This window comes from Colwellia sp. C2M11, from assembly GCF_018860915.1.
Classification (GTDB): domain Bacteria; phylum Pseudomonadota; class Gammaproteobacteria; order Enterobacterales; family Alteromonadaceae; genus Colwellia.
In genome coordinates this window covers 1-54,107 of record NZ_JAHKQD010000022.1, presented here as the reverse complement: position 1 = coordinate 54,107, position 54,107 = coordinate 1, and the positions used below count along the sequence as shown (strand labels likewise).

The 54,107-nt window shown below is 36.1% G+C and carries 46 protein-coding genes, 6 tRNA genes and 1 pseudogene; 40 read left to right on the top strand and 13 right to left on the bottom strand.

Annotated elements, in window-relative coordinates; all coding sequences use genetic code 11:
* The first annotated feature begins 588 nt into the window (after positions 1-588).
* The 6 genes from tig (at position 589) to KO509_RS07510 (ending at position 9,525) form a co-directional block, all read left to right on the top strand.
* Positions 589-1,896: a trigger factor gene (gene tig, locus KO509_RS07535; protein WP_215972673.1), complete on the top strand. Its 1,308-nt coding sequence runs from the start codon at positions 589-591 to the stop codon at positions 1,894-1,896.
* A 180-nt stretch (positions 1,897-2,076) separates the two neighbouring features.
* Positions 2,077-2,724, top strand: a complete 648-nt coding sequence (clpP, locus tag KO509_RS07530; RefSeq protein ID WP_289847530.1) for an ATP-dependent Clp endopeptidase proteolytic subunit ClpP — start codon at positions 2,077-2,079, stop codon at positions 2,722-2,724.
* 121 nt (positions 2,725-2,845) lie between these two features.
* A complete protein-coding gene (gene clpX, locus KO509_RS07525) occupies positions 2,846-4,123 on the top strand; it encodes an ATP-dependent protease ATP-binding subunit ClpX (protein ID WP_215972671.1) in 1,278 nt (425 codons plus the stop codon).
* A 250-nt stretch (positions 4,124-4,373) separates the two neighbouring features.
* Positions 4,374-6,719 carry an endopeptidase La gene (lon, locus tag KO509_RS07520; RefSeq protein WP_215972670.1) on the top strand — a complete coding sequence of 782 codons (2,346 nt, stop codon included), beginning with the start codon at positions 4,374-4,376 and terminating at the stop codon, positions 6,717-6,719.
* A 351-nt stretch (positions 6,720-7,070) separates the two neighbouring features.
* Positions 7,071-7,346 (top strand): nucleoid-associated protein HU-beta, encoded by a 276-nt coding sequence (gene hupB, locus KO509_RS07515; protein ID WP_159821154.1) that lies wholly within the window; start codon positions 7,071-7,073, stop codon positions 7,344-7,346.
* A 259-nt stretch (positions 7,347-7,605) separates the two neighbouring features.
* The gene (locus tag KO509_RS07510; protein ID WP_215972669.1) at positions 7,606-9,525 is read left to right on the top strand and encodes a SurA N-terminal domain-containing protein; all 1,920 of its coding nucleotides are present in this window, start codon (positions 7,606-7,608) and stop codon (positions 9,523-9,525) included.
* 46 nt (positions 9,526-9,571) lie between these two features.
* On the opposite strand, the gene KO509_RS07505 is transcribed toward KO509_RS07510, so the two are convergent.
* The 6 genes from KO509_RS07505 to pspF are packed head-to-tail and all read right to left on the bottom strand — an operon-like array spanning position 9,572 to position 16,082.
* Complete coding sequence (locus KO509_RS07505; protein ID WP_215972668.1) at positions 9,572-10,363, bottom strand: ATP-binding cassette domain-containing protein; 792 nt, start codon at positions 10,361-10,363, stop codon at positions 9,572-9,574.
* Position 10,364: 1 nt separating this feature from the next.
* Positions 10,365-11,384: an oligopeptide/dipeptide ABC transporter ATP-binding protein gene (locus KO509_RS07500; protein WP_215972667.1), complete on the bottom strand. Its 1,020-nt coding sequence runs from the start codon at positions 11,382-11,384 to the stop codon at positions 10,365-10,367.
* Positions 11,384-12,277, bottom strand: coding sequence for an ABC transporter permease subunit (locus KO509_RS07495; RefSeq protein WP_215972666.1), 894 nt, complete (start codon positions 12,275-12,277; stop codon positions 11,384-11,386). Before KO509_RS07495 ends, KO509_RS07500 begins: the two co-directional genes overlap by 1 nt.
* Positions 12,267-13,295 carry an ABC transporter permease subunit gene (locus KO509_RS07490; protein WP_215972665.1) on the bottom strand — a complete coding sequence of 343 codons (1,029 nt, stop codon included), beginning with the start codon at positions 13,293-13,295 and terminating at the stop codon, positions 12,267-12,269. Before KO509_RS07490 ends, KO509_RS07495 begins: the two co-directional genes overlap by 11 nt.
* A gap of 2 nt (positions 13,296-13,297) precedes the next feature.
* Entirely contained in the window at positions 13,298-14,974 is a 1,677-nt protein-coding gene (locus tag KO509_RS07485; RefSeq protein WP_252727439.1) for an ABC transporter substrate-binding protein, read from the bottom strand.
* Complete coding sequence (gene pspF, locus KO509_RS07480; protein ID WP_215972676.1) at positions 14,967-16,082, bottom strand: phage shock protein operon transcriptional activator; 1,116 nt, start codon at positions 16,080-16,082, stop codon at positions 14,967-14,969. Before pspF ends, KO509_RS07485 begins: the two co-directional genes overlap by 8 nt.
* Positions 16,083-16,390: 308 nt before the next feature.
* Between pspF and pspA the strand changes: the two genes are divergently transcribed.
* The 3 genes from pspA (at position 16,391) to pspC (ending at position 17,863) form a co-directional block, all read left to right on the top strand.
* Positions 16,391-17,056 carry a phage shock protein PspA gene (gene pspA / locus KO509_RS07475; RefSeq protein ID WP_215972663.1) on the top strand — a complete coding sequence of 222 codons (666 nt, stop codon included), beginning with the start codon at positions 16,391-16,393 and terminating at the stop codon, positions 17,054-17,056.
* A gap of 130 nt (positions 17,057-17,186) precedes the next feature.
* Positions 17,187-17,417, top strand: a complete 231-nt coding sequence (pspB, locus tag KO509_RS07470; protein WP_303495826.1) for an envelope stress response membrane protein PspB — start codon at positions 17,187-17,189, stop codon at positions 17,415-17,417.
* Positions 17,414-17,863, top strand: a complete 450-nt coding sequence (gene pspC / locus KO509_RS07465) for an envelope stress response membrane protein PspC (protein ID WP_215972662.1) — start codon at positions 17,414-17,416, stop codon at positions 17,861-17,863. Before pspB ends, pspC begins: the two co-directional genes overlap by 4 nt.
* A gap of 17 nt (positions 17,864-17,880) precedes the next feature.
* Here the strand turns inward: pspC and KO509_RS07460 are convergent, their stop codons facing one another.
* On the bottom strand, positions 17,881-18,906 hold the full coding sequence (locus tag KO509_RS07460; RefSeq protein ID WP_215972661.1) for a LacI family DNA-binding transcriptional regulator: 1,026 nt from the start codon (positions 18,904-18,906) through the stop codon (positions 17,881-17,883).
* A gap of 271 nt (positions 18,907-19,177) precedes the next feature.
* On the opposite strand from KO509_RS07460, the gene pgi reads away from it, so the two are divergent.
* The gene (gene pgi, locus KO509_RS07455) at positions 19,178-20,818 is read left to right on the top strand and encodes a glucose-6-phosphate isomerase (RefSeq protein ID WP_215972660.1); all 1,641 of its coding nucleotides are present in this window, start codon (positions 19,178-19,180) and stop codon (positions 20,816-20,818) included.
* 149 nt (positions 20,819-20,967) lie between these two features.
* Here pgi and epd read toward each other — a convergent pair whose 3' ends face one another.
* Together epd and tkt are read right to left on the bottom strand one after the other, a co-directional pair.
* Positions 20,968-22,020 carry an erythrose-4-phosphate dehydrogenase gene (epd, locus tag KO509_RS07450; RefSeq protein ID WP_215972659.1) on the bottom strand — a complete coding sequence of 351 codons (1,053 nt, stop codon included), beginning with the start codon at positions 22,018-22,020 and terminating at the stop codon, positions 20,968-20,970.
* A gap of 123 nt (positions 22,021-22,143) precedes the next feature.
* Positions 22,144-24,132, bottom strand: a complete 1,989-nt coding sequence (gene tkt, locus KO509_RS07445) for a transketolase (RefSeq protein ID WP_215972658.1) — start codon at positions 24,130-24,132, stop codon at positions 22,144-22,146.
* Between the two features lie 497 nt (positions 24,133-24,629).
* On the opposite strand from tkt, the gene KO509_RS07440 reads away from it, so the two are divergent.
* On the top strand, positions 24,630-24,770 hold the full coding sequence (locus KO509_RS07440; protein ID WP_215972657.1) for a hypothetical protein: 141 nt from the start codon (positions 24,630-24,632) through the stop codon (positions 24,768-24,770).
* Between the two features lie 101 nt (positions 24,771-24,871).
* On the opposite strand, the gene KO509_RS07435 is transcribed toward KO509_RS07440, so the two are convergent.
* On the bottom strand, positions 24,872-25,240 hold the full coding sequence (locus tag KO509_RS07435) for a hypothetical protein (RefSeq protein ID WP_215972656.1): 369 nt from the start codon (positions 25,238-25,240) through the stop codon (positions 24,872-24,874).
* Positions 25,241-25,371: 131 nt separating this feature from the next.
* On the bottom strand, positions 25,372-26,139 hold the full coding sequence (cysZ, locus tag KO509_RS07430) for a sulfate transporter CysZ (protein WP_215972655.1): 768 nt from the start codon (positions 26,137-26,139) through the stop codon (positions 25,372-25,374).
* A gap of 241 nt (positions 26,140-26,380) precedes the next feature.
* Here cysZ and zipA point away from each other — a divergent pair, with 241 nt between their 5' ends.
* The 3 genes from zipA (at position 26,381) to KO509_RS07415 (ending at position 30,307) form a co-directional block, all read left to right on the top strand.
* Positions 26,381-27,481, top strand: coding sequence for a cell division protein ZipA (gene zipA, locus KO509_RS07425; protein ID WP_215972654.1), 1,101 nt, complete (start codon positions 26,381-26,383; stop codon positions 27,479-27,481).
* A gap of 83 nt (positions 27,482-27,564) precedes the next feature.
* Positions 27,565-29,637: an NAD-dependent DNA ligase LigA gene (gene ligA, locus KO509_RS07420; RefSeq protein ID WP_215972653.1), complete on the top strand. Its 2,073-nt coding sequence runs from the start codon at positions 27,565-27,567 to the stop codon at positions 29,635-29,637.
* A gap of 37 nt (positions 29,638-29,674) precedes the next feature.
* Entirely contained in the window at positions 29,675-30,307 is a 633-nt protein-coding gene (locus KO509_RS07415) for a hypothetical protein (protein WP_215972652.1), read from the top strand.
* Between the two features lie 20 nt (positions 30,308-30,327).
* Here the strand turns inward: KO509_RS07415 and KO509_RS07410 are convergent, their stop codons facing one another.
* Positions 30,328-31,671 carry a Na+/H+ antiporter NhaC family protein gene (locus KO509_RS07410; protein WP_215972651.1) on the bottom strand — a complete coding sequence of 448 codons (1,344 nt, stop codon included), beginning with the start codon at positions 31,669-31,671 and terminating at the stop codon, positions 30,328-30,330.
* Positions 31,672-31,864: 193 nt separating this feature from the next.
* Here KO509_RS07410 and KO509_RS07405 point away from each other — a divergent pair, with 193 nt between their 5' ends.
* From KO509_RS07405 to KO509_RS07370, 8 genes are all read left to right on the top strand, one after another.
* Positions 31,865-32,488: an FKBP-type peptidyl-prolyl cis-trans isomerase gene (locus KO509_RS07405; RefSeq protein ID WP_215972650.1), complete on the top strand. Its 624-nt coding sequence runs from the start codon at positions 31,865-31,867 to the stop codon at positions 32,486-32,488.
* 80 nt (positions 32,489-32,568) lie between these two features.
* Positions 32,569-32,997 carry a hypothetical protein gene (locus KO509_RS07400; protein WP_215972649.1) on the top strand — a complete coding sequence of 143 codons (429 nt, stop codon included), beginning with the start codon at positions 32,569-32,571 and terminating at the stop codon, positions 32,995-32,997.
* Positions 32,998-33,006: 9 nt separating this feature from the next.
* Positions 33,007-33,810, top strand: coding sequence for a 4-hydroxy-tetrahydrodipicolinate reductase (dapB, locus tag KO509_RS07395; protein WP_215972648.1), 804 nt, complete (start codon positions 33,007-33,009; stop codon positions 33,808-33,810).
* Between the two features lie 272 nt (positions 33,811-34,082).
* Positions 34,083-35,267, top strand: coding sequence for a glutamine-hydrolyzing carbamoyl-phosphate synthase small subunit (gene carA, locus KO509_RS07390; protein WP_215972647.1), 1,185 nt, complete (start codon positions 34,083-34,085; stop codon positions 35,265-35,267).
* 35 nt (positions 35,268-35,302) lie between these two features.
* Positions 35,303-38,521, top strand: a complete 3,219-nt coding sequence (gene carB / locus KO509_RS07385) for a carbamoyl-phosphate synthase large subunit (RefSeq protein WP_215972646.1) — start codon at positions 35,303-35,305, stop codon at positions 38,519-38,521.
* A 154-nt stretch (positions 38,522-38,675) separates the two neighbouring features.
* Positions 38,676-39,152, top strand: coding sequence for a transcription elongation factor GreA (greA, locus tag KO509_RS07380; RefSeq protein WP_215972645.1), 477 nt, complete (start codon positions 38,676-38,678; stop codon positions 39,150-39,152).
* Between the two features lie 208 nt (positions 39,153-39,360).
* Positions 39,361-40,206: an SPFH domain-containing protein gene (locus tag KO509_RS07375; RefSeq protein ID WP_215972644.1), complete on the top strand. Its 846-nt coding sequence runs from the start codon at positions 39,361-39,363 to the stop codon at positions 40,204-40,206.
* A 30-nt stretch (positions 40,207-40,236) separates the two neighbouring features.
* Positions 40,237-40,428 carry a hypothetical protein gene (locus tag KO509_RS07370; RefSeq protein ID WP_215972643.1) on the top strand — a complete coding sequence of 64 codons (192 nt, stop codon included), beginning with the start codon at positions 40,237-40,239 and terminating at the stop codon, positions 40,426-40,428.
* A 76-nt stretch (positions 40,429-40,504) separates the two neighbouring features.
* Here KO509_RS07370 and KO509_RS07365 read toward each other — a convergent pair whose 3' ends face one another.
* Entirely contained in the window at positions 40,505-41,110 is a 606-nt protein-coding gene (locus KO509_RS07365) for a PilZ domain-containing protein (RefSeq protein ID WP_215972642.1), read from the bottom strand.
* 190 nt (positions 41,111-41,300) lie between these two features.
* Here KO509_RS07365 and KO509_RS07360 point away from each other — a divergent pair, with 190 nt between their 5' ends.
* The 18 genes and pseudogenes from KO509_RS07360 to KO509_RS07275 all read left to right on the top strand — a co-directional run.
* The gene (locus KO509_RS07360) at positions 41,301-42,563 is read left to right on the top strand and encodes a lipoprotein-releasing ABC transporter permease subunit (RefSeq protein ID WP_215972641.1); all 1,263 of its coding nucleotides are present in this window, start codon (positions 41,301-41,303) and stop codon (positions 42,561-42,563) included.
* Entirely contained in the window at positions 42,556-43,257 is a 702-nt protein-coding gene (gene lolD, locus KO509_RS07355; RefSeq protein ID WP_215972640.1) for a lipoprotein-releasing ABC transporter ATP-binding protein LolD, read from the top strand. Before KO509_RS07360 ends, lolD begins: the two co-directional genes overlap by 8 nt.
* Positions 43,258-43,268: 11 nt before the next feature.
* A complete protein-coding gene (gene lolE / locus KO509_RS07350; RefSeq protein WP_252727438.1) occupies positions 43,269-44,630 on the top strand; it encodes a lipoprotein-releasing ABC transporter permease subunit LolE in 1,362 nt (453 codons plus the stop codon).
* A 548-nt stretch (positions 44,631-45,178) separates the two neighbouring features.
* A complete protein-coding gene (gene ybgC / locus KO509_RS07345; protein WP_215972639.1) occupies positions 45,179-45,616 on the top strand; it encodes a tol-pal system-associated acyl-CoA thioesterase in 438 nt (145 codons plus the stop codon).
* Positions 45,606-46,289 carry a protein TolQ gene (gene tolQ, locus KO509_RS07340; protein WP_215972638.1) on the top strand — a complete coding sequence of 228 codons (684 nt, stop codon included), beginning with the start codon at positions 45,606-45,608 and terminating at the stop codon, positions 46,287-46,289. Before ybgC ends, tolQ begins: the two co-directional genes overlap by 11 nt.
* Before the next feature lie 15 nt (positions 46,290-46,304).
* Complete coding sequence (gene tolR / locus KO509_RS07335; protein ID WP_159821120.1) at positions 46,305-46,730, top strand: protein TolR; 426 nt, start codon at positions 46,305-46,307, stop codon at positions 46,728-46,730.
* A 1-nt stretch (position 46,731) separates the two neighbouring features.
* Entirely contained in the window at positions 46,732-47,664 is a 933-nt protein-coding gene (gene tolA, locus KO509_RS07330; protein ID WP_215972637.1) for a cell envelope integrity protein TolA, read from the top strand.
* A gap of 83 nt (positions 47,665-47,747) precedes the next feature.
* Entirely contained in the window at positions 47,748-49,091 is a 1,344-nt protein-coding gene (tolB, locus tag KO509_RS07325; protein ID WP_215972636.1) for a Tol-Pal system beta propeller repeat protein TolB, read from the top strand.
* Positions 49,092-49,182: 91 nt separating this feature from the next.
* Entirely contained in the window at positions 49,183-49,731 is a 549-nt protein-coding gene (gene pal / locus KO509_RS07320) for a peptidoglycan-associated lipoprotein Pal (RefSeq protein WP_215972635.1), read from the top strand.
* A 68-nt stretch (positions 49,732-49,799) separates the two neighbouring features.
* Positions 49,800-50,591 carry a tol-pal system protein YbgF gene (gene ybgF / locus KO509_RS07315; RefSeq protein WP_215972634.1) on the top strand — a complete coding sequence of 264 codons (792 nt, stop codon included), beginning with the start codon at positions 49,800-49,802 and terminating at the stop codon, positions 50,589-50,591.
* A 172-nt stretch (positions 50,592-50,763) separates the two neighbouring features.
* Positions 50,764-50,839, top strand: a tRNA-Lys gene (locus KO509_RS07310).
* 98 nt (positions 50,840-50,937) lie between these two features.
* Positions 50,938-51,013 (top strand) — tRNA-Lys (locus tag KO509_RS07305).
* Positions 51,014-51,188: 175 nt separating this feature from the next.
* A tRNA-Lys gene (locus KO509_RS07300) sits at positions 51,189-51,264 on the top strand.
* Positions 51,265-51,362: 98 nt separating this feature from the next.
* Positions 51,363-51,438, top strand: a tRNA-Lys gene (locus KO509_RS07295).
* A 199-nt stretch (positions 51,439-51,637) separates the two neighbouring features.
* A tRNA-Lys gene (locus tag KO509_RS07290) sits at positions 51,638-51,713 on the top strand.
* Positions 51,714-52,083: 370 nt separating this feature from the next.
* Entirely contained in the window at positions 52,084-53,142 is a 1,059-nt protein-coding gene (gene nadA, locus KO509_RS07285; protein ID WP_215972633.1) for a quinolinate synthase NadA, read from the top strand.
* 133 nt (positions 53,143-53,275) lie between these two features.
* Positions 53,276-53,363, top strand: a tRNA-Ser gene (locus tag KO509_RS07280).
* A 236-nt stretch (positions 53,364-53,599) separates the two neighbouring features.
* Positions 53,600-54,107, top strand: a pseudogene (locus KO509_RS07275) (transposase); the annotation flags it as partial.

The window sequence follows — 54,107 nt, the reverse complement described above, 5'->3', positions numbered from 1 at the left end:
GTCGCAAGTTCGAATCTTGCATCACCGACCACTTTTCAAAAATATTATCTCCTATATCTGACCAAAATTGGTTTGGGTGTTATCAAGTTTCGTTGCAACGTTGAACTTTACATTAATAATGAATTTTTAACTTATACTTGGCGAATAAAAGCCATTTACCAATGAAGTAGAAAATTATGTTTTACGGTAATTATCTTGGTTGTTTGCAATGTTCGAGAATACAATTTGTTCCTTTATAAGAGAGGGGCGAGTGTTATTTGATCACTTTCATGGTATTTAATTTATTTTACTTAAACTTATGTTACCCTTTTTTTATATGTAAGTTATTATAATATATATGTATTTTAACTACCTTGGTAGTTGGTGTAACAGTCATTATGCTGTAGGTAAGAGTATCCTCGACGAGGCTTTATTTAGGCTACGATTTCCGCCAGAAACTTGCCCTTGCAACTTCTTTTGTGTCTAGCTATAATTCCGCGTCATAAATTTTAACCGTTCGTATGAGCAAGGCACTTTTTTTACTATTATTAGCAAGTAAAATTGATGCTATATAAGAAAGCGTAACACGCTAAGTTTTGAGGTATATAAATGCAAGTTTCAGTTGAGACTACACAAGGTTTGGAACGTCGTTTGACTATTTCTGTTCCAGCCGAAACAGTAGATGTTGAAGTTAAGAATCGTCTTCGTCAAGTAAGTAAAACCCAACGTATCAACGGTTTCCGTCCAGGTAAAGTTCCACCATCAGTTATTCAAAAACGTTACGGTAAATCTGTACGTCAAGAAGTTGCCGGTGAAATCATGCAACGCAGCTTTGTTGATGCTATTGTTGCTGAAAAAATTAACCCTGCGGGTCGTCCTTCATTTGTTGCAAAAAGCAATGAAGATGGTAAAGAATTAAAATTTGAAGCAACTTTTGAAGTTTACCCTGTAGTTGAGTTAAAAGGTCTAGAAGATATTAAAGTAGAGCGTCCTGATGTTGAAGTGTCAGATGCCGATCTAGATGAAATGTTTGAAACATTACAGAAGCAGCACCAAACGTGGAAAGAAAATAAGCGTAAAACTAAGAAAGGTGACAAGTTAGTACTTGATTTCACTGGCCGCATTGACGGTGAAGAGTTTGAAGGTGGTAAAGCTGAAGGTTTTGAACTAGAACTTGGCGCTGGCCGCATGATTCCTGGTTTCGAAAAAGAAATCACAGGTATGAAAGCTGGTGAAGAAAAAACAATTAAAGTAACTTTCCCTGACGATTACCATGCAGAAAACCTAAAAGGTAAAGAAGCAGAGTTTGATATTGTTGTTCATAAAACAGAAGGTGCTGTATTACCTCCTGTTGATGAAGAGTTTGCAAAACTTTTTGGTGTTGAAGAAGGTGGTGTTGAAGCTTTACGTGAAGAAGTTAGTAAAAACATGACTCGTGAATTAACTCAAGCTGTTAAAGCTAAAGTTAAAGAGCAAGTACTTGAAGGTTTATTATCTAGCCATGATGTTAGCTTACCATCAGCTTTAGTTGCACAAGAAATTGACGTATTACGTCAACAAGCAATGCAACGTTTCCAAGGTCAAATGGATCCGAAGAACTTACCTGAACTACCTAACGAGATGTTTAAAGAGCAAGCTGAACGTCGTGTTAAAATTGGTTTGTTATTAGGCGAAGTGATTAAAGTTAATGAACTGAAAGTTGATATGGCTAAAGTTGATGAGTTAATTGCAACAGCAGCGTCAGCTTATGAAGATCCACAAGAAGTTATTGAATACTACGCAAACAACAAAGAATTAATGCAACAAATGCAAAATGTCGCTTTAGAAGAGCAGGCAGTTGAATTTTTAGTTGAAAAAGCGAAAGTAGAAAATAAAAAAGCAACTTTTAAAGAAATTATGAACCCTGAAGGGAAGTAATATCGCTTTTTTATTGACAAAAAGCTTAGCAATCGCTTAAATTTAATGGCTTGTATGGATATCTTCATACAAGCCATTTTTATTTAGCGTATTATTTTAATGATTACTTAAAGAATGTAGCTTAATTTAAGCTGCTTAGTTAAAGTAATCATGTATTTTATATTTAAGGACGGAACACACTTGTTTAATTCCCAATTCAATTCCCAATCAAACTCTCAAAATTCAGCGACTAGCCCAGAGAGTGCTTTAGTACCAATGGTAGTCGAACAGACAGCTAAGGGTGAACGTTCTTATGATATTTACTCAAGATTACTTAAAGAACGTGTTATATTTTTATGCGGCCAAGTTGAAGATCACATGGCTAATTTAATTATTGCGCAATTATTATTCTTAGAATCAGAAAGCCCTGATAAAGATATTTTCCTCTATATTAATTCACCGGGTGGCTCTGTAACAGCAGGTATGGCCATTTATGATACAATGAAATTTATTAAACCTAATATTTCTACTGTATGTATTGGTCAAGCTGCAAGCATGGGAGCATTTTTGCTTTCAGGTGGTGAAAAAGGTAAACGATATTGTTTACCTAATGCACGTGTGATGATTCATCAACCTCTTGGTGGATTCCAAGGGCAAGCATCTGACTTCGAAATTCATGCGAAAGAAATATTGTTTATTAAAGATAAATTAAATCGTTTAATGTCGGAGCATACAGGGCAACCTCTTGAGAAAGTTTCTCAAGATACTGATCGTGATAATTTCTTAAGTGCTGAAAGCGCAGTTGAATATGGTTTAGTTGACTCCATATTAGAACAAAGAAATAGTTAATATTAACTGTAAGTTGAATTTGACTCATCAAGTTCAACTTAAAAGATGATTGAATGATTGCCATATTATAATTATTTATAGCTATAGTAATCATTAACGGAATTAAGATTTGAGGTAGGGCATGACCGATATTAAAAGTGGTGACGGTGACAATGGTAAATTACTTTACTGTTCATTTTGTGGCAAAAGCCAACATGAAGTACGTAAGCTAATTGCTGGCCCATCAGTATTTGTATGTGACGAATGTGTTGAATTATGTAATGACATTATTCGTGAAGAGATAAAAGAAATTTCTCCTAAAGAAGAAAAGGAAGCTTTACCTTCTCCTGTTGAAATACGTGAAAGCTTGGATGACTATGTTATAGGCCAAGACCATGCGAAAAAAGTACTCGCAGTGGCGGTTTATAATCACTATAAGCGTTTACGCAATGGTGATTCACACAATGGTGTTGAATTAGGTAAAAGTAATATTTTACTTATTGGTCCAACAGGATCAGGTAAAACATTATTAGCGCAAACTTTAGCGCGCCTCCTTGATGTACCTTTCACTATGGCTGATGCAACGACATTAACTGAAGCTGGATATGTTGGTGAAGATGTTGAGAATATAATTCAAAAGCTATTACAGAAATGTGATTACGATGTTGAAAAGGCACAGCGTGGCATAGTATACATTGATGAAATAGATAAAATTTCTCGCAAATCAGATAACCCGTCAATTACGCGTGATGTTTCTGGTGAAGGTGTTCAACAAGCCTTATTAAAACTTATTGAAGGTACTATCGCTTCAGTACCACCACAAGGTGGTCGCAAGCACCCTCAGCAAGAGTTTTTACAAGTAGATACTTCTAAAATTTTATTTATTTGTGGCGGTGCGTTTGCAGGCCTTGATAAAGTGATTGAACAGCGTTGTCACACTGGAACTGGCATTGGTTTTGGTGCCGAAGTGCGCGGTAAAGATGAAGAAGTCACCTTAACTGAAAGATTGGAAGATGTTGAGCCGCAAGATTTAGTAAAATACGGATTGATTCCTGAATTTATTGGTCGATTACCGGTTGTTGCTACTTTACGTGAATTGGATGAAGCAGCATTAATCCAAATTCTACAAGAACCTAAAAATGCATTAACTAAGCAGTTTACGGCATTGTTTGATATGGAAAATGTTGAATTAGAGTTCCGAGAAGATGCACTTAACGCCATTGCTAGAAAAGCAATGGACAGAAAAACAGGTGCTCGTGGCTTACGTTCAATTGTTGAAGCTGTTTTACTTGATACCATGTACGAACTCCCATCAATGGAGAACGTGAGTAAAATAGTTGTTGATGAAACTACAATTAAAGGTGAATCTAAACCTTTGGTTATTTACGATAGTCAACAAGAGCAAGCAGCATCAGAGTAAATCATTGCTGACAAATTAATATTGAAATATAAAGAGCCTAAGGGCTCTTTTTTGTTTTTTAACAGCCATAATAGTGATATTAAGGTAACTAAGTTGGGCTACCTCTAACAAGCTCTGTGTGCTTTAATATGTATAAATCTCAACCATGAGTTGGGAATAAATAAAATCAAATTGTTATTATTGCTTGTAAGTTTTCTATTTATCCCCATATAGATTTTATCAGTAATTTAAACTTTCCAAAGAGACACACATGACCGAAGAATTAACTAGTGTAGTTGAAATCCCCGTTCTTGCCTTAAGAGATGTTGTCGTTTATCCACAAATGGTAATTCCATTATTTGTAGGTAGAGAAAAATCTATCCGTTGTTTAGATCTTGCGATGGAAAATGATAAGCAAGTATTTTTAGTTGCACAAAAAGATGCTGCAGTCGATGATCCTCAAGCTGTGGATGTTTATGAAACTGGCACTGTAGCAACTATTTTACAGATGTTAAAACTACCTGATGGCACTGTTAAAGTGCTAGTGGAAGGTGTGCAACGTGCTAAAGTCACTGAGTTTATTGAAACAGAAGAATACTTCAGTGCCAATATTGAGTATTTAACGATAGAAAATAGTGCGGAAGATGATAATGAAGTATTAATTCGTTCTGCTATTTCTCAGTTTGAAGGTTATGTAAAGCTAAATAAGAAAATTCCACCAGAAGTACTTACTTCGGTTTCGGGAATTGATGATGCCGAGCAATTAGCTGACACTATGGCTGCTCATATGCCATTGAAGCTAGAAGAGAAGCAAAAAGTATTAGAAATAGTTGATATTGTTAAACGCTTAGAGCATTTAATGGCATTGATGGAAGGTGAGATTGACTTATTACAAGTTGAGAAAAAAATTCGTACTCGCGTTAAAAAGCAAATGGAAAAAAGTCAGCGTGAATACTATTTAAATGAGCAAATGAAAGCGATTCAAAAAGAGCTTAATGAAGGTGATGAAACACCTGATGAGCTTGAGCAAATGTCAAAGCGTATTGATGAAGCACAAATGCCGACAGAAGCAAAAGATAAAACCTTAGCTGAATTGCAGAAGTTAAAAATGATGTCGCCGATGTCAGCTGAAGCTACTGTCGTTCGTAGCTATATCGAATGCATGATTAATGTGCCATGGAAAAAACGTAGTAAGCTTAAACGTAACTTGGCGTTAGCACAAGAAGTGCTAGACAAAGATCACTATGGCTTAGATAAAGTTAAAGAGCGTATATTAGAATATTTGGCCGTACAACAGCGTGTTAGCCAGCTGAAAGGTCCAATTCTTTGTTTAGTTGGTCCTCCCGGTGTAGGTAAAACCTCATTAGGGCAATCTATTGCAAAATCTACAGGCCGAAAATATATTCGTATGGCTTTAGGTGGTGTACGTGATGAAGCTGAAATTAGAGGTCATCGTCGAACTTACATTGGTTCATTACCAGGTAAACTTATTCAAAAAATGTCAAAAGTGGGGGTTAAAAATCCACTCTTTTTATTAGATGAAATAGATAAAATGGCATCGGACATGCGTGGTGATCCAGCATCAGCATTATTAGAAGTATTAGATCCTGAGCAAAACTCAAGCTTCAATGATCATTATCTAGAAGTCGATTATGATTTATCAGATGTGATGTTCGTTGCGACATCAAATAGCATGGATATTCCAGGTCCATTACTTGATAGAATGGAAGTTATTCGTTTGTCTGGTTATACCGAAGATGAAAAGCTAAATATTGCGCGTAGTCACTTGGTTGAGAAGCAGATACAACGTAATGGTTTAAAGGCTAATGAAATTAAAATTGAAGATAGTGCCATTATTGGTATTATTCGCTATTACACGCGAGAGGCGGGTGTTCGAAATTTAGAACGTGAAATATCTAAGTTATGCCGTAAAGCAGTTAAAGCTATCTTACTCGATAAAAAGCTGAAAAAAGTGGTTGTTAACCAAGAAAACCTAAATGAATATTTGGGGGTACAACGTTTTGATTACGGTAAAGCTGATGATAAGAATAGAGTTGGTTTAGTGACTGGGTTAGCATGGACACAAGTAGGCGGAGAATTACTGACTATTGAAACAGCGTCTGTACCAGGTAAAGGTAAGCTAACCTACACTGGTTCATTGGGTGATGTTATGCAAGAGTCTATTCAAGCAGCAATGACGGTTGTACGTAGCAGAACAGAAAAATTACGCATTAACGTTGATTTCTATGAAAAAAGAGATATACATGTTCATGTTCCTGAAGGAGCAACACCAAAAGATGGACCTAGTGCAGGTATAGGTATGTGTACGGCACTTGTTTCTAGTTTAACAGGTAACCCGGTCAAGGCTGATGTTGCTATGACAGGTGAAATTACATTGCGTGGTGAAGTACTTGCTATTGGTGGTTTAAAAGAGAAACTACTAGCGGCTCATCGTGGTGGTATAAAAACGGTTATTATTCCTCATGAAAATGAACGTGATTTAAAAGAAATACCTGAAAATGTTAAAGCAGATCTCGCTATTCACCCTGTAAAATGGATTGATGACGTACTTTCTATAGCACTTGAACACCCTGTAGAGCAGTGGAAGGCAGAGTAATTTTTATGCGTAAAAAGTTGCATTTTTGATAGAAATAAGCAAAAAAAGCAAAAAAACGCGAAAAAACAGTAAAAAAGTGAAATAAAGGCTTTTCAAACGCTGAAACTATGGTAAGTTAACAACGCTTATGTCGCTAGACCCCTTGTTTAGTATACCTAAGAGGCTGCTGCTCAATAGGTATAAATAATAAAGGATTAGACATAATAGTTTTTTTTCAACTCGGCGCTTGATGTTCAATAAAATAAAATAACATAACGAATCTTTATTTTTTTAGGACGAACTTTTATTAAAACTTTTATTAAAGAAAAGTAAAATAGCGTTGTAATAATAACAATTGAAGGGGTATACACTGTGAATAAATCTCAACTTATCGAGAAAATTTCTGAAGGCGCTGACATTTCAAAAGCTGCTGCGGGTCGCGCATTAGATTCATTTATTGGCGCTGTAACTGAAGAATTACAAAGTGGTGAGCAAGTTGCTTTAGTTGGTTTTGGTACTTTCTCTGTACGTGACCGTGCAGCACGTACTGGCCGTAACCCACAAACTGGTGCAACTATTCAAATCGCTGCAGCTAAAATCCCATCTTTCAAAGCGGGTAAAGCATTAAAAGATGCTTGTAATAGCTAATAATATAATTAATTACATTTCGTGATTTTATATTAAAGATATATTTAAAGACCACCTTTAGGTGGTCTTTTGCTTTTAATTTATTTGATTAAATTATTTATAAATAATTTAATCAAATAAAACACATCTTGCACTTCAAGCGATGGTCCGCATCTGCTAAAATCGCGAGCAACAAAAACTATAGCTTAAGTATCGATATTTTTTATCGGTTTAATATTTATCGATTTTAAAAAATCGGCTTTGGAGATAAGAGAAAAAAATGCTAGAAGATATTAGAGAAAGCTCGCAGGGCTTAACAGCCAAAATAATCCTTGGTCTTATTATACTAACCTTCGCTGTTGCAGGTCTGGGTAGCTACACTAATTCTGTAGATACTTCTGTCGCAACGGTTAATGGCGAGAAAATAAGTCAACAAGAGTTTGATAGAGCATATCAAGCACAGCGCAATCGTATGGCTCAACAGTTTGGTGAAATGTTTGATACATTATCGAATGACGCTAACTATATGGCTAACTTTCGTCAAGGCGTATTAGATAATTTAATTAATCAAAAATTAATAGATCAAAGTGCAGAAGATCTTGCAATACGTGTTTCAGATGAGCGCATTAAAGAGACTATTCGTGTAATGCCTGAATTTCAGGTGGATGGTGTTTTTGATAACAATCGTTATTTAGCGGTTATTAATCAAGCCGGTTTTTATCAGTCGTCTAGCTTTCGTGATTACCTACGTGTAGAAATGACACGTAGTCAGTTATCACAAGCACTAGTAGCTACAGAATTTAATTTACCTTACCAAGAAAAACTACAACAAAACTTGCAAGGTCAAACACGTGATATTCGTTATGCAACGCTATCAGCTAAACAGTTTGAAGCCGGTGTTGAGGTAAGTGAAGAAGAAATTAAAACTTACTATCAAACGAATCAAATACGTTTTGAAAATAAAGAAAAAGTTAAAGTAAATTATATTCGTTTAGCTGTTGATGATATTGCTAAAAATATTGAAGTGTCTGACAGTGATGTTGAAACATATTATCAAGATAACATTGCAAGCTTTACCCAAGCAGAACAACGTCGTGTTTCACATATTTTAATTGGCTTTACTGAAGGTGATGATGACAGCGAAGCAGCAGCTAAAGCTCAAGCTGAAACTGTATTAGCTCGTTTATCTGCCGGTGAAGATTTTGCCGAATTAGCTAAAGCGTTATCTACTGATACTTTTAGCGGTGAAAATGGTGGTGATTTAGATTATATAGAACGTGGCGTGATGGGAGAGGCTTTTGATGAAGCCGCATTTGAATTAACGACTGTTGGTGATACAACAGGGCTTGTTAAATCAAGCTTTGGCTATCATGTCATTAAATTGACTGACCTTAAGCCTGAAGAAATTCAGAGTTTAGCTGACGTTAAAGATGAGCTATACATCAAGGTAAGTAGTGATAAAGCTCAAGAGCAGTTTTACACCTTAACGCAAGAAATGGCGCGTATTAGCTTTGAGTTTCCTGACAGTTTAGAAGATGCAGCAAGTGAAGTGAATGCTACTGTAGAAACTTCTTCTTGGTTATCTCCTACAGGCAATGCTGCACCTTTTGATAATGCTAAAGTTATTGAGGCAGCGTTTTCAGATATAGTTTTACAAGATAATATGAATTCTGATGTGATTGAAGTAAGCGATAGTGTTTCATTAGTATTACGCTTAAATGAATACCAAGAAGCGAATGTTAAACCACTTGCTGAAGTTGAAGAGCAAATAAAAGCTATTTTAGTCTCTCAAAAAGCGACAGAAAAAGCTCAGACAACAGTAAATGATTTACTTGCGAAGTTTAAAGCGGGTGAAGATATTACTGAACAGTTACTTGAAAACTATGCAAGCTTTACTAGCAAAGAAAATATGACACGTTATGGTACAGATATAGATCAAAGTATCACTCGTGAAGCATTTGTATTACCACACCCTGTTGATGGGAGTATTTCTGCCTCTTCAGTTGCTTTAAGTAACGGTGATTTGGCTCTAGTAGAGCTAAAAGCAGTGAATGTACCAAAAGTTATTATTGATAACCCGCAGCTTTCTCAGCAACAAACTTCTCAATTAGCGCAGTCTGCTTACGCAAGCTATGTTGATTCATTAAAGTTAGATGCAAAGATAAAGATAAATACAGTGGCAGCGCCAACGAGCTTTTAGTTGGTAGTAAGTAGCGAGTAACAAAGCTCGCTACTTTTCATTGATATTATTTTACGGTTCTAGATCTCAGTTGAAAGTTTTGATTCATTAATAATCTTTGCGTGACTTTATGCTGAGGTTTATTCATAACCTCCATTGTTTTTCCTGATTCAACTACCTTCCCGTGTGATAACACTAAAACTTCATCACTAAAATGGCGAATAATACCCAAATTATGGGATATGAGTATATAGGCAAGTCCCATTTGTTGTTGTAGATCTAATAATAAATTAATCATTTGAGAGCGTAATGAAGGGTCAAGTGCTGCTAATGCCTCGTCCAGTATGATTACTTGAGGCTGTAAAATAATTGCTCTAGCAAGGGATATACGTTGTTTTTGCCCACCAGAAAACATATGAGGATAAAAATTCATATGATCGCCTAATAAACCAACTTGTTGTAGGGTAACCCTGATCAGCTCTTGGCGTTTTTTTTCATTAAATGTTGTGTTGAGTTTAAGCGGCTCATCTAATAGTTGTAAAATAGTTAGGCTAGGATTGAGAGTTGTTCCTGAGTCTTGAAAAATCATACGAATATGCTGACATCTTTCTTTATAACTACTATCATGTAGTTTTTTGCCATTCAGGTAAATATGACCGCTACTGGCTGGCTCTGCTCCGACTAATAATTTAGCAAGTGTCGATTTTCCTGAGCCTGTGTCACCAATAATAGCTAAAGTCTTATGCGCTTCAATACTGAAAGAAATAGGCTCTAATGCAATAGTAACTTTCTTTTTAAACCAAAAGCCTTTCTGCTGATAAGACTTGCTTAACTCTTCAACTTTAAGTAATTCTGTCATTTTAACATACCTCTTTAATAGCTTTACGTTTAGCTTTTGTCGGTATTAAAGGGTAGTGGCAACTAACTTTATGATCATGAAAGCTAGTGATTGTCGGTGCTTGTACACAGGCTTGTTGGGCTCTTGGACAACGTGGCCCTAAACGACAGCCAATAGGAAGATGTTGCAAAATTGGAATAGTACCAGGTAATGCCATTAATCTTGATTTAGCAGGCAACTCTATATTTGCACTCGGGCTACTATCAACTAAAGCTTTAGTGTATGGGTGTAATGGATTTTTGAATATTTGTTCAGTAGTTCCAGCTTCAACGAATTGTCCGCTGTACATCACTGTTATCTTATGTGTCCAATGTGTAATATTTTCTAAATCATGACTAATTAATAATATCGACATGTTTTTTAATTGATTTAAACTAGCCAACAGCCTAAATATTTGCCCCTGATTTGTATTCTCCATTGCTGCAGTAGGTTCATCTGCAATTAATAATATCGGCCTTCTAGCTAGGGCTATAGCGATCATAACGCGCTGACATAGCGCATCTGTTAATTGATGTGGGTAACTGTTAAGGCAAGCGTTATGTTTTTTTATGCCGACCTTATGTAATAATTTAATAGCTGCCTCATTACGCTGTCGCTGTTTCTGCCAGAAAAAACCGGTGAGTGAACTAGTATCAATCGCTTCAGCTAATTGGTTTTTGATGGTGGTTGTTGGATCTAAACAGGCCATAGGCTCCTGGAATATCATAGCAATATCTCGCGATATAAGCGCTTTACGCTCCGCAATAGATAAACGCAATAAATCGACACCTCGCCAATGGAACCTATCAGCATGTACTTTCCATTTGTCGTTTAGTACACCAACAATTGCTTGTGCTAAAAGTGATTTACCAGAGCCGGATTCCCCAACTAACCCACGAACTTCGCCTTCTTTCATGATCAGGCTAACTTTATCAACCGCTAAAATATTTTTATTTTCACTGATAAGTTCAATGGATAAGTTTCTAATGTCGAGTAAATTCATTACTTGTCCTTGCGAAGCTTAAGAGAATGGCGAATACCTTCACCAACAAGGTTGGTAACTATAACAGCAAACAAAATAGCTAAACCTGGCAAATATACTGTCCAAGGGGCTATGTAAAATAAATCTAAACCGTTAGCTAATGTTGCTCCCCATTCCGGTAGTGGAATTTGAGCACCTAAGCCTAAAAAACCTAATGTAGCTATATCTAAAATAGCGGCTGATTGTGCTAAGGTTGCCTGACTCATTACTCGATCGACAATATTTGGAAAAATAGAGTAATACAATATTCTAAAAGGACTTGCACCATCTAGCCGAGATGCAAGTACATAATCTTTACGCGATTCTTCTTTTACGGCGTAACGTGTAATGTGAATAAACTGAGGTATCAGTACTATCACTACAGCCCATACGGTATTGCTAATACCAGGTCCTAATATAGCAACAATGATGATAGCCAATAACAATGAAGGAATAGATAAGATGACATCCAAACAGTGATTGAGGAAGCTTGATTTTATCCCTGTGGTTAATGCTGATAAGGAGCCAATAACAACACCAATAATAAGTGATGTAATAACTACAATAAAGCTTAGGCCAAAGGTTAAAGAAGTACCATACATTAAGCGAGAAAGCATATCTCGGCCAAGTTCATCAGTACCAAGTAAATAACTTATATTTCCATCAGGGTGCCAAGCAGGAGGTAATAATAGCATATCTAGTTGACCATCAATTGGTGAATGTGGTGCTAGTATTGGTGCAAAAACAGCTAAAATTATTAAGAATATAAAACAGCTCAATCCTGCCATTGCAGAAGGTGTTTTACGAAAAACCTGCCAAAGCTGCATAAAAGGTGAAGGGAATATCTCTTCTAAATAAATTTTATCACGAGCCATACTTATTACCTCGGGCTAGTGGATTTAACGCAGCATAGATAAAGTCAGTTAAAATGTGCACGATAAAAATAAAACACGACAGCACCAACAAGCCACTTTGTATCGCGGTATAGTCTCGTTGGTAAATACTTTCGATGAGCCAACGGCCTATACCAGGCCAACTAAAAATAACTTCGGTGACCATGGCAATCGTTACCAGGTTGGCAAACTGTAAACCAACGTGACGAATTATTTGTATTAGCGCATTTCTGATCGCATGGCGAAATATCATTTGTCGAAAGGTTAAACCTTTTGCATTTGCTGCTCGAATATAGCTTGTTTCTAAAACCTCTATCATTGATGTTCTAGCTAAGCGAATAAATATAGTGGCAGGAGCTACAGCAATAACACAAGCAGGTAGTATAATATGTGCGGTGGCATCACTAAAAGCTTGCCATTTATAAGGGCTATCACTGAGTAATATATCAATAAATTGAATACCAGTTATCAACTCAATTTCAAACAATAAACTAATCTGTCCGGCTGATGGCAACCAGCCTAAGTTTATCGAAAAGGTTAAAATAGCCAATATACCTAGCCAAAATACGGGGATTGAATAGCCCAACATTGAAACTGATACGATAATATTATCAGTGGTTTTGTTGTGTTTTATTGCCGCAATAAAACCAAGTGGAATACCAACAAACATTGCAATAAATAAAGCAACCAAACTAAGTTCAATAGTTGCAGGTAATAGGTTGAGCACTTCCGTGGCTATATCAGATTGACTTGCCATTGAAATACCTAACTCGCCATTAACAATGTTATGTAGATAAGTAATATATTGCCAAAAGATATTACTTTCAGTGTGGTAATGTTTTTCTATTTCTATTAATTGAGCAGGGGTTGCGTTAATAGCACCCGAGATGTTGATGATTGAATCACCTGGAAATAAAAAACTTAAGCTAAAAGATAATAATGTTAGTACTAACATTGTAAAAATAAATAAGCTTAATCTACGTAAAGTAAAAATTAACATGATTAATTTTCACCTACATTAGGTTGAGCCACTTTCACTGCGTTGTTACTTTTTGCACTTAGGGGCGTTTTTTTATTTTTATCTATATGATAAAAATTAATACCCCCAAAGGCTGCTAGGATATCACCCGTAATTTCTTTATTACGTGCTTGATAACGTTTTGAATGAGCAATGGGAATTAAAGGGATTTCCTCTTCTATAATTTTCATTGCTTGGGAATAGAATTTTTTTCTTTGACTTAAGTCAGTTGTTTGTAAGGCTTTTTGAATAATATCATCATATTCTTGGTTACACCAAAAAGTGGTATTACTCCCTGTATTACTTGCAGAGCAGCTTAGCATAGGAGAGAAAAAGTTATCAGGATCTGGATGATCAGCTGACCAACCTAATAAAAAGCTCTGATGTTCGCCAAGCTTTAAGCGGTTTAAGAAAGTATTCCATTCATAAGAAACAATGTTAACTTTAATTCCAATATCATTTAGATCGGCTTGTATAAGTTTAGCCATTGTTATTGCATTAGGGTTATAAGGTCTTTGTACCGGCATAGCCCATAAATCCATAGTGAATCCTTGAGGAAACCCTGCCGTATTTAATAGGCTTTTTGCCAGCACAGGATTAAATTCATGAGTTGGAATCGTATCGTCAAATGCCCAAGAGGTATTCGGTAGTATCGATTTTGCTAATACTGCTTTACCTTTATAAACGGTATCGAGTAATACTTTTTTATTAATAGCATAACTAACCGCTTGGCGAACCAGTTTATTATCAAAAGGTGGCTTTTTAATATTAAAGCCAAAATAGCCGACATTTAATGCGGTAATTGACTCTAAGGTTAAGCTTTTATTTTCACCTATTTTATTATGGGCAATAGGGTAAGCTGATATATCACATTCTTTTGCTAGTAACTTTGTTAGCCTTCCAGTATTACTTGGCGTGATATCAAAAACTAATTGTTCAATTTTTACCGGCTCTCGCCAATATTGTTCGTGACGGTAATAACGAATAAAAGAGCCAATGCGATATTCTTTTAATTTAAATGGCCCAGTGCCTATAGGATCGGTATCTATATTGCTTTTTCTTTGTTGTTTACTTAGTTGTTCAGCATATTCGGCGGATAAAATAACCGCATAATCAGTTGCTAAATTGGCAAGAAAGGAATTATCAGGATGAGTTAAATGAAAGCGAACAGTATGATCATTTATTTTTTCTATTTTTTCTACTAGGCTATTAAACTCAATATTTTGAAAAAAGGGATAATCACCGCCTGATACATAATGAAATGGATGATTTTTATTTAAAATACGATTAAAACTAAAAATAATATCGTCAGCATTTAGAAATCGGCTTGGTGTAAAATATTCTGTTTGATGAAAAGCAACATTTTTACGTAAATAGAAAGTGATCTTTTTACCGTTTTTTGTTACATGCCAAGCTTTTGCTATTGCAGGTGTAAGCGTATTCTCTTTTCCTTGATAACTCAATAAACGATCGTATAACTGATTCGATGTAGCATCAATGGTGGTACCAGATGTTACTAATTGCGGGTTAAATGTTTCAGGAGAGCCTTCCGCACAATATATAACACTGTGTTCATCTAATGAAACTGTGCTTTCATCATAACACGCGGATAATGCGAAAAGGCTCAGGCAAGCAAGTAGATTAACCTTAATTTTATTCATCAGTGTCATTACCATCAAGCAAATTGTATTTTTTTAAATAACCTCTTAGTTGATGATAGGTTAATTCTAGTGCTTGTGCGGTTTTCTTTTGATTATATTGACAGTGCGCCAAAGCTGATTTAATCAATTCTATTTCGTAATTTTGTGATAAGGACTTTAATGATTGAGGGAATTGAGTGTTTATTAGTGCTGTGGTAGCGGTTACTTCCGGCTGAATTATCTCATTACTCGTATTCTTGTCAATCGAATCTACGCCGTTGTCACTTATTGTCTCATGTTGTGGTGTATGGACTCTATCATGGGTTTTAATGCGCTGGTTAGGTCTAAAAGGAGATTCGAATGGGTCAATAATTAAATCATTAACAGGCAAGTGCGGGTTATTACAGCGATAAACACTACGCTCAATTACATTTTTTAACTCACGAATATTACCCGGCCAAGCGTATTCAAGCATGGCTCTTTTCGCTTTTTCGGTGAAACCACTAAATAATTCAAACTCTAATTCACGTGCCATTGTCATAGCAAAATGCTCTGCTAACATTAAAATGTCATCAAGTCGTTCACGCAATGGTGGTAGTGTTATAACATCAAATGCTAAGCGGTCGAGTAAATCTGCTCTGAATTGCCCTGATGCAGCTAATGATGGAAGATCTTCATTAGTGGCTGCTACGAGGCGTACATCAGTAGTTATTGTACGAGAGCCACCTACACGTTCAAATTCACCATACTCAACTACGCGTAATAACTTTTCTTGTATTAAGCCTGACGTATTCGCAATTTCATCTAAAAATAAGGTGCCATTGTCGGCGCGTTCAAAACGACCTTCATGACGTTTGCTTGCGCCAGTGAAAGCACCAGAGTCATAGCCAAATAGCTCGGTTTCAAGTAGGTTTTCATTTAAAGCGGCACAATTGAGTTTTAAATAACTTTGCTCCCAGCGCTTTGATAAATAATGTAAACGAGCAGCAACTAATTCTTTACCTGTTCCGCGTTCACCAATAATTAATACTGGCTTACTAAGTGGTGCAATTTGAGATATTTGCTCTAATACTTCTAAAAAGCTATTTGATTGTCCCAGCAAGTTATCTTGTTTATTAAAGCGTCCCATTACCTGACCTAATATTGATACCAATATCATACAGTTTATTCTTGTTGGATAAGAAATAACAGGAAAGACTTGGTATTAGTTAATTTAACTAACAAATAGTGTATTTCATTAATTAGTTATAGAAAAGAATTTTTTAATATTATAAAAAAACTCTTTAAAACAAAAGGTTAATGTTTTATGTCATATTGGCGTAAAACATGAATATAACTTAGTCTAAATTTAAATTCGAATTTATACTAATTTCAACAAGCGTATAATATAGATGGTTTACGTTTAAATGAAGTTATTAATTCTAGAGAGAGGTTGTTATGGGTATTTTTTCAAGGTTTACCGATATTATTAATTCTAATATCAATAATTTATTAGATAAAGCTGAAGACCCAGCTAAAATGGTAAGGTTAATTATTCAAGAAATGGAAGACACTTTAGTTGAAGTACGCTCTAGCTCTGCTAAAACATTAGCGGATAAAAAAGAGCTAACTCGTCAAGTAACTCGTTTTGAGAATGAGGCCGCACAATGGCAAGAAAAAGCTGAATTAGCTCTAAGCAAAGATCGTGAAGATTTAGCTAGAGCGGCTTTAATGGAAAAGAAAAAGAGTACTGAAAACTCTCAATCTTTATTACAAGAGCTTGTGAATGTTGAAGAGCATATTACTAAACTTCAAGATGAAATATCACAACTGCAAGATAAATTAGCAGATGCCAAAACTCGTCAAAAGGCGATTATTATGCGAGAAAAAACTGTAAATTCTCGTTTAAAGGTGAAGCAGAATATTGATAGTAACAAAGTGAATGATGCACTAAGTCGTTTTGACCGTTATGAAAGTAAAATTGATGGTATTGAAGCACAAGTTGAATCATATGATTTAGGTAGTAAATCTTTAGCTGATGAAATTGCAGAGCTTGAATCAAACGAGAAAGTTGATGATGAACTTGCATCGTTAAAAGCGAAAATGAAAAAACAACAGGATTAACTATTAGCGAGTTAGTTATTATTTCTAAAGTGTAAGGTTTAACGTAATTAAACCTTAAGTAATAAGTTTATTTATTACTTCCAATGGCTAAACCGTTAGCTAATAAGTTAGAAAAAAAGTTAAGGAGAGTATCGTGGAAGAGATCATTATGGCGCCAGTCATTATTTTTATGGTTATTGTTGCCCCCATTTGGCTAATATTACATTACCGTAGTAAAGGACAAGTAAATCAAGGCTTGACTGAAGAAGAGTATATTCAGTTATCTGATTTATCCGAGATGGCAGATAAAATGGCTGATCGTATTAAAACGCTAGAAGCAATCTTGGATGCAGAGACTCCTGAATGGAGAAGTAAATTATGAGGATTAAAGGGGGAGACTTATACCGAAATACCTCGCGCGGTAAAATAGCGGGTATTTGTGCGGGAATTGCAGATTATTTTGGTTGGGAGACTTGGTTAGTACGAATTTTAGTAGTGTCAGGGGTGCTCTTTGGCATACCTTTTTTAATTTTAGGTTATATTGCGGCTTGGCTTATTCTTGATAAAGACCCTAAGATGTCTAATAAATTTCATCAGACAGAGTCGTCAAAATCTGATTCATCAGGGGGGACTCCCCCATCAGCTAGCGATTATGAAAATGAATCAATTAAAGTGAAAACAAGAGTTTGGCAATCAGGTGAACCACCCAAACAAGCTTTCCATGATATTCGAAGAAAGTTTGGCTCTTTAGAGAAGCAACTACAACGTATTGAGCAGTATGTAACATCTTCAGAGTTTAGCGTTGCTAGGGAAATTAATAAACTGTAATTATACCTAGCTACTACCTAAGGGGCTCCAGTAGAATCTCTAACGATTAGTTGTGGAATGTACTGGCTTATAACATTTCTTCCCTTTTGTTTACGTACCTGACTAATTAATAAGCTTGCTGCATCATGTGCTATTTGTTTATTAGGTTGATCAGCGGTGGTAAGTTTTGGCCATGTTTGACGAGAAAAAGGGCTATTTTCGAAACCAGTAATTGATAGCTGTTCAGGTATTTTTATATTCATTAATCGAGCTGCAAATAAAGCACCAGCGGCAATTTCATCATTACACGAAAATATTGCTGTTGGTGTATTGCTTGGGCTTACTTCTTTTGCCATTAATTTTTGAGCGCCATTTACACCAGATTCAAATGAGTATTCACCTTCAATCACTAAATTCTTATTAAATGCTATATCATTAACTTTTAATGCCTGTCTATATCCCTTGTAACGTTCAATCGTAGACATATGCTCAGCACCACCTGCAATAAAACCAATTTTTTTATGTCCTAAGTCGATCAAGTGTTGGGTGATCGTTTGTGCTGCCTCTCTATCGTTTACCATAACACAGGGACTTAATTCATCAGGTGCAACGTCTCCTGACATAATGCGAACTACTTTTATATCAAGCGCAGTAATACGCTTCACAAATTCAGGTTGTTCCGAAAATGGTGGTGTTAATACTAAACCAGCAACACGTGCATGTTTTATTGTATTAATAATATCTTCGGTAATATCTTCCTTTTGGGAGTCACAGGGGTTAATTAATAGCTCAAAACCCTGTTGACGACATGCAGATAAAATACCTTCTTGCATATCAATAATATAATAAGCATTTGGGTTGTCATATACATAGGCAATAGTAAAAGATTTTGTACCTGCTAAGTTTCGGGCCGCTAAATTTGGCTGATAATTCAGCTCTTTTACCGCTTCCTGTACTTTTTCTCGGGTAATTTGACGAACCGAAGGTTCATTATTCATTACACGTGAAACGGTTTTAATTGAAACACCCGAAAGTCTGGCGACATCATTAATTGTTGCTTTCATCTATCCATTTAACCTTTATTATTTTTAGAGCAGCCATTACTACAGCAGTAGAGTAGTGCTTCTTTATCTATGCAGCAATAACTAATACTATTTTTATCTAATTAAATACACAGTAAAAGCATAATAAGCTAAGAACCAATAATTGACAGCGTTGTCATTCTTGAGTAGGGTACCATAATTGTTTATAAAAACATAATCTCGTCATGTGTTAGCCTTACTATGTACGAGCATAATACTTTACTCATCATGAGAGTCATTTACAGGAACAACTATGTCAGATCGTCAAATATTACCTAGCTGGAAAAAACTACAACAATTAGCGTTAGATAAGAAAACTCAGCATATGAATACTTTATTTGCTAATGATGGAGAGCGTTTTGAAAAATTCTCTATTGAGTTGCCTAATTTGTTACTTGATTACTCTAAAAATTTAATTGATTGTGAAACCATGGATAATTTATTGAATTTGGCTGAAGAAACAGAAGTCTGCCAATGGCGGACTAAAATGTTCACTGGCGAAAAAATAAATAGAACGGAAGAGCGAGCAGTTTTACATACCGCTTTACGCCGTAAAAGTGACGAAGCATTAATTTTAGATGGTGAAAATATTACCGAGCAAGTCGATAAACAACTGATAAAAATGGAAGCGTTTGTAAATAAAGTTCGTCAAGGGCATTGGTTGGGGTATTCAGGTAAGCGTATTACCGATATTGTAAATATTGGTGTTGGCGGCTCTAATTTAGGCCCTCAAATGGTGACGGAAGCACTTAAGCATTATAGTGATGGCGCAGTGAACGTTCATTATGTTTCAAATGTTGATGGTGCTCAAATTGTTGAAGTTCTAAGGCCGCTAGATCCTCAAAACGTTTTGTTTATTGTATCAAGCAAAACGTTTACAACGACCGAAACTATGACTAATGCAAAAACAGCGATGAAGTGGTTAACAAGTGCGTCCTTTGATGAGAAGTCAGTTGCGAAACACTTTGTTGCTGTTACTGCTCACAAAGAGAATGCTATGAGTCTTGGTATTGAAGCTGATAACATTTTTGATATGTGGGATTGGGTTGGAGGACGTTTTTCATTATGGTCAGCGATTGGCTTAGCAATTGCGCTCGATTTAGGCTTTGATAAATTTAAAGAGCTACTTGATGGTGCTAGTGATATGGATCAACATTTTATTAACGCGCCATTACGTAATAATATGCCTGTGATAATGGCGTTAATTAGTGTTTGGAATACCACTTTTTTGGGCGCACGCTCACAAGCTATTCTACCGTATGATCAAACTTTACATATGCTTTCAGCTTACTTACAACAGGCTGAAATGGAAAGTAATGGAAAATCGGTTACTTGGGATGGTGATGAAGTTGACTATGCGACAGTCCCTTCTATTTGGGGCGAGCTGGGAATTAATGGGCAGCATGCGTTTTATCAATATCTGCATCAAAGTAATAATGTTGTACCTGCTGACTTTATTGGCTCTGTAGAAAGTGTGACACCGGTAAAAGGTCATCACGAAACGTTAATGGCAAACTTCTTTGCTCAAACTCAAGCATTAATGGCTGGCGTAAACGAAGAACAAGTAAGGGCCGATCTTAAAGCAAAAGGTCGTACAGCCGACTATATTGATAAAGTGGCTCCTCATAAAGTACATAAAGGTAACAGGCCAACCAATACTATTTTATTAAAACGTATTGATCCCAAAACATTAGGTAGTTTAATTGCAGCCTATGAACATAAAATATTTGTTCAAGGAATTATCTTGCAAATATGTTCTTTTGATCAATGGGGAGTTGAATTAGGTAAGGGGTTAGCAGCTGAGATACAGCAAGAATTAGAGAGCAATACAATATCATCTAAGCATGATTGTTCAACAGCCAGTTTAATGAAGTTTTATCAAAAAGCTAAGTAAACAACACTGTATTTTCTAAGTATTTTATTTCTATGCATGAGTAGCCTATAGAGTGGTACTGAGATCATAAAAAAGCAGTCATAAGTTACATGGCTGCTTTTTGTTTTATAATATTCGGTTTAACTGACTAGTTAGCTCAGTGATGAGGACTAAATAGAGGCCATTGCTTGAGCAGTGTCTAACATTCTATTTGCAAATCCCCACTCATTGTCACTCCAGATTAGCATTTTAACTAAACGTTTATGGCTAACACGTGTTTGATTACCATCGACGATACAAGAATGGGTATCGTGATTAAAATCAACAGAAACTAGCGCTTCTTCGGTATAAGCTAATATGCCTTGTAAGCCTTGTTGAGCTAATGGTGTTGCTTCAGCTTGCTGTATTATTTGGTTAATAGCATGAATACTGACATCTTCATTAACCGTAACACTTAAATCCATTGCTGTAACATTCAATGTTGGTACTCGAACAGCAATGGCTTCAAACCTACCTTTAAATTTAGGTAAAATTCGTTCAATGCCGACCGCTAATTTTGTATCAACAGGTATAATAGACTGGCTAGCAGCACGACTACGTCGTAGATCAGGGTGATAAGCATCGATGACTTGTTGATCATGCATAGAAGAATGAATAGTTGTTATAGTGCCGCTTTCAATACCAAAAGCATCATCAAGCACTTTTATCACAGGCACTATACAATTAGTTGTACATGAGCCATTTGAAACAACCGTGTCACCACTGGTAAGCTCATGATGATTAATACCATAAATAATGGTTGCATCAATATCTTGGGTGCAAGGGTGAGAAAATAATACTTTTTTAGCACCTTGTTTAATGTGCGCTAAACCATCGGCTTTACTGCCAAATTTTCCTGTACAGTCGAGGACGATATCAATTTTGTGTTCACGCCAAGGGATTTGTTCAATTTTGTCAAAATGAAGTAATGCTATTTCACTTCTAAATTGGTTATTTTGTGAGGTACTTTTATTGGAAATAAATAGCTTTTCGTCTTCTTGTTCAACAGAAAAAGCAAACCGTCCATGGGTTGTATCGTATTTCAATAAATGAGCAATACCGGTTGCGGGTGCTAAGTCGTTTATCGCAACTATTCTGAAGTCTTCGTTTCTACCGCTTTCATAAAGCGAGCGAACAATACTTCGACCAATACGACCAAAGCCGTTAATAGCAATATTTATCATAAATTACTTGAAGTGATGTTATTCACTGTACCTAGATGTGTAAGGTGGGCAATTTCTTGCCCACCGTTTTCTACTTGCTTATTACTAAAGTATAAAGCTAAAGTATAAAGCTAAGCTGTAAGCTTAAAGCGCGTTGACTGTTTTGATAACGTTATCAACGGTAAAGCCAAAGTGTTCAAGTAATACATTACCTGGTGCAGATTCACCAAAAGTAGTCATACCTACTACCGCGCCGTTTAAACCAACATATTTAGCCCAAAAATCAACATGAGCAGCTTCAATAGCAACACGTTTAGTAACGTTAGCAGGTAATACAGATTCTTTATAATCACTTGTTTGTGCGTCAAAAACATTAGTTGATGGCATAGATACAACACGAACCTTGGTACCTTGCTCTGTTAGTGATTTAGCTGAATCAATCGCTAATGCTACTTCTGAACCGGTAGCAATAAGAATTACCTCAGGAGTTCCTTCACAATTTTGTAAAATATAACCACCTTTTGCAATATCGTTTACTTGCTCTTGACTACGGGCCATTGCAGGTAAACCTTGACGTGAGAAAATCAAAGCAGAAGGTGCTTTTTGATTTTGTACCGCAGCTTTCCAAGCTACAGCTGACTCAGTAGCATCACATGGTCGCCATGTGGTTAAATTAGGTGTAGTACGTAAATTTGTTAATTGCTCTATCGGCTGATGAGTTGGACCATCTTCACCTTGACCAATTGAATCATGGGTGTAAACAAAGATATTTTGAATACCCATTAAAGCAGACATACGTACAGCATTACGTGCATATTCCATAAACATCATGAAAGTAGCGCCGTAGTTGATGAAGCCGCCATGTAATGAAACACCGTTCATTATGCCGCTCATACCAAATTCACGTACACCGTAGAATATGTAATTGCCAGCTGGATCAGTTTCAATACCTTTTGAGCCAGACCACAGTGTTAAATTTGAACCGGCTAAATCGGCAGAGCCGCCTAACATTTCTGGTAATACAGGACCAAAAGCTTCAATAGCATTTTGCGAAGCTTTACGTGACGCGATATTTTCACCATTTTCATGACATTGTTGAATAAACGCATTGGCTTTTTCTTCAAAATCTTGTGGTAATTCACCTTTAATTACACGACGTTCAAACTCACTTGCTAGCTCTGGGTAAGCCGCTTGGTAAGCCGAGAATTTTTCATTCCAGCTTACTTGCTTAGCTGCGCCTTTTGCTTTTTGATCCCATTGTGAATATACATTTTCTGGTACTTCAAATGGTGCGTGTGGCCAGTTTAAAAATTCGCGTGTGGCAGCTATCTCATCATCACCTAATGGTGCGCCGTGACAATCATGTGTGCCTGATTTATTTGGAGAGCCAAAACCTATAATAGTTTTACAACAAATCATACTTGGTTTGTCTGTCACTGATTTTGCTTCAGTAATTGCTGCTGCAATCGCTTCGCTATCATGGCCATCAACACTAATTACGTGCCAACCGTAAGCTTCAAAACGTTGTGGCGTGTTATCTGTAAACCAACCTTCAACATGACCATCAATAGAAATACCATTGTCATCCCAAAAAGTGATTAATTTACCTAATCCTAACGTACCTGCTAATGAACAAGCTTCATGAGAAATACCTTCCATTAAACAACCATCACCTAAGAAACAATAAGTAAAATGATCAACTATGTCATGATTTTCGCGGTTAAATTGAGCAGCTAAAGTCTTCTCAGCAATAGCCATACCTACGGCATTAGAAATACCTGCGCCTAATGGACCTGTTGTTGTTTCAACACCAGGAGTATAACCATATTCAGGATGACCAGGAGTTTTAGAGTGTAATTGACGGAAGTTCTTTAAATCATCAATAGATAAATCATAACCAGATAAATGTAATAAAGAATAAATTAACATTGAACCATGGCCGTTTGAAAGAATAAATCTGTCACGGTCAGCCCAATTAGGGTCAGTAGGGTTATGCTTTAAAAAATCACGCCATAAAACTTCAGCGATATCTGCCATCCCCATAGGGGCACCAGGGTGTCCTGATTTTGCTTTCTGTACGCTATCCATGCTTAAAACACGAATTGCATTGGCTAGTTCTTGACGCGACGACATATTAGCTCCGATTTACTTTTTATTAAAAGGGTATAATTGAATTGCGCGTATTTTCTCCTACCATCAGATATATCGCAAATGATATTACATAATTTTTTATCTTTTTTTCGGTTACTTAAGGTGATAAGTATAATTTTTGTGTAAAAAAAACATATATATTGATTTTTATTAAGAAATAAAGAAATTGAAATATGGTAGGGATTTAGTTTTTAATTCCTTTGTAAAAAATAAATAGGGTAAATAATGATAAAAGTCCTCACAGCACATAACAATTAGACCTTACTAATAAATTTTTTTGTAAAAACATAATAAATAATAGAAAAATCAATAATTGCCTTGAATTATGAAATCAAATAGTTTAGTTTTTAATCAGGTTGTTTACATTAATGTTTTTTTGTGTTTTTGTATTAAAAGTGCATAAATTGAACGTTTATAAAATAATAAGAATAGACAACTAACGTAAGAGATAAAATTAAAATAAAAATTAGGTAGCTAAAATGCGAAAGTCATCCCCTAAAGGGTTAAAGTTGACAACGGTTATTTTTGCAGTATTTGTAATGACCGTTTCAGCAATACTGAGTAGTAATTCAGTCGCTGATGACATGGAAGTAAAAACAGCACAAATAGAACCAGAATAAAGTTATTGACTATAGTCTTATCAATAATAATTAATGAAGCTCTGTATTCATAATGAATTACAGGGCTTTTTTTTAATAAAAGTAACCTAATAGAATATACGCTAACTTTTATTTGACTCTATTATAATATCAACTTGACGCTGATTTTCTTGTTGAGAGAGAACAATTCTAATCATTTTTTGTTCTTGTTGATAGAGTAGGGTTAAATAGTTTTGTGTGTTTTGTTGTGAAATAGGCTTGCCAAATTGCTGAGAATAATAAGTGATAATTTGTTCTTTAGTGGCTAAAGTATAATAATTAACAACAGCGGGAAGCGTATCGGTAAAGTCAGCAAATATATGCGCATCTTTTAACACAGGTACGGTAATAATAGGGCTTTTATTTATCTCACTTGCCATCGAAATAGCACTTAAATTAAATATAATAGCTGCAATTAATATGCTGTATCTACTTATACTTTTTACTTTCATGTAATAAACTCCTATTCCTTTAATGCAACTATTATCAATATAGATGATTCTTTATTAGAGTACGAAGTTACGCGCAATAAAAAATACTGACAAATTGAAGTCGTTTATTGAGCAAGAACTTCCTTTCGTTTTTATAAAAAGTCTTTACGATAATGATCAACCCAAAGGGCTGTAGCACCACAAATAGCAACAGGCATAATAATTAGGTTAACAATAGGTATCATGGCAAAGACTGTAACCGTTATACCGAAGCTATAACTTAATCCTTGTTGTTTTTTTAATGCTTGCTTCATATCAAAAAAAGAAATTTTATGATTGTCAAAAGGGTAATCTTTATATTGTATTGCCATCATCCAAGCAACAAATAAAAACCAAATAACCTGCCCTATAACTGGTAATATCCACATTAAAACAAAAAAGCCAATAGCGCGAGGAATGTAATAGACGAGTTTTGTCCATTCTCGGCCTAAAGCTCTAGGGGTATCTTTTACGATGGTTAACATACTCTCACTTGGGCCAGTTTCCCCTACTAACAAATGTTCTATTTTTTCAGATAATAAACCATTAAAGGGAGCAGCTAACCAATTAGCCGCAGTACTAAATAAAAAAGAAAATACTATTAATACCGTTATTACAGCTAAAGGCCATAACACTGCGCTAAGCCAATCAAGCCAACTTGGTAACCACCCTATCATTAGCTGCATATAATGTTCTAATTCTCTATATATATAATAGAAGGCACAACTAAAAAGCACTAAATTAACTAATAGTGGTATAAAAACAAATCGACGAATACCTTTTAAACGAATAAGCTCAAAACCTTTGAATAAATAGCCGGCACCACTTAGCGCTAAAGGGGAATTTTTATTAGTAAATTGTTTGTTTGTATATCTAGACATGTATAAATAATAACACCTTAATATTAATCGACTGATTATAAAGTCTGATTGCATGTAATTACAGTACTAACTTGTTACAAAGTGGCACTATTTCTGTTAGAGTTTATATGGTATTTTATTTTTATTCATCATACTTTTTTCTCGCTGAATTAAATATCTTGAGGTAACATGAGTATGATAAGAAAGACTATAATAATAATCACAATTTTCCTTAAAAAAGAATTACAAGACAGGCATAACAATGGAAGATAACTTCAGAAACGCATTAATTATTCTTAGCGGTTTTATTATTGCTGCTATATTTATTCATGGTTTATGGACCATTCGCAAGCAAAAAAATCCTTATAAACTTAAAACCAGCAAGGAAAAAGTTGAGCCAGTCTCTAGAAATTTTGATGATAGTGGTTTTGATCAATATGGTGTAGGCCAAGTAAAAGTATTAAAGCAGGCTAATGAACCTAAAGTAGAAAGTGAAAAAGACTTTGAACAAACTATTAGTCTCGAAGAAATTAATCATCTAGATAACGGCCAGCATCAAGAGCTATACAATGACTTTGCTGTTAATGAAAAAGTTTCGGAGCATGATGTTGAATTAAAAAAGCAAAAAAATAGTCAGGCACAAGTTGAAATAGAAGCGAAAAAAGAAATTTCTTTAGAACAGCCAATGTATCAACAGCCTGTAACTAATGCAAAACCTGCAAGAGGCAATACTAGTCAAGTTGCCAGTAAAAAATTTACACGAACTAAGCCGGTCGAATCATTATCTAAAGAAGAAATAAAAAGAAACCAAATGGAAATTAATTTTGGTGAAGGTGTATCTATTGATGATGAAAATGTGCCAAACACTAATGTTGCTGATAATGCACAGGAAAAAACTGGCCCTAACGAAGCTGAAGTTAATAATAATATCGATACACAAGTGATTATTCTTAGTGTGGTAATGCCTGATAATCACCAAATGTCAGGCGCTGCACTTTTACCTAGTTTATTAACCTTGGGCATGAAATATGGAGAAATGAACATTTTTCATCGTCATCAAGATAGTGCTGGTAATGGCCCTGTTACTTTTAGTTTAGCTAACATGCTAAATCCAGGCTCTTTTGATTTAGATACCATGGAAACATTTGTAACACAAGGAGTCAGCTTATTTATGACTCTTCCTAATGCCGGTGACCCCTTTGCCGCGTTTGATCAAATGTTATTAGCCGCTAAGCAGCTAGCTAATGAATTTAATGCACAATTACTTGATGACAAACGTAATATAATGACTAAGCAAACAGAGCAGCATTATGTTAGTAAAATTCGTGAGTTTGATAGACAACATCGCCTTGCTCGATTTTGATAATAAATTTTTAGTCACTGTTTAATTCTATTAAACAGTGACTCTTTGCAAGCATTCTCTGCCTTTTTTTGAGTTAATACCCCATGTCGACAACTGACCTTCCACAAGTGTTATTTGAAAAAGTAAAACAACTTCATCAAGACATTAATCACTATAATCATCAATATTATGTACTTGATCAACCAACTGTCCCTGACGCTGAATATGATCGGTTAATGCGCGAGTTAACAGCAATAGAGCAAGAGCACCCTGAGCTGAAAACACTTGACTCTCCTAGCCAAAAAGTGGGAGGCCAAGCGTTAAAAGCTTTTAGCCAAGTTACCCATCAAATACCTATGTTATCGCTTGATAATGTCTTTTCAATAGACGAGTGGCAAGCGTTTATTAAACGTATTCGTGATCGATTAAATAGTGATGAAAAACTTGTTATCTGTGCAGAGCCAAAACTTGATGGTTTAGCAGTAAGCTTACGTTATGAGCAAGGCTTTTTAGTTCAAGCGGCAACAAGAGGTGATGGCAGTATAGGTGAAAATATTACCGAGAATATTCGTACCATTAAGTCTATTCCTCTAAGGCTTAATGGCGAAAGTGGTATTGACTACCCTGATATTATTGAAGTTCGAGGGGAAGTTTTTATGCCTAAAGCGAGTTTTGAGCGCTTAAATGAAATGGCGATAAAGAAAGGTGAAAAATCATTTGCTAATCCTCGTAATGCTGCCGCAGGCAGTCTACGGCAATTGGACTCAAAAGTTACCGCTAAACGTAATTTAGACTTTTATGCTTATGGTCTCGGCTTTGTCGGTGATTTAACGGTAAATAATGCACCTGAAGGTGAGCAAGGTTTCTTGAAAAACTCCCATTACCAACGCTTATGTCAAATTAAGTCATTAGGTTTACCTATGTGTCCTGAAGTTCGTTTACTTGATGATCAGGAACAAGTGCAAAGCTTTTATCAAGATATTTTAAGTAAACGAGAGCAGCTTAGTTATGAAATAGATGGCACTGTATTAAAAGTAGATAATATTTTATTACAAGAACGACTTGGCTTTGTTGCACGAGCACCGCGATGGGCAATGGCCTATAAATTTCCTGCACAAGAGGAATTAACGCTTATTGAAGATGTTGAGTTTCAGGTAGGTCGCACAGGGGCTATTACACCCGTGGCTCGTTTAAAACCGGTATTTGTTGGCGGCGTTACGGTATCAAACGCTACATTACATAATCAAAGTGAAATTGAACGCTTAGGTTTGAAAATTGGTGATACAGTTATTATTCGTCGTGCTGGTGATGTTATACCTCAAATTGTCTCGGTTGTACTTGAAAAACGTACTGAGGATGCTAAAGACGTTATATTTCCACAAACCTGCCCGGTTTGTGATTCTAAAGTGAGTAAAGTTGAAGGTGAAGCTGTTCTAAGGTGTACTGCTGGGCTATTTTGTCAAGCACAAAGGAAAGAAGCAATTAAACATTTTGCCTCGCGTAAAGCGCATGATGTTGATGGTCTAGGTGATAAATTAGTAGAACAATTGGTTGATGAAGGTCTTATTTCTACACCTGCAGACTTATTCAGTTTAACTGAAATTGATATTAGTACTATGGATCGAATGGGGGCAAAATCAGCAAAAAATTTAATTGCCTCGGTGGAAAAAGCAAAGCATACAACATTAGCTAAATTTATTTATGGTCTTGGTATTCGAGAAGTTGGTGAGGCGACTGCAGCTAACTTAGCTAATTATTTTTACACTTTAACAGCGATTCGCACAGCAAGTTTTGAGGCTTTACAAGCTGTTGATGATGTAGGCGCGGTTGTCGCTAAAAACATTGTTAACTTTTTTAAAGAAGAACACAATTTAGCGGTTGTATTAGCATTAGATGCAATAATGACTTGGCCTGACATTGTTGTTAAAACTGCTGAGGAATTACCATTAACAGACCAAACATTTGTGTTAACAGGTACTCTAAGCCAAATGGGGCGAAGTGAAGCGAAAGCGGCTTTACAGCTTTTAGGTGCTAAAGTCTCAGGGAGTATCTCATCAAAAACACATTTTTTAGTAGCTGGTGAAAAATCAGGTTCAAAATTAGCAAAAGCGCAAGACTTAGGTGTAACTGTGTTAACAGAAGACGATTTAGTTGCTTTATTAGCAAAGCATAACTAACCCTAAATAAAAGCTTATTTATTATAAAGAGAATTTAATGATTAAAATATCGATAACCATGTTTATTCTTTTGATGCAGTTTCATGTGTCAGCTCATAACATAACCGATGATAAAGTTGAGCTGACAAATAAGCAGGTTAGGGCGCTCCAGTCATTAAGTGCAAATCAGCATCAACCATCTGACAATAGTAAAAACATCAAAACTATTAGTTTGAAAGTCTCTAAATTGACCGATAATCAAGGGCAAACTTATTTAGGTGCAGTCGTTAGTCGTGCAGAATTATTTGTGTACTTAACCCAATTAGAGAAATTACTAGGGGATGAATTTCCGCAATATAGAGCATTTCAAGCGGCACGTGATCATCAACTATTTCATATGACATTAGTTAGCCCACCTGAATATCAACTAGCAGATAAAGCATTAGTTGAAAAGTTACTTGCTTCAGGTGTTAATGGCGAATTATCGAATCAGATTAATATTAACTTACTTGGTTTAGGTACAGTGGCACGCGATGATAGTAAAACCTACTTTGTTGTCGCTCAAAGTGCTGATGGACAATCAATTCGTCAGCGTTTTTTGCTAAACAGTAAAGATTTTCATATAACTCTAGGCTTTAAACCAAGTGATATTTATAGTGTTACAAAAGATAGCACTACGTTAATAAAGTAAGTATAAGTTTATATTGAACATTAATTCTTTGTCATTCGCCAGAATGCAATACCTGCAGTAAAGAACAATATCATTGGGTAAAACGCATGAGAGATCACTGCCAGCGGTGAAATGCTTAACGTTGATCCTAATAATAAAGCCTGTGCACCATAAGGTAATAAACCTTGGTTAATACAGGCAAACACATCGAGTAAGCTGGCAGATTGTGCCGGTGTTAATTCCCCATCAGTGGCCAAATCTTTTGCCGTCTCGCCGGTGATAATAATTGATACGGTATTATTAGCAGTAAAAAAATTACAACCAAAAGTCAATCCGGCAATACCTAAACCAGCGGCACGCTTTTTATTATGTGGGCTTAATTTTCGTGCGAATGATTCAATAGTTTTTGTGAGCGCAGATAAGCCACCTTGGTGACGAATTAATTCACTTAACCCTCCAATAAACAACGACAAAATAAAGATATCTTGCATACTAGAAAAACCAGCATTGATATCAGTTATTAGTGCTGATAATTGATAGTCGCTTGTTAACATACCAATAGCTGCCGCTAATACGATGCCTAACGATAAAACCACAAAAACATTAACGCCAGAAAGGGCAAGTATTAGAATAACAATATAAGGAATCAGCCCTAAAACGGCAGGATCACTAGCCAATTGATAATCAATATTTTGTCCTGACACTGAAAATATAATTAAACAAATAATGGCAGCAGGCACGGCAAATTTAAAGTTCACTTTAAATTTATCTTTCATGTGAGCGCCTTGACTACGTGTTGAGGCAATGGTGGTGTCTGAAATTATAGATAAATTATCACCAAAAATAGCCCCTGAAATTAAACAACCCGCCACTAAAGCTGAATCTATTCCTGCAGACTCTATAAAACCTAAAGCAATAGGAGCAATGGCAGCAATAGTGCCCATTGAGGTACCCATCGCGGTTGATAAAAATGCCGCAACTAAGAACAAACCAGGTAATAATAGATAAGTAGGAAAAAATGCTAAACCTAATTGTACACTAGCATCAACACTTCCTGTTGCTTTCGCTACCGTTGCAAAAGCCCCTGCCAGTAGATAAATAATGCACATGGTCATAATGTTGGCGTGGCCTGCACCACTGATGAATTGCCCTATTTGTTTATCAATAGGCTCTTTACTTAACACCTTACCAAGATAAATAGCCACAAAAATAGCAGGAATAATAGCAATGCTGGCAGGGAGTTGATAAAAAGCGAATTCAACACCTTGAAGCGTTAAAATAATACCAGTACCTAAAAATATGCCAAGAAATACGGCAAAAGGCAGTAAAGCAATGAGGCTTTTCTTATTCGTTATTGGTTGATCTTCTGCTGCAGAAGTGGTCATAAATATAAATTCTTATTATAAATGTTACATGCGTTGCCTATTATATTCGTTAAATCAACGTGGTGTGAAGTAGTGATTGGTATTTATATTTAAAGCGTTTATAAAAAATAACAAATTGCGATACTCCGACCCTACATACTGGCTAAGCTTTATGATAGACTCTCGCAAATTTTTAAAAAAGTAAGTGAAAAATATGTCTGAAAACAAATACGAAACAATTGAGCAACGTGTAAGCTACGGTGTAGGTCGTCAATTAGGTGACCAATTACGTAACAACCCTTTTAAAGAATTTGATATTACCGCTGTACAAGCAGGTATTGCTGATGCATTAATTAATGCAGCAAGCCAAGTATCAGATGAAGATTTAAATGAAGCTTTCACTGTAGTTTCTAAAAAATTACAAGAGCAAGAGCAAGCTATTGCTAAAGAAAAAGCAGCCGAAGGCGAAGCTTTTTTAGCTGAAAATGCTAAACGTGATGGAGTTACTGTTACAGAGTCAGGTTTACAATATGAAGTAATTGAAACAGGTGACGGCGATAAGCCAACAGCTGCTAGCACTGTTCGTGTTCATTATCATGGTACCTTCGCTAATGGTGATGTATTTGATAGTTCAGTTGAACGTGGTCAGCCGGCAGAGTTTCCAGTTGGCGGTGTAATTGCTGGCTGGACAGAAGCATTACAGTTAATGCCTGAAGGTAGTAAATGGAAGCTAACAGTTCCTTATAACTTAGCTTATGGCGAGCAAGGTTCACAAGGTGCTATCCCACCTTATGCTACCTTAGTATTTGATGTTGAATTAATTAGCATCGTTAGCTAGTTAGTTATTTTAAAGCCCTCAGTTGAGGGCTTTTTTTTAAGTGAAAATTAACACAACTTGTCTTGTTGGTGACACATAGAATGCAGACTAAAAAAGTTACATTATTTTTAAAGGAATATTTATCGGCATTTACCCATTATGATTTGAATAAGGCTGCGACTGCTTATTACCTACCTTGTACTCTGCATACTCCTGACCAAGTTGTTTTAGTGACAGATATCAAAGCATGTCAGCAAGAGCTTACTAAGATTTTTAATCAATTACAGCAAGCAAAAACCAGTGATATACTCATTAAAAAGGCAAGTTACTCTCTAGTCACTGATCATTTATTTTTAATGAGTGTAGATTGGGAGTTTCTTGATGAAAAAGGGGAGATATTTGCTGATTTTTGCGCAATTTATCATTTAATTTTAGTTGATAATAAGCTGAAAATTATTAATGTTGTTTCCCATGACTTATCCAATTCACAGACATTAGATCATCCTGTTATGCTGACAGGTTCAAAGTAGAGAATAAACATGAAAGTAAAAGTAGCAATATTAGGTTGTAGTGGCAGAATGGGGCGTAATCTTATTCAAGCAGCCCATGAACATGAAAGTATTGAATTGATTGGAGGTAGCGTTCGTAGTAGTTCTTCATTTGCAGGTTTCGACCTTGGTGAATTAGCGGGTATAGGCGCGATGGGGCTAACTACGGTTACGGAGTTAAGCCAATTAAATGAAGCTGAAGTCTTTATTGATTTTACATCAATAGAAACGTCACTTGAAAATATTAACTGGTGCAAAGAACATAATAAGGCACTAGTGATTGGTACTACAGGGTTTAACGATGAACAGGTCCATCGTATTAAAGAGGCCGGACAATCAATGCCTATCGTGCTAGCGCCGAATACTTCTGTTGGTGTTAATTTAATGTTTAAGTTACTGGAAATTACAGCAAAAGCCATTGGCGATTATACTGATATTGAAATTTTCGAAGCACATCATCGATTTAAGAAAGATGCTCCTTCAGGGACCGCCGTTAAAATGGGGCAAGTAATTGCTGATACGTTAGGGCGCGACCTTAATGAATGTGCGGTGTACGGGCGAGAAGGTATTACAGAAGAACGTAGTAAGGAAACGATTGGTTTTGCTACGGTTCGAGCGGGTGATATTGTTGGTGAGCACACGGCTTATTTCGCTGATTTAGGTGAGCGTATAGAAATCACTCACAAGGCAAGCTCTCGAATGACTTTCGCATTAGGTGCTATGAGAGCCGCATTTTGGTTGAGTGAAGCTGATAATGGCTTTTACGATATGCAAGATGTTTTAGGTTTAAAATAATAGATAACTACTACTTTTAACTGCTTGACGGTTAAAAGTGAATAAATCACATAAAAGAATAGGTTTTTGAAAATTTCACTAGACGAAAGTGGTCTACAAGCGTAAAATAAGTGGATTTTGTCAAAAATTTAGCTCAAAGCCGTTTTTTGGCATTTTTTATGTACAAATTTTGTGATTGTTTTACCTTACTACTAAAGACAATTTAAATAGAGTTTAAATTTAATTTTTAAAGTAAAGGTTCTGCATTCTTTTCTTCTTTTTTGGAGGTTACATTGGCTATATCTGCGATTTTAGTACTGGAAGACGGTACTGTATTTAAAGGCACCGCAATTGGTGCAAAGGGAACGGCTGTTGGTGAGGTAGTATTTAATACTTCAATGACAGGTTATCAGGAAATCCTCACCGATCCTTCATATGCAGAGCAAATTATCACGCTAACCTACCCGCATATTGGTAATACAGGTACTAACTGTGAAGATAAAGAATCAGACGCTATTTTTGCTAAAGGTTTGGTAATTCGTGATTTACCATTACTTGCAAGTAATTTTAGAAGTGAACAAAGCTTAAGTGAATACCTTGTTAGCAATAATATTTTAGGTATTGCTGATATTGATACACGTAAATTAACGCGTATCTTACGAGAAAAAGGCGCTCAAAATGGTTGTATCTTAACTATTGATGACGCTAATGATGAGACTTTACAAGCTGCAGAAACTAATGGCTTAGCGCAAGCAAAAGCATTTCCAGGTCTTAAAGGAATGGACTTAGCCAAAGTTGTTTCTACTAAAGAGCAATATCAATGGACCTCAGGTAGTTGGGCACTTGGTAGCGCTATGGGGGAAGGTTTCTCTGAACCAGAAAAATTCGACTTTCATGTAGTTGCTTATGATTTTGGTGCTAAAAGCAATATTTTGCGCATGTTAGTAGACCGTGGTTGTAAACTAACCGTAGTACCAGCACAAACATCAGCAAGTGATGTGTTAGCTATGAACCCTGATGGTATCTTTTTATCAAATGGCCCTGGTGACCCAGAGCCTTGTGATTATGCTATTACCGCGATTAAAGAGTTTTTAACAACAGATATTCCTGTCTTTGGTATTTGTTTAGGCCATCAATTACTTGGTTTAGCCAGTGGCGCTAAGACTGTTAAAATGAAATTTGGTCACCATGGTGCTAACCATCCAGTGAAAGATATTGACCGGGATGTAGTTATGATTACTTCGCAAAACCATGGTTTTGCTGTTGATGAAAATAATTTACCTGATAACTTAAGAACAACACATAAATCGCTATTTGATGGTTCTTTACAGGGAATTCATCGCACTGACAAACCCGCATTCAGTTTCCAAGGTCATCCAGAAGCAAGCCCAGGCCCACATGATGCCGCACCATTATTTGACCATTTTATTGACTTGATTAACGAATATAAAACCGACGCCAAAGCAAAACAGGCTTAACCCACACCCTTGACAAGAGAAGAGAGAATAGAGACATGGCAAAAAGAACAGATTTAAAAAGTATCTTGATCTTAGGTGCAGGCCCAATTGTTATTGGTCAAGCTTGTGAATTCGATTATTCAGGTGCGCAAGCATGTAAAGCATTACGTGAAGAAGGTTACCGAGTTATTTTGGTTAACTCTAACCCTGCAACAATTATGACTGACCCCGATATGGCTGATGCAACTTATATCGAGCCTATTCATTGGGAGGTTGTTAGAAAAATTATTGAAAAAGAACGTCCTTGTGCGGTACTACCAACTATGGGTGGTCAAACTGCATTGAATTGTGCACTTGAACTTGAGGCGCAAGGTGTATTAAAAGAATTTAATGTTGAAATGATTGGTGCTACTGCTGATGCAATTGATAAAGCAGAAGATCGCAGTCGTTTCGACAAAGCGATGAAAGCCATTGGCTTAGAAACGCCACGTGCTGAAATTGTTCACACGATTGAAGAAGCACATGCAGCAAGCAAAAACTTAGGTTTCCCTTGTATAATTCGTCCTTCATTTACGATGGGTGGTTCAGGTGGTGGTATTGCTTATAATATTGAAGAGTTTAATGATATTTGTACGCGAGGTTTAGATCTTTCACCAACATCAGAGTTATTAATTGATGAATCATTAATTGGTTGGAAAGAATACGAAATGGAAGTGGTTCGTGACAAAAATGATAATTGTATCATTATTTGTTCAATTGAAAACTTCGATCCTATGGGGATTCATACCGGTGATTCTATAACGGTTGCGCCAGCACAAACGTTAACAGACAAAGAATACCAAATTATGCGTAATGCTTCACTAGCCGTGCTACGTGAGATTGGTGTTGAAACAGGTGGCTCAAACGTACAGTTTGGTGTTTGTCCAGATACCGGTCGTATGGTTATTATAGAAATGAACCCTCGTGTATCACGTTCATCGGCGCTTGCATCTAAAGCAACAGGTTTCCCTATTGCTAAAATCGCAGCAAAATTAGCGGTAGGATATACGCTTGATGAATTAACAAATGATATTACTGGCGGCAAAACACCAGCATCATTTGAACCTACAATTGATTATGTAGTGACTAAAATACCACGCTTTAACTTTGAAAAATTTGCTGGTTGTGAAGACCGATTAACGACGCAAATGAAATCAGTTGGTGAAGTTATGGCTATTGGCCGTAATCAGCAAGAATCAATGCAAAAAGCATTACGTGGTTTAGAAGTTGGCGTAAATGGTTTCGACTCTATGGTTGATGTAACGCAACCTGGTGCTAAAACCAAAATTATGCATGAGTTACAAGAAGCTGGCTCTGACAGAATTTGGTATGTTGCCGATGCATTCCGTTTAGGTTTAACGGTTGATGATGTATTCCGTTTAACGAAAATTGATCGTTGGTTCCTAGTACAAATAGAAGACATCGTTTTAGAGGAAGCCAAAGTAGCTGAAGGCGGATTGAAAATACTGAATGCAGACTATTTACGTAAACTTAAACGTAAAGGTTTTGCTGATGCTCGTCTTGCTGATGTTATTGGTGTTGCAGAAGCTGAGATTCGTAAAAAGCGTCATAATGCGAATATTTTCCCAGTTTACAAACGAGTCGATACATGTGCTGCAGAATTTAGCTCAGACACTGCTTATATGTATTCAACTTATGATGAAGAATGTGAAGCGAATCCTACAGACAAAGAATCAATTATGATTTTAGGTGGTGGGCCAAATCGTATCGGACAAGGTATTGAGTTTGACTACTGTTGTGTTCATGCTGCCTTAGCATTACGTGAAGACGGCTATGAAACAATCATGGTTAACTGTAACCCTGAAACAGTTTCAACAGATTACGATACATCAGACAGATTATATTTTGAGTCCATTACTTTTGAAGATGTACTTGAAATTGTTCGAATTGAAAAGCCAAAAGGTGTTATTGTCCAGTATGGTGGTCAAACACCACTTAAGCTGGCACGTGCTTTAGAAGCTGCTGGTGTTCCAATTATTGGTACCTCTCCAGATGCGATTGATCGTGCAGAAGATAGAGAGCGTTTCCAACAAGCGGTTGATCGTTTAGGCTTATTACAACCTGAGAATGCGACTGTTACATCATTAGATGAAGCAATGGCAAAGGCTGAAGCTATTGGTTTTCCATTAGTTGTTCGTCCATCTTATGTACTAGGTGGTCGAGCAATGGAAATTGTCTATGATTTAGAAGACTTACGTCGTTATATGACAGAAGCCGTAAGTGTATCAAATGATTCTCCTGTGTTATTAGACCACTTCTTAGATGATGCTATTGAAGTTGATATCGACCTTATCTGCGATGGTGAAAGAGTTGTTATTGGTGGCATTATGCAACATATTGAACAAGCAGGGGTTCACTCTGGTGACAGTGCTTGCTCATTACCTGCTTATAGCCTAAGCCAAGAAATTCAAGATGTTATGCGCAAGCAAGTAACAGATCTAGCGTTTGAGCTAGGTGTGATTGGATTAATGAATACACAAATGGCTGTTAAAGGTGATCAGGTTTACTTAATCGAAGTAAATCCTAGAGCAGCGCGTACCGTGCCATTTGTTTCAAAAGCGACATCTATACCTTTAGCGAAAGTTGGTGCTCGTGTGATGGCTGGAAAATCGCTTACCGAACAAGGTATTACTGAAGAAGTTATCCCACCATTTTACTCTGTAAAAGAAGTGGTTATTCCTTTTAACAAATTCCATGGTAGTGATCCATTAGTTGGTCCTGAAATGCGTTCTACAGGTGAAGTAATGGGGGTCGGCAATACTTTTGAAGAAGCCTATGCTAAAGCTAATTTAGGTGCTGGGGTATCTGTACCTAAGTCGGGTAGGGCATTAATTTCTGTTCGTAATTCTGATAAAGTACGTGTAGTTGAACTAGCTAAACAAATGGTTGCTTTAGGTTATGAACTTGATGCAACACACGGTACAGCAATTATCTTAGGTGAAGCTAATGTACCCGTTCGTTTAGTTAATAAAGTACATGAAGGTCGCCCACACATTCTTGATAGAATTAAAAACAGTGAATATACTTATATCATCAATACTACCGAAGGGCGTAAAGCGATTGAAGATTCTAAAGTATTACGTGGTGGAGCATTGCGCTATAAAGTGGCATATACTACAACACTAAATGCTGCATTTGCAGCTTGTCAAGCGCATGCTGCTGATGATAGAAATACTGTTACGTCTATCCAAGAATTACATAAGCGTTGTAAATAAGCAGACTAACTTGCTTTTTTAAGCACAAGCACTGTTGGAATACATACTTAGTAGTTATATGAATTACTAAGCTATGTGTTCCGTTTTGCTTTTAGCTAAACGAGCTTTGTTACTCGCACTTATTTCATTTTACATAAAAGATAAGATTAAAATTATGAGTCAATATCCAATGACAGTTCACGGCGCTGATGCGTTACGTGAAGAATTAAATTATTTAAAAACAGTCAAACGTCCTAGAATTGTTTCTGACATAGCAACAGCGCGCGAACATGGTGATTTAAAAGAGAATGCTGAATATCATGCCGCTCGTGAGCAACAGAGTTTCTGTGAAGGCCGTATTCAAGAAATTGAAGGTAAGTTAGGTAATGTACAGATTATCGATGTAACTAAAATTACTAATACAGGTAAAGTTATATTTGGTGTTACCGTTACTTTACTTAATATTGATACTGAAGAAGAAGTTAAATATCAAATTGTTGGTGATGACGAAGCAGATATTAAACAAAACAGAATTTCTATAAATTCACCTATTGCACGTGGCCTAATAGGAAAAACTGTTGATAGTGAAATTGAAATCTCAACACCAGGTGGTGTGGTTGAATACGAAATTATGGCCGTAGATCATATCTAATCGATAACCTCGAGTTAGTGTTTTATATTAGCATAGCCACTAATATAAATAAGATATAAGGCTTTTTAAACCCAACATTAATAGTAATGTTGGGTTTTTTTATGCCTTCTACTTAGTGGTATTGATCATTTTTAATTGACAACATTAATTATTAGTAGATAATTATGATATCATTTTGATGTCACAATTGTTTTTTTAAGGAATAAATATGAAAGAGAAGAAAGGTTTTTCAATCAATGGCTATAGTGTTTTTTTGGCATTATTGATAATTATAGGAGCGGTTGTGAGTCAAGTTATTAATTATAATGTTGGGGTTTTATCCTTTGTTGGCATTGTGTTTATCATATTTATATTACCTGGTTTTTTTATGGTGCAGCCTAATCAGGGGAAAGTGATGACTTTTTTCGGTAGTTATGTTGGTACTGTAAAGTCTAATGGTTTACGCTGGAGTATTCCTTTCTTCAAACGTAAAAACATTTCACTTAGAGTTCGAAATTTTGAATCAAACCAAATGAAAGTGAATGATAATCATGGTAATCCTATAGAAATAGCGACTGTTGTTGTTTGGTCTGTAGGTGATACAGCTGAAGCGATGTTTGAAGTTGATGATTATATTAGTTTTGTGAATATACAAAGTGAATCAGCATTACGAAATATGGCGACTAGCTACCCTTATGATCAACATGACGGCGACGAAATTGCTTTAAGAAGCCATTCAAAAGAAGTTTCTGAAGCATTAAAATGTGAGATACAAGAAAGGCTAGAAAAAGCCGGTGTTAAAGTACATGAAGCCCGTATTAGTCATTTAGCTTATGCACCAGAAATTGCTAACGCTATGCTACAGCGACAACAAGCGTCGGCGATCATTGCTGCTAGAAGGCTAATTGTTGATGGCGCTGTTGGTATGGTTGAAATGGCATTAACGCAACTTTCTGAAAAATCAATAGTTGAGCTTGATGAAGAGCGCAAAGCCGCTATGGTAAGTAATCTACTGGTCGTGTTATGTAGTGATAAAAGTACACAACCTGTTGTAAATACTGGCAGTCTTTATTAGCCGCAATAAAAAATTACTATAGGAGTTATTATGGCGGCTAAAAAAAGCTTTCCATTAAGAATAAACCCTGATGTATTGGCAGCAATGCAGCGTTGGTCAGACGATGAACTTCGCAGTGTTAATGCTCAAATTGAATATGTATTACGAAAAGCATTAGTTGATTCAGGCAGAGTAAAACTAATTCAAAAAACGATAACGATCGTTGAAGATAACAAGGATTAAAATTGAATTAAGCAATATGCTTTTTACTATTATTAAGATAACTTACAAGCACTAAATAATAAGGATATTATTGTGCTTAGTTTTTCTTATCTTCTTGATTTCTTTGTAAAGCCAGCGCTTGAAGTTGTTTCGATTGCTCATGTAAGCTGCTTCGTACTAGTATTTCTCTATCGTCTTCACGTATAAAGTGAAAAATAACCTTATGTAAATAATCTTTATCAACTTCTTCTATTTCAATAACTTCACCATAACAATAAACAGCATGATTTTCGTTTTGTAGAAAAACTTTTAACTCTAGAAGTTGTGATAATTCAAAAGATTTATTTGCAGTAAATAATAAACCACCACCACCAAACTTGATACCTTGATATCTGTGCGCTTCATCATCTTCTTGTTGTAGGATGTAGCCAATCAATAAATCAATTTTATTTGATTGATGATTTAAAAATTCAACTAACTTACTCGCCACACCTGACAACGCTTGTAGTGGACGTAACGCAGCTTGATCTAAACTCGACATGTCACTGGCCATTTTAAATGGCGTTGGCATGTTGTTTATAAATTCGTCATAAGTTATGTGTTTATTTCTATCAATGGCTACTATGTTAATTGAAAAATCATGTTCAATCGAAAAAAACTCATTATATTTTATTAGCTTTTGCGCTGTTGTTTCTTTATTCATTGTTGTCACTTTAATTATATGAATTTTATACTACTTAGCTTAAGTGTTTAAAAATCGTATTTAATTATAAGGTTATAGCAGATATAGAACTATTTAGACATACTTTCTAACAAGTAAAACGTTAAATAATCGCAGGCTGTGTTATGCTTGATTATCTATTTTATTTTATAATTTCAGTAACAATAATTAAATGTTTCAACCTGTTAGCCTATTTATTGGACTACGTTATAGCCGTAGTAAAAAGCGTACTGGCTTTATCTCATTTATTACTTTCTTTTCAACCGTTGGCATTTTGCTAGGTGTAGCGTCGCTTATTACCGTAGTGTCTGTGATGAATGGTTTTGAAGGGGAGCTAAAAAAACGTATTTTAGGTATTGTGCCACATGTAATTGTTGCGCAAGACTTAAATGATTCAAAGCCCAATAATTTTGACTCCTGGCCTGCCTTAAGGGAAGAGCTACTAAAACAAAAGCATGTTGAACAGGTAACTCCTTTTTTAAGTAGCGAAGCGCTTATTCAATCGTCAAAAAACTTACAAGGTGTTTTATTGCAAGGGATTATCCCTGAATTTGAGCAAAAAAACATTATCAGTACTCATATGATAAGTGGCTCTTTAAATAGCTTATCCGAACATCCCTATAGCATTGTTATTGGCCAATCCCTGGCAAGAAAATTAAAAGTAACAATAAACGATACTGTTCGCCTTGTTTTACCTAATAAAACTATTTTTACACCGATGGGGAGAATTCCCGTACAACGTAAATTTGTTATTCGTGGCATTTTCGATGTTGGCTCTCAAGTTGATGGGTCAATGGTTTATGTTCATAGCGAATCAGGTGCCAAATTATTACGTAGAACTGCTGATGGCATTGATCAATTACGACTGTATTTGGATGATGCTTTTAATGCGCAGCAAGTGGTGAATACATTAACAGCGGCTAACTTGCAGACAACCGCGTTGAATAAATTAACTTATACCACCTGGAGTGAAACTCAAGGAGCACTTTTCTCTGCTGTTAATATGGAGAAAAAAATGATGTGGCTAATGCTTAGTTTAATTGTTGCTGTTGCTGCTTTTAATATTGTATCAGCACTAGTTATGGTAGTTGTTGAAAAACAAGGTGAAATAGGTATATTGCAAACATTAGGTCTGTCTAGAGCTGGGATAGTTAAAATATTTATTACTCAAGGCATGGTAAATGGTCTATGGGGAGCGATGATCGGTAGTATTTTAGGTGTATTAATTGCGTTAAATTTAAATGAAATATTGTCAGCATTAGGGGTGAATATATTAGGTAGTGGCTATGCTATGCAAGCTTTACCTGTACAGCTGGAATTAGTAAATGTTGTTGTTATTGTTCTATCAGCTTTAGGGATGAGCTTCATCGCTACGTTATATCCAGCTTTTCAAGCATCAAAAACCCAACCAGCAGAGGTTTTACGTAATGAGTAAAGTATTACATTGTAGTCAATTATCTAAATCATATAAGCAGGGCGATATAGAAACTAAGATTTTGGATAAATTAGAGCTAACAGTTGAAAAAGGCGAGCTACTTGCCATTGTGGGTAGCTCGGGTTGTGGCAAGAGTACTTTTTTACACCTTGCCGGCGCTTTAGATTTACCTAGTTCAGGTGAAGTTTTTATCAATGATGTTAATATTTTAAGTTTATCGGATAAAGAAAGAGCGACTTTTCGTAATCAACATATAGGCTTTATTTATCAATTTCATCATCTGATGATGGAGTTTACCGCCCTTGAAAACGTAGCTATGCCTTTATTAATTCGAGGGAACAAGCCCAAGCAAGCGATAGCTTCTGCCTCAGAAGTACTATCACAGGTAGGGTTAGCTCATCGTTTTAATCACAGACCGAGTGAATTGTCGGGTGGTGAAAGGCAACGTACAGCTATTGCTAGAGCATTAGTGACTAAACCTTCATTGATTTTAGCTGATGAACCAACAGGCAATTTAGATAGCGATACCGCTGAACAGATATATCAATTGATCCGTAGTCTTAATAAAACTGTGCAAACCAGTTTTGTTGTTGTTACACATGATATTTCGCTAGCGATGCGTATGGACAGACAATTACAATTAGACCATGGCAAGTTATCGAACTTTGTACAACATAATGTTGTAAGTAACTGAGTTAATAAGCTATGGATAAATTAACAACCTCTCATAAAAGTGGCAAATACCCTATATTTACCCCATTAAGTATTTTTTTAGCTTTACGTTATGTACGAAGTCGCAATGGACATGGTTTTTCTACTTTTATCTCTGCTTCTTCTACTCTTGGTATTGCCTTGGGCACTATGGTATTAATTATCGCTTTAAGTGCTATGAATGGTTTTGAGCGTGAATTGGCAAATAAACTGTTATCAATAGTTCCTCATGCTGAATTAATATCGGTTGATGAGCCGATATCAAATTGGCCTTTAAATGTTAAGCGAATAGCGAGTCATCCAGAAGTCATTGCCGCCGCTCCGGTGATTAATTTAACAGGAATGATGCAGCATCAAAGCCAATTAAAGGCATTGGAAATTAGAGGAGTTGATGTTCAGTTAGAAACCCTTGTATCTGATATTGAAAATTATATGGTATCAGGTAGTTGGCATGCTTTATCGAACCAAGGTGAAAGTAAAAAAAGTAATGACCCCATGGTAACAGAATACCTAGGGAACGGGATTGTTATTGGCGCGGGAGTTGCTAAAAAATTAGCAGTGAAGCTCGGCGATAAAGTACAGATCTTACTACCACCAAGTAGTCATATGTCTGAAATAAATGACCTGGGTAATCAAAACCTATTTTCTGCACCAGTGAAAAGACAAGTTGAAATTGTTGGTATATTTAAGTTTGGCGGTACTGTTGATGAAACCCTTGCCTATATATCATTGACACAGGCAGCTGAAATTAAAGGTTATCAAAACGATGAAGTACAAGGGATTAGAATTAAAATAGATAATGTTTTTTCTGCGCCGAGTGTCGCTCGCTCTATTGCTGCTAATTTTAATCATTATGTTTATATTATGGATTGGACACGTACGCAAGGGCATTTATTTAACGATATACAAATGGTACGCATGGTTATGTTTATTGTACTAATCTTGGTGATTGGGGTAGCAAGTTTCAATATAGTATCAACGTTAATTATGGCCGTTAATGATAAGAAAGGCGATATTGCGATTTTAAAAACAATGGGATCTAGTGATAAATTAATTATGTTGACCTTTATATATCAGGGGCTAGTTAATGGTTTGCTAGGTACGGCTATTGGCGGGGCCTTCGGAATACTATTAGCGCTTAATCTACCCGATATTGTAGTCTTTATTGAAAATATATTTACAGTTAAAGTTTTATCGGCAGATGTTTATTTTATTGATCATATTCCTAGTCAGTTAAATCTATCTGATGTCTATATCACCATAATTACCGCATTATTGATGTCTTTAGTTGCTACCATATACCCTGCTTGGCGAGCGACAAAAATTGAACCAGCACAAGTTTTAGGGCAATTATAAGCTGCTTTATTAGAGTAAGCGTAAGAAATTATGCTACCCCTTGCTGTACTTAAATTGATGTACTTCATTAAATATCTTAAATTTTAAGCAAAAAAAAGCCCGCAACTTATTGCGGGCCAACTTAAATATCAAGTTGATAGAAGGAAGTCTATATGAAATTACATTAAACATGTCGAGAAAAGATAAAACAAAAAAATATCAATTCATCTTTTTCTGATAAATGATAATAATACAGGGGAGAGTAAGTTATCACTGCAAAGGGCTATACCAGAAAACAAGATTATTATAAGTTTGTTCACTTAGTGTGACAAACTAATAAAATTACTTTTTCGCATTAGAAAAACTAATGAATAATTTTGTTTTTAATTTATATAAGGCCTTTTATCTAATTATCACCTTTGTTAATGTTAATCATTAATTAGCCGTAACATAATAAATTACTTTTTTGATATAAAGTGTAAATATTCATTAACTTCGCCTTGTTTGTCTACTAGGTTATCTATTAGTATATGTTCACTTGTGTCGATTGCTTAGAAACCTTGTTGTAAATGTCAAATATAAAATTAAATACAAGCCACAATTACTCGCTAAGAGTTTATTACGAAGATACTGATGCAGGTGGAATTGTTTATTATGCTAACTATCTAAAGTTTTTTGAGCGAGCTCGTACTGAGTGGTTAAGAGAGCTTGGTGTTAACCAGACTAATTTTTTAGAACAAAACATTGGTTTTGTTGTCAGAAAGGTTGAAATGGATAATATTGCTTCTGCACAATTAGATGATTTACTTAAGGTAAACTCTACTATAACCACGTTAAAACGTGCTAGTTTAGTGTTTAATCAACAAATAACAAATCAAGAACAACAATTAATATGTACTGCAACTGTACGTGTTGCTTGTGTTAACTTTCAAAGTCATAACTCTCAAAAAGTAAAACCTATGGCTATTCCAGAATCTATATTAGGAGCGTTAAAACGTGTCTGCTGAACTTTCAATTGTTGAACTCATCTTAGAAGCCAGTATATTGGTTAAATTTGTTATGTTAGTGTTGTTAGGCTTTTCTGTGGCTTGCTGGGCGATGATCTTTCAGCGTCGACAAGCGCTTAGCTTAGCGACACAACAATTAAAAAACTTTGAAGACAAGTTTTGGAGTGGTGCCGATTTAAGTAAACTTTATAATGAAATATCAACTAAGAACGAAGTTCAAGGCGTTGAAAATTTATTTGTTGCAGGCTTTAAAGAGTTTGCGCGTTTACGTAAAAGTCACATTGATAATCCAACTATGATTATTGATGGCACCCAACGTGCTATGCGTGTTGCACTATCACGAGAAGTTGACAACTTAGAAACACATTTACCTTTTATGGCGACAGTCGGCTCTATTAGTCCGTATATCGGATTGTTCGGCACTGTGTGGGGTATTATGAATTCATTTATTGGTTTGGGGTCGGTGCAACAAGCCACATTAGCGATGGTAGCTCCTGGTATCGCTGAAGCGCTTATTGCAACAGCTATGGGGCTTTTTGCCGCCATTCCTGCCGTAATGGCTTTTAACCGATTTAGCCATAAAGTAGAAAAACTTGAAAATAGTTACGGTAATTTTATGGAAGAGTTTGCGAGTATTTTACAACGACAAACTGTTGTTAGTAAGCCAGAATAAATAAGGGCGTATTTTATGTATAACAGAGTTAGACGCCGAAAAGTTGCTGAAATCAACGTTGTTCCATATATTGATGTTATGTTGGTATTATTGATTATTTTTATGGTGACAGCGCCACTCATTACGCAAGGGGTTAAGGTTGATTTACCTCAAGCAGATGCTGAGCCATTAGATAAAGATACTAAACCGCCATTGGTCGCTTCAGTTGATGCTCAAGGGCGATACTATATTACTTTGGGTGCTAATGATAAAGAGCCACTTTCAGCTGAAGAAGTTGCTACGTTAGTGAAAGCACATTTATTGGTAAACCCTGATACACCGGTTGTTGTTAATGGAGATGGTGCTGTTTCATATGATGCAGTTATTCAGTTAATGGTATTACTACAAAATGTTGCAGGTGTACCATCGGTGGGTTTAATGACAGAACCGTTGGAGAATTAAAGTGACGCAAAAATATAACAAGAGCACTTTCATTAAAGCTATTTGGCTAAGTTTAACCTTGCATGTAGGTTTGATCGTTGTTCTTTTTATGGGAGACTTTAATAGCGAAATAAAGCCCAAAGCAAGTGCTTCAATTGCGCAAGAAGTTAAGCCGATAGAAGCAACGGTTGTTGATGGGGCAAAATTACAAAAAGCGATAAATGAGATAAAAAAACAAAAAGCGGATGAACAATCAGCAGAGAAAAAACGAATTGAAGAAATAGAAAAGCGTGCCAATGATGCTAAGAAGCGTAGAGCACAAGAAGAAGCGCGGATAAAGAAATTAGAAAAACAGCGTAAGATTAAAGAACAAGAAAAGAAAAAAGCAGATAAAGCAGCGCAAGAAGCTAATACGAAAGCGAAAAATGCGGAGAAAGTGAGAAAACAAAAAGAACAAGAACAGAAAAAAGCGGAAGAGGCGGCAGCAAAAGCTCGTTCTAAAAGGTTAGCTGCTGAAGCTGAAGCCAAAAAAGCGGAAGAGCTTCGTAAAAAGCAAATAGCAGAGCGTAAACGCAAAGAGCAAGAAGCTGCGCAAAGGGCCGCACAAGAAAAAATAATTGCTGAGCAAATGGCCGCTGAAATGGCCACACGTAATAAGGCTCGTCAGCAACAAATGATGTCGGAAATACAACGCTATGCAGCGCTTATTACTAATGTTATTGATCAAAATATGATTAATGATCGATCAACAATGGAGGGTAAGTCTTGTAAATTGATGATCAGTCTTGCGCCTTCAGGCTTTGTTACACAAGTTAAAAACGTTAGCGGTGATACTGTAGTATGTGAAGCGGCTAAAAGGGCTGTATATAAAGCAGGTACACTGCCTGTTTCTAAAGATCCTGAAGTATTTAAAGAAATGCGTAATATTGGTGTTACTGTTGTGCCTGAATTCTAATTTTGGATGAAAACAAAATAAATTTAAAATAGCTTGTTCAATAACTCTCAAAAAATTAACAGAACTGGATTAAATAGAAAAATATGAAAATTAAATTATTACTTGGAATTTTTATAACCTTACTCTCTACCTCAGCGATGGCTACACTCGAAATTGTGATCACTGGAGGTGTTGATAGTGCAAGACCTATTGCGGTTGTTCCATTTCAATGGAGGGGAGCAGGGGAGCTTCCAGAACAAGTGTCAAAAGTCATTAGCGATGATTTATTACGCAGTGGTAAGTTTAATCCCATTAGTCAAAGTAAATTCCCTCAACTGCCTACTTCAGCAACAAATATTGATTACAGTGCGTGGGCTAGTATTGGTGTAGAAGCTATTATTACAGGCACAATAGATGAAGTTAGCTTAGGACAGTATCGAGTGAGCTATCAATTAGTTGATGTTATTCGTGGACAAGTTACTGGCGGACAAACATCTATGTTGAGTAATGGTGAATTGGTACAAACAGAAGATCATATTTTAAGCCAAAGTAGCGCACAAATTGGTAGTGAACAGTTTCGCCGCTATGCACACACTATTAGTAATGCAGTATATGAGTCACTTACCGGCACAAAAGGTGCGTTTTTAACACAAATTGCTTACGTTATTGTTAGAGATGGAGGAAACTTTCCTTATCAGTTAGCTTTTGCCGATTATGATGGCTTTAATGAACAAGTATTATTAAGCTCTAATGAACCACTTATGTCTCCTTCATGGCATCCTGATGGCGAGCAATTAGCTTATGTCTCTTTTGAGAATAGACAAGCACAAATTCATACTATTAATATTTATACAGGTGAACGTCAGCTTATAAGCTCGTATGACGGTATTAATAGTGCGCCACGCTTTTCTCCTGATGGCAAAAAAATGGCGATGGTTTTATCAAAAGACGGTAATCCTGACCTGTATGTCATGACTTTAGCAACAAAAACATTACGTCGAGTAACGCGTAATAGAGCGATAGATACCGAGCCAAGTTGGGCACCAAATGGAAATTCTTTAATATTTAGTTCAGAACGGGGTGGTAAACCGCAACTATATCGCGTAAATTTAATCGATGGGAAAGTTAGGCGTCTCACTTTTAATGGTGAAATGAATCTAGGTGGCTCTATTACGCCTGATAATAAACAATTAATCATGGTTAATAGAACTCGTGGTCAATATCGTTTAGCGAAGCAAGAATTAGACTCAGGTTTATTTCAAGTGCTAACGAAAACTAGGTTAGATGAGTCACCAAGTGTTTCACCTAATGGTGGAATGATAATATATAGTACCTTGCATAATAATAGGCAGGTACTTGGGTTAGTGTCAGTTGATGGTCGCTTTAAAGCACGTCTACCGGCTCTTGATGGTCAAGTTAAGTCACCTGCTTGGTCACCGTTTTTGTAAAGTGATAGTTATTAAATAAAAAACTATTTATTATATAAAAAAGAAAGAAAAAATTAAAATTACACTTTTGTAAAATAAGGAAAAAAATAATATGATTTTAAATAAAACACTTAAAAATGTAGCTATCGCTTTACCAATGCTAGCACTAGCGGCTTGTAGCTCTAATGATTCATCAGACGAGCAAGTAAGCGTTGATAGTAACGTTGAAATGGTACAAGAGCAGCAAGCAGCAGCTGAAGAAGCTGTAAGAGTTCAAGCTGCTAAACGAGCTGCTGAAATTAAAGAGCAAGAACGTCAACAATTAGCTATGTTACGTTCTGAACATATTATTTATTTTGGTTTTGATGTTTCAAGTGTTAGCAGTGAATTTTCAGACATATTGAATGCTCATGCTAAATTCTTAAATGCTAACCCAGGTGTGAAAGTACTAATTGAAGGTCATGCTGATGAACGTGGCACACCTGAGTACAATATTGCATTAAGTGAGCGTCGTGCTAAAGCTGTTGTAACTTATTTAGAAAACATGGGTGTATCGGCAGATCAATTATCAATTGTAAGCTATGGTGAAGAAAAGCCAATGATCAAAGATAGATCTGAAGAAGCTTTTTCTAAAAATCGCCGTGCGGTAATTGTATACTAAAACTATTTATTAAACGCTATGCATCAGAACTGCATAGCGAACTTTAAATAAATATAATCGGAAAAAAAATGAAACTAACCCTTTCAAATAGAGCGGTTTTATTTGGCTTAATTTTGACTGCTAGTACCTCAGTTGTGCTAGCGGCTCAAGCGCCAGTTATTGATGTAAGCTCTGCATCGAGTGAAAAACAAAATAAAGGTTCATTAACAGAGCAATTGGCTAATGTTGAGCGAAAACTTGACTCTCGTAATCGAGCGCAAGTAAATATTCAAAGTCAGCTTGATGATTTACAAAATCAAGTTAATGAATTACGTGGTGTAACTGAGTTACATACACATCAACTATCTCAAGTACTTGAAAGACAGCGAGAGTTATATCAAGAGCTAGATAGACGAGTAAGTGCGGCTTTGCAGTCAACCTCACAAGCTGCTAGTACTACGGTGGTTAATTTGCCGGCGGTTACCAAAAATTATAGTGATGATTTAACTGAGAATGAAGCTTATGATAAAGCACTTAATTTGGTGCTAAAAGATAAGCGATATGAACAGGCAATTTCTGAGTTTCACAGCTTTAATAAGGCATATCCTCAGTCAACTTATGCGCCTAATTCACATTATTGGTTAGGGCAGTTGTTGTTTAATAAAGGTAAGTTATCTGAAGCTGAACAAGAATTTTCTATTGTTGTTGAGCAATTTAAAGACTCAAGTAAAAGACCTGATGCACTGTTAAAATTAGCTATGGTTGCACAACAACAAAAAAATGACAATAAAGCTAAGCAGCTATATCGTCAACTGTTAAGTGAATATCCTGAGTCAACTTCAGCACAATTAGCAAAACCTCGGTTAAATAAACTAAACTAAGCCTTTGCTAGTTTAAAGACTATTGCTATTTTTGTTGTTGACAAAACTAGCAATGTGCTTTGTTTTTAATCAAACAATGTATAATAGTGAAAAAAAGTAAATTTATTCTTGCACTAAATTTATATATCAGTATTATATGCGGCGCGTTGAGGCACCAACCTTAACGCAATGTCGGCCGTTAGCTCAGTTGGTAGAGCAGTTGGCTTTTAACCAATTTGTCGAAGGTTCAAATCCTTCACGGCCGACCAATTTTTTAAAATGTTTCTTTTAAATAGTTTTAAAAGAAAAACACTCTACTAACGAGTTTAAAAGTTAGGTTGGAATTTATTCCAATATCACAATATGTCGGCCGTTAGCTCAGTTGGTAGAGCAGTTGGCTTTTAACCAATTTGTCGAAGGTTCAAATCCTTCACGGCCGACCACTTTGATTTTAGATTATCAAAATTAAGGTTTAACCTTTAATTTTCTAGTTTAAGTTAGATGAAGCTTTATATCCTTCAAAACTGACCTTTTATTCAAAATGAATTATTTTGAATAAAGCACTCTTCTATCGAGTTTAAAAGATAGGTTGGGATTTATTCCAATAATACAATATGTCGGCCGTTAGCTCAGTTGGTAGAGCAGTTGGCTTTTAACCAATTTGTCGAAGGTTCAAATCCTTCACGGCCGACCACTTTTTAAAAATATTCTTTTAAAGATAGTTTTAAAGGAAAATCACTCTACTAACGAGTTTAAAAGTTAGCTTGGATTTATTCCAATATCACAATATGTCGGCCGTTAGCTCAGTTGGTAGAGCAGTTGGCTTTTAACCAATTTGTCGAAGGTTCAAATCCTTCACGGCCGACCACTTTTTCTACAACAATCTCCAATAACTGAATATATCAAAGCCAAGGCTTTTAACCAACTAAATCAAGTTAGTCGAAGGTTTAAATCCTTCACGGCCGACCACTTTTTAAAAATATTCTTTTAAAGATAGTTTTAAAGGAAAATCACTCTACTAACGAGTTTAAAAGTTAGCTTGGATTTATTCCAATATCACAATATGTCGGCCGTTAGCTCAGTTGGTAGAGCAGTTGGCTTTTAACCAATTTGTCGAAGGTTCAAATCCTTCACGGCCGACCACTTTTCTTATAGCTTTTAAGTACCAAAAAATAAGCCTTGGCTTTTAACCAACTAAATCAAGTTAGTCGAAGGTTTAAATTCTTCACGGCCGACCACTTTTTTATACTTCTTCAGTTCTTACAAATAAACCAAACCAAGATCAGGCTTTTAACTGCTCAATCAAGTAATCTAATGTTCGAACATTTACGGTCAAGCAACTATTCCAATACTTGTAAATCTTTTAACAAAGAATACTGCTTTATATCTTATTAGTCTTTTACAAGCTTTTAAACTCGGGGCTAATCGTTCAAAGTACTACACATTACTTAGTCGTTCCCTTATAATTACGCCGTTTAAAGACATTTATACTTGTTATATATAGAGAGCTAAAATGAGCCAAATTAATGCAGCTGTTGATTTTGATTTTCAATTTCCAGCGAAACCTGAATTATTAAATAATGATGAAAAAGCACAATATATTGCGAGAATTAAAGCATTATTAATTGAAAAAAATGCAGTTTTAGTCGCTCATTATTACACTGATCCCGAAATTCAAGCGCTTGCTGAAGAAACAGGGGGCTGTGTTGCTGATTCTTTAGAAATGGCACGTTTTGGTAATCAACATCCAGCAGACACTTTAATTGTTGCAGGTGTTAAGTTTATGGGGGAAACCGCAAAGATTTTAACCCCAGAAAAAACAGTGCTAATGCCTGAGCTAGAGGCAACTTGTTCATTAGATCTAGGTTGTCCTATTGAAGAGTTTTCCGCATTCTGTGATCAACATCCTGATCATACTGTTGTTGTATACGCTAATACTTCTGCGGCTGTTAAAGCCCGTGCTGATTGGGTTGTTACGTCAAGTATTGCGTTAGAAATTGTTGAAATGCTAGAAAGCGAAGGAAAGCCTATCTTATGGGGGCCAGATCGTCATTTAGGTGCCTATATTGAAAAAGAAACAGGTGCTCAAATGTTAATGTGGCAGGGCGCTTGTATTGTTCATGATGAATTTAAAGCGAAAGCTTTACGAGATTTAAAAATTCAATATCCTGATGCTGCGGTATTAGTTCATCCTGAGTCACCGGCTAATGTAGTCGCATTAGCTGATGCCGTAGGCTCAACCAGTCAATTGATAAAAGCTAGCCAAGAAATGCCAAATCAACACTTTATTGTGGCGACTGATCAGGGTATTTTTTACAAAATGGAACAAGCTAATCCAGATAAAACTTTTGTTGCAGCACCAACGGGTGGTAATGGAGCTACATGTCGTAGTTGCGCAAGTTGCCCATGGATGGCAATGAATGGCCTAAAGTCTATTGCTGAAGCGTTAGAGAGCCCTGTAGGTAAAGAAATCACTGTCGATAGCGAGCTTGCTAAAAAAGCCTTAGTTCCATTACATAGAATGTTAAATTTTGCTGCAGAAAATAAACTGGCAGTGAAGGGGAACGCTTAATTTAGCTTAGCTTCATTGAGTAGACTTAACATAACCGTGTGAATTATAAACATTTGTGCAGTTTTGTTCGATTACTAATGAGTTCCGCTTGCGTGTTAGTTCGTTTTTATCTACTATAGCGCAGCTTGTTACTGGTGAGGTGTCCGAGTGGCCGAAGGAGCACGCCTGGAAAGTGTGTAAGGCGCAAGCCTTCGAGGGTTCGAATCCCTCCCTCACCGCCATGTTTAGAAAACCCGTTGATCGAAAGATTAACGGGTTTTTTGCTTTTAGTTATATATATACCTATTAGCAAGGACATATATGGACGCTCTCCAGAAATCAAGCCGAACTTAAGTAACCTATTAGCAAGGACAGTCGCTTAACCTATTAGGATATTAGCAAGGACAGTCGCTCAAATTTGAACAACACAGACTTCTCAACTAAGTTTAATAAATAACCTGTAAGTGAGAGGTCTTTTATGACAACTGCCAGAAAACAACTTATTAGCTTAGCTGATACACCTTATTATCACTGTATTTCTCGTTGTGTTCGTCGTGCCTTTTTGTGCGGTGAAGATAAAAATACAGGGAAAAATTTTGACCACAGGCGAGGTTGGGTAGAGGATAAATTACTTAGCCTAACGCAGGTGTTTGCCATTGATGTTTGCGCTTACGCTATTATGAGTAACCATACGCATACGGTATTATTTATCGATGAAGAAACGGCAAAAGGATGGTCAACCAAAGCAGTACTTGAGCGTTGGCATCAGTTATTTAAAGGCACATTATTAACACAGCAATATTGTCGAGGAGAAGAAATTCCTGACTACCTGATGACTTCTTTGCTTGAAACGGTTGAAGTATATCGCCATCGCTTAATGGACATCAGCTGGTTTATGCGCCTACTCAACCAAAGTATCGCGACACAAGCGAATCAAGAAGACAATTGCACTGGTCATTTCTGGGAAGGGCGTTTTAAATCTCAAG

Coding starts and splice junctions, on each gene's coding strand:
- tig (WP_215972673.1), top strand. CDS start 589: ATGCAAGTTTCAGTTGAGACTACACAAGGTTTGGAACGTCGTTTGACT.
- clpX (WP_215972671.1), top strand. CDS start 2,846: ATGACCGATATTAAAAGTGGTGACGGTGACAATGGTAAATTACTTTAC.
- lon (WP_215972670.1), top strand. CDS start 4,374: ATGACCGAAGAATTAACTAGTGTAGTTGAAATCCCCGTTCTTGCCTTA.
- KO509_RS07510 (WP_215972669.1), top strand. CDS start 7,606: ATGCTAGAAGATATTAGAGAAAGCTCGCAGGGCTTAACAGCCAAAATA.
- KO509_RS07505 (WP_215972668.1), bottom strand. CDS start 10,363: ATGACAGAATTACTTAAAGTTGAAGAGTTAAGCAAGTCTTATCAGCAG.
- KO509_RS07500 (WP_215972667.1), bottom strand. CDS start 11,384: ATGAATTTACTCGACATTAGAAACTTATCCATTGAACTTATCAGTGAA.
- KO509_RS07495 (WP_215972666.1), bottom strand. CDS start 12,277: ATGGCTCGTGATAAAATTTATTTAGAAGAGATATTCCCTTCACCTTTT.
- KO509_RS07490 (WP_215972665.1), bottom strand. CDS start 13,295: ATGTTAATTTTTACTTTACGTAGATTAAGCTTATTTATTTTTACAATG.
- KO509_RS07485 (WP_252727439.1), bottom strand. CDS start 14,974: ATGAATAAAATTAAGGTTAATCTACTTGCTTGCCTGAGCCTTTTCGCA.
- pspF (WP_215972676.1), bottom strand. CDS start 16,082: ATGGGACGCTTTAATAAACAAGATAACTTGCTGGGACAATCAAATAGC.
- pspA (WP_215972663.1), top strand. CDS start 16,391: ATGGGTATTTTTTCAAGGTTTACCGATATTATTAATTCTAATATCAAT.
- pspC (WP_215972662.1), top strand. CDS start 17,414: ATGAGGATTAAAGGGGGAGACTTATACCGAAATACCTCGCGCGGTAAA.
- KO509_RS07460 (WP_215972661.1), bottom strand. CDS start 18,906: ATGAAAGCAACAATTAATGATGTCGCCAGACTTTCGGGTGTTTCAATT.
- pgi (WP_215972660.1), top strand. CDS start 19,178: ATGTCAGATCGTCAAATATTACCTAGCTGGAAAAAACTACAACAATTA.
- epd (WP_215972659.1), bottom strand. CDS start 22,020: ATGATAAATATTGCTATTAACGGCTTTGGTCGTATTGGTCGAAGTATT.
- tkt (WP_215972658.1), bottom strand. CDS start 24,132: ATGTCGTCGCGTCAAGAACTAGCCAATGCAATTCGTGTTTTAAGCATG.
- KO509_RS07440 (WP_215972657.1), top strand. CDS start 24,630: ATGCGAAAGTCATCCCCTAAAGGGTTAAAGTTGACAACGGTTATTTTT.
- KO509_RS07435 (WP_215972656.1), bottom strand. CDS start 25,240: ATGAAAGTAAAAAGTATAAGTAGATACAGCATATTAATTGCAGCTATT.
- cysZ (WP_215972655.1), bottom strand. CDS start 26,139: ATGTCTAGATATACAAACAAACAATTTACTAATAAAAATTCCCCTTTA.
- zipA (WP_215972654.1), top strand. CDS start 26,381: ATGGAAGATAACTTCAGAAACGCATTAATTATTCTTAGCGGTTTTATT.
- ligA (WP_215972653.1), top strand. CDS start 27,565: ATGTCGACAACTGACCTTCCACAAGTGTTATTTGAAAAAGTAAAACAA.
- KO509_RS07415 (WP_215972652.1), top strand. CDS start 29,675: ATGATTAAAATATCGATAACCATGTTTATTCTTTTGATGCAGTTTCAT.
- KO509_RS07410 (WP_215972651.1), bottom strand. CDS start 31,671: ATGACCACTTCTGCAGCAGAAGATCAACCAATAACGAATAAGAAAAGC.
- KO509_RS07405 (WP_215972650.1), top strand. CDS start 31,865: ATGTCTGAAAACAAATACGAAACAATTGAGCAACGTGTAAGCTACGGT.
- KO509_RS07400 (WP_215972649.1), top strand. CDS start 32,569: ATGCAGACTAAAAAAGTTACATTATTTTTAAAGGAATATTTATCGGCA.
- dapB (WP_215972648.1), top strand. CDS start 33,007: ATGAAAGTAAAAGTAGCAATATTAGGTTGTAGTGGCAGAATGGGGCGT.
- carB (WP_215972646.1), top strand. CDS start 35,303: ATGGCAAAAAGAACAGATTTAAAAAGTATCTTGATCTTAGGTGCAGGC.
- greA (WP_215972645.1), top strand. CDS start 38,676: ATGAGTCAATATCCAATGACAGTTCACGGCGCTGATGCGTTACGTGAA.
- KO509_RS07375 (WP_215972644.1), top strand. CDS start 39,361: ATGAAAGAGAAGAAAGGTTTTTCAATCAATGGCTATAGTGTTTTTTTG.
- KO509_RS07370 (WP_215972643.1), top strand. CDS start 40,237: ATGGCGGCTAAAAAAAGCTTTCCATTAAGAATAAACCCTGATGTATTG.
- KO509_RS07365 (WP_215972642.1), bottom strand. CDS start 41,110: ATGAATAAAGAAACAACAGCGCAAAAGCTAATAAAATATAATGAGTTT.
- KO509_RS07360 (WP_215972641.1), top strand. CDS start 41,301: ATGTTTCAACCTGTTAGCCTATTTATTGGACTACGTTATAGCCGTAGT.
- lolD (WP_215972640.1), top strand. CDS start 42,556: ATGAGTAAAGTATTACATTGTAGTCAATTATCTAAATCATATAAGCAG.
- lolE (WP_252727438.1), top strand. CDS start 43,269: ATGGATAAATTAACAACCTCTCATAAAAGTGGCAAATACCCTATATTT.
- ybgC (WP_215972639.1), top strand. CDS start 45,179: ATGTCAAATATAAAATTAAATACAAGCCACAATTACTCGCTAAGAGTT.
- tolR (WP_159821120.1), top strand. CDS start 46,305: ATGTATAACAGAGTTAGACGCCGAAAAGTTGCTGAAATCAACGTTGTT.
- tolB (WP_215972636.1), top strand. CDS start 47,748: ATGAAAATTAAATTATTACTTGGAATTTTTATAACCTTACTCTCTACC.
- pal (WP_215972635.1), top strand. CDS start 49,183: ATGATTTTAAATAAAACACTTAAAAATGTAGCTATCGCTTTACCAATG.
- ybgF (WP_215972634.1), top strand. CDS start 49,800: ATGAAACTAACCCTTTCAAATAGAGCGGTTTTATTTGGCTTAATTTTG.
- nadA (WP_215972633.1), top strand. CDS start 52,084: ATGAGCCAAATTAATGCAGCTGTTGATTTTGATTTTCAATTTCCAGCG.